The sequence below is a fragment of the Pengzhenrongella frigida genome (assembly GCF_004168625.1).
Taxonomy (GTDB): domain Bacteria; phylum Actinomycetota; class Actinomycetes; order Actinomycetales; family Cellulomonadaceae; genus Pengzhenrongella; species Pengzhenrongella frigida.
On sequence record NZ_SDWW01000015.1, the window covers coordinates 1 to 56869 of the forward strand.

Here is a 56869-nt window from a genome sequence, read left to right on the forward strand (position 1 = left end):
CCGAGACCACCTGGCACGCCGCCACCACCGAACTCACCCGCCGCCGCACCGCCCTGCAAACCTTCGGCTTCCCCCTCCCCGACCACGACAGTGAGGGCGGCAACGGCACGGACGGCGACGCTGCTGCTCGTGACTGCGCCGATGGCGCTGCGGGTGCGCCCGGGGCGATGTGTTTCCCGCCCGCGACCTGGGAGGACGGCACCCCGGTCCCGTTCACCGTGATCGCCGTCGCCCTGTGCGACTGCGAGATCACCCGCATCGTCCTGGACGCCCAGGGGACCCCGGTGAACCTGGGCCGCACCCAACGCCGCTACACCGGGGCCCTGCGCCGCGCGGTCATCGCCCGCGACCGCCACTGCTCCTGGCCCGGCTGCGCCCTGAACGCCCGCTGGTGCCAGATCCACCACCTGCTCCACTGGGGCCGCGACCACGGCGAGACGTCCGCCGACAACGGCGTGCTGCTGTGCGACTTCCACCACCACGAAACCCACCGCCGCGACCTGACCATCACCCGCCACCCCAAGCACACCCCCGGATACACCGGCGACGGCATCGCCCTGGTCAGCTACCAGTTCCGCGACCGGAACGGACACCCGATCGGACGAGAAGCCGCACGCCATGGCGGGCACGACCCTGGGGACGGCGGCCGGGCTGGACCGCCGCCCGGGCTTGCGCCACCCCCGCCACAAGGAGCGGCGCCGCCGCCGACCGGACTGCCTGCCCCGCCGCCGGCGCCGCCGTCAACCAATGAAGCATCGCGATCGGGGTGGGGATCGACTCTCCAGCCACCGGACGAGCTCGACCTGGGCGGTCTTGGTGATGACGACCTCGTCGGCACGTGATGAGCGGTCCGGGTCGCCAACCCCGCGGGCTGACCGACGGCGCTCGCCTGACAAGTGCCGGAGCCGTCCGCGGGTGCACGGACACGGACACGGACACGGGACCGTTCACGGTTCGCCCCAGGGCTCCTCGGCGGTTGGAGGTGGCGTCAGGTTCCGGCTGGGGCGTGGGCCAGTACCGCGTCGAGCAGGCGGATTGCCGCCGCCTTTTCGAGCGGGTTGTTGGCGTTGCCGCACTTCGGCGATTGCACGCAGGCGGGGCAACCGGACGCGCACCGGCACGTGGCGATCGCCTCGCGGGTCGCCCGCAACCAGGTCGCACCCAGCCGGAAGCCGCGTTCGGCGAAGCCGGCACCGCCGGGGTATCCGTCATAGACGAAGACCGTGGCCTGCTCGGTGTCGACGTGCAGGGCGGTCGATACACCGCCGAGGTCCCAGCGGTCGCAGGTCGCGAGGAGGGGGAGGAGCCCGATCGACGCGTGCTCCGCCGCGTGCAGGGCCCCGGGAGCGACCTCAGCGGTGATTCCCGCCTCCGTCAGGACGGATGCCGGTGCGGTCCACCAGACCGCGGTGGTCGTCAGAGTCCGGGCGGGCAGGTCGAGGGTCTCGGTGCCCAGCACCCGCATCTCGGGGATCTTCTTGCGCTGGAAGCTCATGACCTGTGTTGTGACGTCGACCTGGCCGAATCCCCAGGTCACCGGCCCCCAGTCTCGTTCCTCGGTGGTGGCGCGGATCTCTATGGAAGTCATCCACCGCGCCCAGGTTCCGAAGTCGACGGTGCGCTGCCCGACGAGCGCGACGCTGTCGGCCAAGTTGAGCTCGTTCACGACAAACGTGGTGCCCTGGTGCACGTAGACGGCGCCCGGATGAACAGTCGCGTCCGCCGCCGCCGCATCGACGGTGCCGAGCATCCGCCCGGTCGACTCCTCGACGACGCGCACCGGGTCGCCGCCGGTCCCGCGGAGGTTGGTGAGCCGGGCCGCGCTTTCGTGGTGGGTCCAGTACCAACCCGAGGGGCGCCGCCGCAGAGCCCCCCGTTCGACCAGCACGTCGAGCAGCGCGCGGGTGTCGGCGCCGAAGAGCGCGAGCTCCTCCGCCCGCAGCGGGAGCTCGGCCGCGGCCGCGCAGAGGTGCGGGGCGAGCACGTACGGGTTCGCTGGGTCGAAGACGGTGGCCTCGACCGGTGTCGCGAAGATCGCCTCCGGGTGGTGCACGAGGAACGTGTCGAGCGGGTCCTCCCGCGCGACCAGCGCGACGAGACCGTCGGCACCCGCCCGGCCCGCTCGCCCCGCCTGCTGCCAGAGGGACACCCGGGTGCCGGGCCAGCCCGCGATGAGGACGACGTCGAGCCCCGAGATGTCGACCCCGAGCTCGAGGGCATTGGTGGTCGCGAGCGCGCGCAGCGTGCCGTTGCGGATCGACGCCTCGAGGGCCCGTCGCTCCTCGGGCAGGTAGCCACCGCGGTACGCGGCCACCTGGCCGGCGAGCCGGCGATCGACGGCGATCAGGTGCCGTTGGGTGACGGTCGCGACCGACTCGGCCGCGCGTCGGGACCGGGTGAACGCGAGGGTGCGCGCCCCCGCGACCGTGAGGTCGGCGAGCAGCTCGGCGATCTCCGCGGTGGCCGACCGGCGGGGGCGCTCCGGGTCGTCCTCGACCGCGCTCCAGGGCGATGCATCGGCGCCGGCCCCGGTGCCGGTGCCGGTGCCGCGGCGGGGACCGACCGGGCCGGGGTCGGCGCCGCCGACGGTCGCCCACGGGTCGGCGCCGCCGACGTCGGTCGCCCACGGGTCGATCTCGAGCGGAGCGCTGGACCACGGCGCGGCCGCGCCGGGCAGCTCGGGCGGCTGCCACAGGGCGAAGGTCTTGCGCCCGGCGGGCGACGCGTCGGCGGTCACCGCGACGACGTCGTCCGCGTCGACCCCCAGCAGGCGTGCCGCGCTGGCGGCCGGGTCAGACGTGGTGGCCGAGGCGAGCACGAACGTCGGTCCCGGTCCGGTGCCGTAGTACTCCGCCAGTCGGCGCAGTCGGCGCAGCACCAGGGCCACGTGGGCGCCGAAGACGCCGCGGAACGCATGGCATTCGTCGACGACGACGTAGCGCAACGACGCCAGCAGCCGGGCCCAGCGGCGATGGCCCGGCAGCAGGGCGAAGTGCAGGAAGTCGGGATTGGTGAGCACGACGTCGGCGTAGTCCTGGACCCAGCGACGCTCCGAGACTGCCGTGTCCCCGTCGCAGGTCGCCACCCGCAGATCCCGGGAGTGCGCCGCGGTGAGCAGGCGGTCGAGCGCGACGAGCTGGTCGGCTGCCAGCGCCTTGGTGGGGCAGAGGTACAGCACCGAACCCCGCCGCTGCACCGATTCGATCCGGCCGGGGTCGAGGATCCCGGCGCCGATGTCCGCCCGCACGGCGGTCAGGGCCGGGAGCCAGAACGCGAGGGACTTGCCCGATCCCGTGGACGTGGCGATCACCGTGTGTCGGCCCGACCAGGCGGCGTCGGCCGCCTCGGCCTGGTGCCGCCACGGACGCTCGACCCCCAGCGCGCGGTACCCGGCGACGATCGAGCGGTCGGCCCAGGCGGGCCAGTCGACCTGCTCGCCGGCTCGCGCCGGGATGTGCTCGACATGGGTGAGCCGGTCGGCCCGGCGTCCGCCCGCGCGCAGCACGTCGAGCAGCGCGTCCGTGTCACTCACCGGCTGACCACGCCACATTCTCCCATCGCATGTGCGCAGGCGAGTTGCCCGATGCGGGTTCGCGGGCCTCCGTTTGGTTGAATGTGTCGCAGCATCCAAGGGGGTGAGTCATGGAACTCTCAGTCACAAGCCGCGAACGCGGTGACTTCACCGTCGTGGAGGTCTCGGGCGAGGTCGACGTGTACACAGCGGCCGTGCTTCGCGAGAAGCTGGCGGACCTGATCGACGCCGAGCACACCGACATTATCGTCGACCTGACCGGAGTGGGTTTTCTCGACTCCACCGGGCTCGGCGTGCTCGTGGGTGCGCTCAAGAAGATCCGGGGTTTCGGTGGCCGGCTGCAGTTGGTCATCGACCAGGAGAAGGTCTTGAAGGTCTTCCGGATCACCGCGCTCACTCAGGTGTTCACCATCCACCCCGCGATCGAGGATGCGCTCGCTGGTTGACCGGCCCGGCGGCAATAGTGACGGTTTGCCGGATTGCCCTGACTAGACTTCGCCTCGACCGCACGGCAATGACGCCGCGTGGCCCCGGGGCCAGGAACGACACAGGCCACGCAGTCGTCAAGGAGGACGGATGCTCACGCTCGGTTCCACGAGCCTCACCATCGTCAGCATCGTTGCCGCCATCGCCGTCGCCTGTCTGTTCTTCGCGATCGTGCTCCGCCGTCAGGTGCTCGCGGCCGACGAGGGCACCCAGAAGATGCAAGACATCGCCGCAGCGATCCAGGAGGGTGCGGCGGCGTACCTGAACCGACAGTTCCGCACGCTCGCCCTGTTCGCCGTGATCGTGTTCGCCCTGCTGTTCCTCCTGCCCGGAGACGCCGGGATCCGGATCGGTCGATCGATGTTCTTCCTGCTCGGGGCCGGTGCCTCGGCCGCGATCGGCTACCTGGGCATGTGGCTCGCGACCCGGGCCAACGTGCGCGTCGCTGCGGTCGCCTCGCTGCCCGGCGGGCGCGCCGAGGGTGCCCAGATCGCGTTCCGGACCGGCGGGGTCGTCGGCATGTGCGTCGTCGGCTTCGGCCTGGCCGGGGCCGCGTCCGTCGTGCTCCTCTACAAGGGCGACGCCCCCGCGGTGCTCGAGGGCTTCGGCTTCGGCGCGGCGCTGCTGGCGATGTTCATGCGGGTCGGCGGCGGCATCTTCACCAAGGCGGCCGACGTCGGCGCCGACCTCGTCGGAAAGGTCGAGCAGGGCATCCCGGAGGACGACCCGCGCAACGCTGCGACGATCGCCGACAACGTGGGCGACAACGTCGGCGACTGCGCCGGCATGGCCGCGGACCTGTTCGAGTCGTATGCCGTGACGCTCGTCGCCGCGCTGATCCTGGGCAAGGCCGCGTTCGGCGAGCAGGGCCTCGTCTTCCCGCTGATCGTGCCGGCCATCGGCGCGCTCACCGCCGTGCTCGGCGTCCTGATCACCCGCGTCCGGGGCCAGGAGAGCGGCCTCGCGGCCATCAACCGCGGGTTCTACATCTCGGCCGCGGTCGCCGCCGTGCTCTCGGGGATCGCCGCATTCGTCTACCTGCCGTCCACCATGGCCGACCTGCCCGGCATCGGGGCCGCGCTCGCCGAGAACACCGCCGACCCCCGCCTGATCTCCACCGGCGCGGTCATCATCGGGATCGTGCTCGCGGGGATCATCCTCAAGCTCACCGGCTACTTCACCGGCACCACCTCGAAGCCCACGCTGCACGTCGCCCGGACCTCGCTCACGGGCGCGGCGACCGTCGTGCTGTCCGGGATGGGCGTCGGCTTCGAGTCGACCGCGTACACCGCGGGCATCATCGCCGCGGCGATCTGTGCGGCGTTCCTGCTCTCGGGCGGCTCGGTCGTGCTCGCGCTGTTCCTCATCGCCCTGGCCGGGTGCGGCCTGCTGACGACCGTCGGGGTGATCGTCGCGATGGACACCTTCGGGCCGGTCAGCGACAACGCCCAGGGCATCGCCGAGATGTCGGGCGACGTCACGCCCGAGGGCGCGAAGGTCCTCACCGACCTCGACGCCGTCGGCAACACGACCAAGGCCGTGACCAAGGGCATCGCGATCTCGACCGCCGTGCTCGCCGCCACCGCGTTGTTCGGCTCCTACGCCGACACCGTCACGACGTCCCTGGCCGAGCTCGGGAGCGAGGCCGAGGTCGGTGGGATCCCCGCCGCGATGCTCGCGTACGACATCATCTCGCCCATCACCCTGGTCGGGGTGATCCTGGGCGGCGCGACCGTGTTCCTGTTCTCGGGGCTGCTGATCGACGCGGTCACCCGGGCCGCCGGCGCGATCGTGTTCGAGGTGCGCCGTCAGTTCCGCGACAACCCCGGGATCATGACCGGTGAGGTCCGGCCCGAGTACGGCAAGGTCGTCGACATCTGCACGCGTGACTCGCTCCGTGAGCTCGCCACCCCGGGTCTGCTCGCCGCCTCCGCGCCCATCGCCGTCGGCTTCGGGCTCGGCGTGGGCCCGCTCGCCGGGTTCCTCGCGGGGGCGATCGCGACCGGCGTGCTCATGGCGGTGTTCCTGGCGAACTCCGGCGGATCGTGGGACAACGCCAAGAAGATCGTCGAGGACGGCCACTACGGCGGCAAGAACTCGCCGGCGCACGAAGCCGTCGTCATCGGCGACACCGTCGGTGACCCGTTCAAGGACACGGCCGGGCCGGCGATCAACCCGCTCATCAAGGTGATGAACCTGGTCTCGTTGCTCATCGCGCCCGCGATCGTCGCGGTGACCGTCGGGGAGAACGCGAGCACGCCGGTGCGGCTCGGGATCGCCGTCGTGGCCGCCGCCGTCGCCTTCGGTGCGGTGATCGCGTCCCGGCTGCGGGCGGCCAGGTTGGGTGCCGAGGTCGAGTCGCACGCTGTCGCCGCGAACACCCCCCAGCCCGGCTGACGTGGTGCCGGCAACCATCCGGCGGTGAGGTGGGGCGATGGGCCGGCTGCGCGTGATGACGTACAACATCAAGGGGTGCAAGCTCGACCAGGCGGCGCTCGTCGAGGTCATCAGGGCCGCGGCGCCCGACGTCCTGGGCATCCAGGAGCCGCCCCGCGGTCCGTTCGGGCGGCGTCGGCTGCGGCGCCTCGCTGCCGACTGCGGCCTGCAGGTCGCGGTCGGCGGGCACGGCGCACGCACGACGGCGCTGCTCGTCGCCCCGGGAGTCGACGTCACCGCGGCGCGCGCGTACCGCCTGCCGTGGCACCTGGGCCGCACGCGACGGGGGTACTCGGTCGCCCGCGTCGACGGGGTCCTGGTCGTCGTGGTGCATCTGGCCCTGGCGAGCGCCGAACGCCTCGATCACGTCGACCGGATCCTCGGCGGGCCGGCGTCGGCACCCGGGCCGCGCGTCGTCGTCGGCGACGTGAACGAGGTGCCCGGCGGCCCCACCTGGCTCCGGCTGACCCGGGAGCTGCGCGACGCCGTGGATCCACCACGGCCGACGTTCTCGGCGCTGCGGCCGCGCCGTCGCCTGGACGCCGTACTGATCAGCCCCGCGGTGGGCGTGACCGGCTCGAGCGTGCCCGACGACGCCGCGACCCGCCGGGCGAGCGACCACCTCCCGATCGTCGTCGACCTCACGACGTAGGTCACCGGTCGACGTCGCGCGGTACGACGTCGCGCGGTACGACGTCGCGCGGTACGACGTCCCGGCGTCACGTCCCGCGGAGTCGGTGTCCCGCGGTGTCGACGGCATCCACTGCCGGCGCGGGAGAATGGCGCGTGACCACGAATGACGCAGTGCCCCGGGCAGCGACCCACCCGTCGACCGACGCTCCGCGGACCGAACCGGCCCTGCTCGACGCGTTGCGCGCCGACCTCACCGGTGCCGGGTACACCGTGCCCGCCGTCGAAGACCTGCTCGGCCCGCTCGCGTCCGCGGCGCTGCACCGCGAGGAGCCGCTGCCGGCGCTGCGTGCCACCGCCCGGGTGATGGCCGGCCGTGACGCGCGGCTCGCCGCCCTGGTCCGGCTTTTCGTGCTCGGAGCCGAGGTCCCGCGGGAGGCGGTCGAGCAGGCATTCGCCCGGTCGGGGGTCGACGGCGCCGTGCGCCTCGGGCTGGTCGAGGCGGCGGGATCGCAAGGCAATGACGTCGTCCGCGCGGTCGTCGACCTGCGCCCCTACGAGGCCGCGGATGCCGCGGGGACCGTCGACTGGTGGCTCGCGTCCGACCTCGGCGAGCTCGCGACCGGTCGGGCCTTGCGCACCGACCACGTCCTCGGCGTCGGCGGGGCCTCGACCACGCTCGCACAGGTGACGGTCCGCGACCGGCGCGACCGGGTCCTCGACCTGGGTACCGGCTGCGGCATCCAGGCGCTGCACGCGTCCCGGCACTCCCGCGCGGTGACGGGCACCGACATCTCGGCCCGCGCGCTCGCGTTCGCCCGGTTCAACGCGGCCCTGGCCGGCGTGGGGCCGGATCGGCTCGAGCTGCGCGCGGGCTCGATGCTCGAGCCGGTCGCCGGCGAGCGGTTCGACCTGGTCGTGTCGAACCCGCCGTTCGTGATCACCCCGCGAGCGGCCGGCGTCCCCGAGTACGACTACCGCGACGGCGGGCGCGCGGGTGACGCGATCGTGCGGGAGCTCGTGACCGGGGTCGGTGCCGTGCTCGAACCCGGCGGCGTCGCCCAGCTGCTCGGCAACTGGGAGGTCCGCAGCGGTGAGGCGTGGCACGAGCGGGTCGGGGAGTGGCTCGACGCCGCGGGCCTGGACGGCTGGGTCATCCAGCGCGAGCTCCAGGACCCCGCCGAGTACGCCGAGACCTGGATCCGCGACGGTGGCTCGACCCCCGATCGCGACCGTGCCGCGTGGGCCGCGCAGTACGCGGCCTGGCTCGACGACTTCGCCTCGCGCGACGTCGCCGGGATCGGTTTCGGCATCATCACCCTGCGGCGCCCGCTCGCCGGTCCGCCGACGCTGCGTCGGCTCGAGGAGCAGACCGGCGCCCTGCACCAACCCCTCGGCGCGCACCTGGCGGCGAACCTGGCCGCGCACGACTGGCTCGAGTCGACCGACGACGCCGCGCTCGCCGCCGCGCACCTGACCGTGGCCGGCGACGTCACCGAGGAGCGCTACTTCACCCCCGGCAGCGCCGACCCGAGCGTCGTCCTCGTGCGCCAGGGCGGCGGGCTCGGCCGCGCGGTCCAGGCCGGCACCGCGCTCGCGGGCTTCGTGGGCGCGTGCGACGGCGAGCTCGCCGTCGGGCAGCTCGTGGGCGGGATCGCCGCGCTGCTCGGGGTCGCGGCCGACGACGTCGCGGCGGACGTCCTGCCCTCGCTCCGCGGCCTGGTGCGCGACGGGCTGCTGCTGGTCACCCCGTGATTCACAGGTAGTACATGGGTTGGTGCTGGGGAGAGCCCAGGACCCGTTCCTATCGTCTGTGGCGTCCAGGTAGGCGCACGTCGTCAGGGAGACCATGCTCAAGCTGTTGCGGCGAACCCGCGTCCGAACCCGGGTGTCCGCCGGGATCCTCACCGTCATCGTCGCCGTGACGGGGGTGTACTGGTTCGGCATCCGGGACGCCTCGGCGAGCACGACGGCACCCGAGGTGACGAGTCAGGCCGTCGCTGCGAGCCTCACCACGCTCGAGCAGAGCGTCGCGGCGAGCGGGACCGTGACCCCCACCGTCCAGGAGGACGTCAGCTTCGCGTCGGGCGGCACCGTCACGGCGGTCGCCGTCGCGGCGGGCCAGACGGTCACCGCGGGGCAGACGCTTGCGACCATCGACACCCTCAATCTCAACGCCGACCTGCTCGCCGCGAAGGCGACCCTCGCCTCGGCGGCCGCGAAGCTGTCCGACGCGCAGGACGACGACGACGGCACCGACGCCTCGGCGGCGCAGATCGCGGCCAGCTCGGCGCAGGTCGACGTCGCGCAGGCGGAGGTGGACACCGCGACCGAGGCGATGGCGGGCTCGACCCTCACCGCTCCGGTCGCCGGGCTGCTCACCGAGGTCAACCTCACGGTCGGCGAGGCGGTCACCGGGTCCGCCTCGTCGTCGGGCACGGGAAGTGGCGCCGGCGCCGGCGCGACGGCCGGCGCGACCACGACCGCCACCACGACCTCGAGCGCCCAGTTCGTCATCGTCGGTACCGACAGCTGGCAGCTCGACCTCACGGTCGACGACGCCGACGTCGCCCTCATCGCGGTCGCCGACCAGGTCGAGATCACGCTGGACGGCGCGGAGGCCCCGATCTTCGGGACGGTCGCCGAGATCGGCCTGATCTCGACGTCCACCGGCGGGGTCGCCGGCTTCCCCGTCGCGGTCGCGGTCACCGGCGCCCCGGCGGGGTTGTACGACGGCGTCTCGGCCGACGCGGTGATCGTCTACGAACGCCGCGTCGACGTTCTCACGGTCCCGAGCGGCGCGGTCCGCACGGTCGACGGCGAGTCGACCGTCACCCAGGCGGGCACGGGCGACGACGCCGCGGACATCACCACGGTCGTGACCGTGGGGGACACCGTGGACCAGATGACCGAGATCCTCACCGGCCTCGTGGAGGGCGACGAGGTGCTCGTGACGGTCGTCACGGCGTCGACCCAGCAGGAGGGCACGGAGCAGGACTCCACGCAGGAGCGGGGTACCGGGGAGTTCCCGTCCGACTTCCCCGCCGGCGGGATGCCCGGCGGCATGGTTCCGGGGGCGCCGTCCAATGGCTGAAGCCCTCTCGTTCGACACCGGCACCGACACCGACACCGGCACCGACACCCGGTCCGCCCCGCGCCCGGCCGGCCGCCACGGCGCCGACCCCGTCATCGACCTTCATGGCGCGGGCAAGACCTATCGCACCGGAACGCTCGAGTACGAGGCGCTGCGCGGGATCGACCTGCAGATCCACGAGGGCGAGTACGTCGCCATCATGGGACCGTCCGGGTCCGGCAAGTCGACCCTGATGAACATCATCGGGTGCCTCGACACCCTCACCGCCGGCGAGTACCACCTCAGCGGCGACGACGTCAGCGAGCTCGACGAGGTCGAGCTGGCCCAGATCCGCAACCGGCGGATCGGGTTCGTGTTCCAGCAGTTCAACCTGCTGGCGTCGCTGCCCGCCTGGCGCAACGTCGAGCTGCCGCTGATGTACGGCCGGGTGCCGATGCACGAGCGCAAGCAGCGCGCGATCGAGGCCCTCGAGCGCGTCGGACTGGGGGACAGGCTCGCAAACCGCCCCGGTGAGCTGTCCGGCGGTCAGCAGCAGCGGGTCGCGGTGGCCCGAGCGCTCGTGGGCGAACCGTCGCTGATCCTGGCCGACGAACCCACCGGCAACCTCGACTCGACCTCCACGACCGACGTGCTCGGGCTGTTCGACGAGCTCCACGCGCAAGGACGCACGCTCGTGCTGATCACGCACGAGCTCGAGGTCGCGCAGCGGGCCCGACGGATCGTCTGGGTCCGCGACGGCCGCATCCACACCGACGAGGTGAACGGCCGATGAGCTGGACCGAGACCCTGCGCACCGGCCTGTCCGCGGTGCGCGCCCACGGTCTGCGATCGACCCTGACCGTCCTCGGGATCCTCATCGGCATCGCCGCGGTGATCCTCACGGTCGGGCTCGGCCTCGGCACGCAGAAGGACGTGTCGGCGCAGATCAGCGCGCTGGGCAGCAACCTGCTCATCGTCACGCCGGGGAGCAGCACGGACACGTCGGGGATGCGCGGCGGCTTCGGGTCGAGCGCCACGCTCACCCGCGCCGACGCCGCGGCACTCACCTCCGAGGTCACGGCCCCGGATGTCGCGGCGGTGGCCGCGGAGAAGACCAGCTCGCTGTCCGTCGAGACGAGCTCGACGAACTGGACCACGTCGGTGGTCGGCACGAGCGCGGCGTGGACCGACGTCCGTGGCCGCGAGCTCGCCTCGGGTGCGTTCTTCACGGCCGACGACGACGCCGCGGGCGCGGCCGTCGTCGTGCTCGGGTCGCAGACCGCCACGGAGCTGTTCGGCACGACCGACGCCGTCGGGCAGGTGGTGACGATCGAGGACCTCACCTTCACGGTCGTCGGCGTGCTGACCGAGGAGGGTGCGGACGCCGCGAGCGACCTCGACGACCTGGCGGTCATCCCGCTGTCGACGATGGCGGACCAGGTCGTGGGCGGGACGGATCGCAACTCCGTCTCCACGATCTACCTGCAGGCCGAGTCGACCGATCAGCTCTCGGCCGCGAACCAGGAGGCCGAGACCCTCCTGCTCAACCTGCACTCGATCAGCAGCGTGGACGACGCCGACTTCTCGATCAACAGCCAGGACTCGCTGGTCAGCACGGCCACGGCCGTCTACCGGACGTTGACCGTGCTGCTCACCGGGATCGCGGGCCTGTCGCTGCTGGTCGGGGGGATCGGGGTCATGAACATCATGCTGGTCTCGGTCACCGAACGGACCCGGGAGATCGGGCTGCGCAAGGCGCTCGGCGCCCCGCCGTGGGCGATCCGGCGCCAGTTCCTCGTCGAGGCGACGGTGCTCGGGCTCGCCGGTGGCGTGCTCGGCGCCGGGCTCGGGATCGTCGCGGCCCGGGTCCTGCCGGACCTGCTGGACACGTCGATCGTCGTCTCGGGCGTCGCCGTCGCCGGATCCATCGCCATCGCGATGGCGATCGGCCTCGTGTTCGGCGTCTATCCGGCCACCCGAGCCGCGCGGCTCGCTCCGATCGATGCGCTCCGCAGTGAGTGACGCGGCAGCGAGTGACGCACCCGTCCGTACGACTTCCGTTCTTCCGGCACGACGTCAGGAGCCCCCCATGTCCAGCTCGACCTCCCTCACCCGCTCGAAAACCCGGCTCGCCGTCCCCGCCGTCGCGATCGCCCTGCTCCTGCTGACCGGGTGCTCCGGCGCGACCGAGTCCAGCGCCGCGGCCGAGCCGACCGCGGCCACCCAGGACGAGGCGACGTCCGACCGGGGTGTCGGGGGCATGCCCGACGGCGGCGGCGGCGTGAGCGGCACCATCGCGGCCGTCACCGGCGCGGTGCTGCAGGTCCAGAGCACCGACACGCAGACCGCCGTCACCTACACCGACGCGACCGTGATCACCCAGACGGTCGGTGCGACGCTCGATCAGGTCACGGTCGGCTCGTGCATCGTGGCCTCGTCGCAGTCCGCGGCCGACGATGCCGCGACCGACGACACCGCGACCGACGACACCGCGACCGACGACACCGCGGCCGACGATGCCGCGGCCGACGTGGCGACGACCGTACGCATCACCGCCGCCGTGGATGGGGCCTGCGCGACCGGGTTCGGCGGGGGGCCGATGGCGGGCGGCACGGCACCGACGGACCTGCCGACGGATATGCCGACCGACGGCGACATGCCGGCCGACATGCCGACCGACATGCCGGCGGACCTGCCGACCGACGGCGCGATGCCGGGCGGCTTCGGGCAGCGGGTGAGCGGCCTCGTCACCGCCGTCCTCGGTACGACCATCACCGTCCAGGTCACCGGCCAGGACGGTGCGACCACGTCCGAGACGGTTGAGGTCAGCGCCGCAGACGCGACCGCCACCACCTACACGTCGACCATGGCGGCCGATGCCACGGCGATCGTCGTCGGGCAGTGCGCCACGGCACAGGGGGAGAGCGACGACAGCGGCCAGCTGACCGCGACGACGCTCGCCCTGTCGGTCGCCGACGACGGCGGCTGCTCGCAGGCCACCGGGATGGGCGGGATGGGTGGCGGCATGGATCGTCGCCCCACCGGAGACGCGGCCAGCGATGACTGAGCGTCCGGCGACAGAGCATCCAGTGACTCAGCCTCGATCGACGGAGCGTTCGTCGACGGAGCGGACGGCGGACCGGGTCTCGGTGCGGCAGGCCGCAGCGCGTCGGCGGGTCCGTCGACGCCGGCTGGTCGCCGGTGGGGCGGGCGTCCTGGCCTTGTGCCTCGCTGGTGGCGGGGTCGCGCTCGCGACCGGCCGTGACGCGGGGCCGGCGTACCGCACCGCGACCGCCTCGGTGGGGGCCGTCGAACAGACGCTGGGTGCCGTCGGCACGGTCTCGTCCGCGACGCGGTTCGACACCGCCTTCTCGGTCGGGGGAACCGTCGCGGCAGTCCCGGTGGCGGTCGGTGACACGGTGGCCGCCGGAGCGGTGCTCGCCACGCTCGACTCGGCCTCGCTCGAGACCGCGGTCGAGGACGCGGCGTCCGCGCTGGCCGACGCCGAGCAGCAGCTCGAGGATGACCTGGACTCCCAGACGGCGACCTCCACGACGGCGACGGCGACCTCCTCGGCGGCGTCGGGGAGTGCCTCGGCCGGCGCGGCCACCGGTGGCTCCGCTGCCGCGGCGGCCACACCGGCCACCGGCGCGGTCGATCCGGCTGCGGGCGGATCGACGACGCCTTCGACGGGCGCCCCCGTCGCGGACCCGGTGGCGACGGCCGTGGCGGCGGTCAGGCTGGCGCAGCAGGAGCTGCTGGCCCAGTACGAGCTCGCGTCGGCCGCCCTCGAGGTGAGCACGACGTCCCTCGCGACCTCGCAGACGACCTGCGAGGCGTTCCTCACCGCCGACACCGGCGCTGCGGCGGCCGATGACAGTGCGGTCGATGACAGTGCCGGGGACGATGCCAGCGCCGCCGATGCCAGCGCCGCCGACACCAGCGCAGGTGAGCCGACGGACGTGGGGTCGGCCGACGACGCTGCCGCTGCTGCCGCCGCTGCTGCCGTTGAGGGCGCTGCCGTCGAGCCCGACGCCGGGGCGTCCACGGATCCGGCGACACCCGCCGAGGCCCTGGCCGCCTGCCAGTCGGCGATCGGACAGGTCCTCACCGATCAGACGAGCGTGAACACCGCGCAGGCGGACCTGCTCGCGTTGGCGACCGCCTTGGACGATGCGGTGACCGGCGCGCAGGCCGCCGTTGCCGCCGCCACAGCCTCGGCCGGTACGTCGGCCGGTTCCGCGACATCCACGGGATCGACATCCATGGGATCGACGACCCCCTCGGTGACCTCCTCGACGACCGGTACGCAGTCGAGCGCTGCTTCTGGTGCAGCGGCGACCACGACGGCGGCCCCGACCACGGCGTCGTCGTCCGCGGGAACGACGGGGCAGGCGACCGCGACCGGGCAGGCGACGACGTCCGTCGCGTCGGCCGCGACGATCCTCGCCGACAAGGCAGCGATCGCGCTCGCGGAGGCCGAGGTGGCGATCGCACAGGATGCGATCGGTCGCGTCGACCTCACGAGCCCGGTCGCGGGCACGGTGGCGGCCGTGTCGATCGCCGCTGGTGACACGGTGGCGGCGTCGTCGGCCACGGCGGTCATCACGGTCATCGGAGACGACGGCTTCGTCGTGACGACCACGGTCCCGCTGTCCGCGATCGACACCGTCGCGGTAGGCCAGGAGGCGGCGATGACGGTGGCGAGCACGCCGGAGGTCCTGGCGGGCTCGGTCAGCAGCATCGGTGTCCTCAATGCGTCCACGAGCTCGTCCGATCCGTCGTACGCGGTGGTCATCGCGGTGGACAGCACCGACGAGCCGCTCTTCAACGGCGCGTCGGCCCAGGTCGTGGTGACCGTCGCCAGCCAGGACCAGACGCTCACGGTGCCGAGCTCGGCCGTGCACGTCGACGGTTCGGCGACCACCGTCCAGGTGCTCGCCGACGGCGTCGCCGCCGACGTGGTGGTCGAGGTCGGGGCGGTGGGCAGCGAGCTGACCGAGATCCTGTCGGGTCTGACGGAGGGTGACGAGGTCGTGCTCGCCGACCTCTCCGAAGTGCTCGTCAGCGAGGACGCGGACTCGACGGACAGCAGCCTCACGTCGCTGGGCGGGTCGACCGATCCGGTCGGCACGACCGGGCGGCCGGACTTCGGCGAGATGCCGTCCGGGGGTGCGGGCGGGTTCCGGCCCGGGGGCTGAGCTTCCCGATCGCGGTCCACCGGGTCCGCCGCACACCCTGACGGGCGAGCGGCGGACCCGGTGGTCTGCACCCGGTTGCTCACAGCCGGGTGACAGGTCCACACCAGGTCGGTCGCAGTCTCGCTCTGCATCCTGACTCTCTCAGCACTCCGACGATCTCCGCGACCACCAGGCCGCGAGCCCGAGTGCAGCCAGCTCAAGGAAAGGACTCGCCATGACGGACTCCAGTGGACCGCGCCGCGACGAGCCGCAGGTCCCTCAGCCGCCGTCGACGACGTCGCAGGACCCGACCCGCCCGCTCCCGAAGGCGACGACCCCGGTGCCGGCCCAGCCCCCGGTGGCGGCCCAGACCCCCATGCCGTCTCAGGCCCCCGGCGCGTCCTACCCGCCCGGCTTCGAGCCCGGCGCAGAGAGCGCGAGCGCGGGCTCGGATGCTGGCGCCGTCAGGCAGGAAGGGGTCCCCGCCCGGCCGAGCGCCAAGGAGCGGGTCGCTCGCCGACCCGTCCTGGCCGGGTTCGCCGGCGGGGTCCTGATCGCCCTCCTCGGGTTCGGCGGGGGCTTCGCCGTCGGCCACGCGGTCGACGGCGATGGGGACGGCGACGGCGGCCGGATCGCGATGGAGGGTGGCGACCGGCCGGCTTTCGGCGAGGGCGGCCCGGGTGGTCGGCTCGACCAGGACGGTGAGCGCGGCGACCAGGACGGCGACCAGGACGGCGACCGCCTGTCCCCCGACGGCCTCCCGACCCCGACCGACGAGAACCCGGACACGGACACGTAGCCACCGCGACCGCTCGGTCGAGCGGTCCGTCGAGCGGTGTCGGTCACGAAGCGTCAGGAGCCGCCCTCGGACTGCCCTCGGGGGCGACCGGGAGGGTGACCGTGAAGATGGTCGAGCCCGGCGCCGTGTCGACGTCGATGCGTCCGCCGTGCGCGCCGACCACCGCGTCGACGATGGCAAGTCCCAGTCCGGTCGACCCGGCGCCCGGTGAGCGCGCCGCGTTCCCTCGGGTGAACCGTTGGAACAGGTGCGAGCGCAGCGGCTCGGGGATCCCCGGACCGTTGTCCTGGATCGCCACGGTCACGTGCTCGCCGTCGGTCCGGACCGTCGTGCGCACGACCGTCCCGGGCGGGGTGTGCACGCGCGCGTTCGAGAGCAGGTTCACCAGGACCTGCTGCAGGCGGTGGTCGTCCCCGATCACGACGGCGCGAGGGGCGTCGGGCTCGTCCTGGTCCTCGTCGTCCGTGGGCTCGGACCAGTCCTCGCCGACCGGCAGGTCGAGCTGCCAGACGTGGTCGGGGCCGGCGGCGTGCGCGTCCGCGACGGCGTCGATGGCGAGTGCGGCGAGGTCGACCTCGTCGCTGCCGAGCGGGCGCCCCGCATCCAGGCGCGCCAGCAGCAGCATGTCTTCGACGAGGGCGGTCATCCGGAGCGACTCCGACTCCACCCGACCCATCGCGCGCAGCGCATCCGGGTTCAGCTCACCGGGCAGGTGGCGGACGAGCTCGGCGTACCCGCGGATGGCTGCGAGCGGCGTCCGCAGCTCGTGGCTCGCGTCGGCGACGAACTGACGCACCTGCGTCTCGCTCTCGTGCCGTGCCTCGAGGGCCTGCTCGACGTGGCCGAGGAGCCGGTTCAGCGCGGCGCCGACCTGCCCGACCTCCGTGCCCGGGTCGGTGTCGACCTCCGCGACCCGCTCGGGGAGTGCGACCGCACCGCGGTCGAGCGGGCGCTCGGACACGCGGGTCGCGGTCGCGGCCACGCGCTGCAGCGGCCGCAGCTCCCGGCGCACCAGCACCATGCCCGCCACCAGCGCGAGCAGGATGCCGAACACCGTGACGACGGCCTCGACGGCGATGTACTCCCGCACGGTGTGCATCGCCTCGGTCGTCGACAACCCGGTCACGACGCGATCGCCGTCGTCCGTGGTGGTCGAGATCGCGCGGTAGACGCCGAGCCCCGCGAGCTCGACTGAGTGCGGCTCGCCGTCGGCGGGCAGTGCCTCGAGCGCCGCGACCTGGGCGGAGGTGAGCTCCTGGAAGGTGCCAGACCGGTCGAAGTACCCGGCGGTGATCTCGCCGTCGCGCGAGAAGAGGTTCACGGTGCCGGCGCCCTGCCCGGGCACGATCAGCCCGGGGGGGAGCTGGCGGTCGGTGAGGTCGTCCTCGAGCTCGGTGAGATCGGTCGGCCGGGGCCGGTCGACGTCGTCCCGGTCGGTCGCCTTCGCAGACCGGTCGCTCGCGGCGGTGAGCTGGGAGTCGAGCTGCCCGATGAGCGTCCCACGCAGCGCGAGCGCGGACACCACGCCCATCGTCCCGGCGACGCCCGCGAGCAGGGCGATGAGCACCGCGACCAGCCGGCGCCGGAGCGTCCACCGGGACCAGCCGCGCCGCGAACCGGGTGCGGGCGGGTTCCGGCTCACCGATGCCTCGACCGTCTCGGCGCCACCGGGCTCGGCGCCACCGGGCTCGGCGCCGCCGGGCTGGGCGTCGTCGGCCGGGCTCGCCGTCGTCGGGGTCGAGGCCGTCGCCTCGGTCATCACGCCTTCGCGCTCTCGCCGGGCTTGAGCAGGTAGCCGACCCCGCGCAGGGTGTGGATCATCGGCGTGCGGCCGGCATCGATCTTGCGCCGCAGATACGACACGTACAGCTCGACGATGTTCGCTTGGCCGCCGAAGTCGTACTGCCACACGCGGTCCAGGATCTGGGCCTTGGACAGCACGCGCTTGGGGTTGCGCATGAAGAACCGCAGCAGCTCGAACTCGGTCGCGGTCAGGTGGATGTCCTGCCCGCCGCGCGAGACCTCGTGGCTGTCCTCGTCCATCGTGAGGTCGCCGACGACGAGGACGGCCTCCTCGCGCTCCGCCGTCGCCCCCGCGCGCCGCAGCAGCGCTCGCAGGCGCGCGACGACCTCCTCGAGGCTGAACGGTTTGGTCACGTAGTCGTCGCCGCCCGCGGTCAGGCCGGCGATCCGGTCCTCGACGGCGTCCTTCGCGGTCAGGAACAGCACGGGCACGTGGGGGTTCGTCACCCGGATCCGGCGCAGGACCTCGATGCCGCCCAGGTCGGGCAGCATCACGTCGAGCAGGATCACGTCCGGCTCCATCGCGCGCGCGGCGCGGATCGCGGCGTGCCCGGTCAGCGCGGACTCCACCTGCCACCCCTCGTAGCGCAGCACGGTCGAGAGCAGCTCGCCGAGGGCGGGCTCGTCGTCGACGACGAGGGCTCGAATCGGCGAGCCGTCCGCTCGGGTCAGGTTCTCGCGACCGCGGGCCGGGGTGGTGGTGGTGGACATGTATCGAGTCTGAGGCCATCCGCTGTGGTGCGGCTGGTGCCCCCCTGTGAGAAACCTGTGCGAGTTCTGCGTGGGTCCACAGCAAGTGCGGACCTCGGCCCCAGGCTTCTCACAGCCCGGGCCAGCAGAGTCGGGGCACTGGCCGACCAGTCCGGACGGCCCGATGGAGGTCACCATGAGCACCGTCCTGGCGTCGCGCGTCCTGAGCTTCCCGGCACCGAGCCCCACAACCCGCACCGCCGTAGCCCCCCGCGCCGCGGTGCAGTCCGCCGCCCTGGTGGCGACGGAGGATCCGGCGTGGATCACCGCCACGATCCGGCCGGTGGGGAGCTTCGGGCGCAACGACACCAGCCGGCTGCGGGCCCTGCTCGACGCGCTGGCCGCCTGCGCCTCGATCGTGGTGCTCGACCTGCAGGCGGCGCGCCTGCGCAGCCCCCGCGCCGCCGAGGTGATCGAGGACGCGGCCTGGGACCTCGAGCGCCGCGGGGGCTGCCTGATGTGCGTCAACATCGACGCCGAGACGCGCGCGTGCCTCGTCGCCGTCGGGGACCACGCCGTGCTGATGGGGGCGGCGCCCCGCCTGGTCTCGTCGCGGTGATCGACCGCAGTGGCGCGCTGCCCTTTCGCGCCGCCGGTCAGCGCAGTGGCGCGCTGCCGTTTCGCGCCGCCGGTCCGCGCAGTGGCGCGCTGCCTCTTCGCGCCGCCGGTCCGCACAGTGGCGCGCTGCCTTTCCGGACCGTCGCCTACCGTGGACCTGTGAGCACCACCGGACCCGTCACGGCACCCCTGCCGGTCGTTGTCCCGGCGCCCGCACCGAAACGCGTCTCGCGGCTCGGTGTCGCGCTCGGGATCACGACCGCTGTGCTGGCGACCCTCGGTGTCTGGCTCACCTGGCGGGTCTTCGTGGCATCCGCGGCCGGTCAGCGCGTGGACCAGGCCGCGTTCGAGGGCGCCGAGTACGGCCGGAACCGCCTGTGGCAGGTGGCCGAGCCGGTGCTCGAGGTCGTTTCGATCCCGTACGTGGCGGTGGTCCTGGTCGCGGCGGTCATCATCGCCGTCGTGCGCCGCCGAGGCGGGTTGGCCCTCCAGGTGGCGCTGCTCGTGGCCGGGGCGAACATCACGACCCAGGTGCTCAAGAACGTCGTCTTCGACCGGCCCGATCTCGACGCGACCCCGGTCTTCGCCAACGCGCTCCCGAGCGGGCACACCACCGCGGCGGCATCGGTCTCCGCCGCCCTCGTGTTCGTGGTGCCCCCGCGAGCCCGACCCTGGGCCGCCGTCCTGGGTGCCGTCTACACCTCGGCGACCGGGATCTCGACGCTCGTCGGGGGCTGGCACCGCCCGGGTGATGTCGTCGCCGGGGTCTTGGTCGTCCTGGCCTGGAGCGGGCTGGCGTGCGCCCTCGCCTCGGCCTCGCGGCCGCGAGGTGGGCCGGACACCCCGAGCACCGCAACCGGGCAGCTCGTGCTGACGGACCCGGCGCGGACGTCGCGCAGCGGGCGCCGTCGCGCCTCGATGGTCGGTGTCGGCGGCGGTCTGCTGCTGCTCGCGGCGGCCGCGGCGGCGGTTCCGGCGGCCTACGGGATGTACGCCTCGTGGACGACGGCGGGCGACCTCGACTCCCGCGCGGAGCTGCTGGTGGCGTACGCCGGCGGGGCCTCCGGAGTGGTCGCGATGAGCTGTCTGACGTTCGCCGTGCTGCTGGCCGTCCGACAGGCCGCTGGCAGAGTGGGTTGACCAGAGGTCGTAGAGTGCCCGATCGACGTCAATTGTTCCGTGTCACGTCCCCGGTCGGCTGACCGGGTTGCCTCAGGTTCCTCAGGAAGCAGGTCCGCATGTCCCGCAAGCTCGTCATCGTGGAGTCCCCAGCGAAGGCGCGCACGATCGCCGGATACCTCGGTTCCGGGTACGAGGTCGAGGCGAGCGTCGGGCACATCCGTGACCTGCCGCAGCCCTCCGAGCTGCCGGTCGACATGAAGAAGGGCCCGTTCGGAAAGTTCGCCGTCGATGTGCACAACGGCTTCGAGCCGTACTACGTCGTCGACGCGGACAAGAAGAAGAAGGTCGCCGAGCTCAAGCGCCTGCTCAAGGACGCCGACGAGCTCTATCTCGCCACTGATGAGGACCGCGAGGGCGAGGCCATCGCGTGGCACCTGCTCCAGGAGCTCAAGCCCAAGGTGCCGGTGCACCGGATGGTGTTCCACGAGATCACCCCGGAGGCGATCGCCCGGGCGCTGGAGAACACCCGCGACCTGGACACCCGGCTCGTGGACGCCCAGGAGACGCGCCGCATCCTCGACCGGCTCTACGGCTACGAGGTCTCGCCGGTGCTGTGGCGCAAGGTCCGGCAGGGGCTGTCGGCCGGGCGCGTGCAGTCCGTCGCGACCCGCCTGGTCGTGGAGCGTGAGCGCGAGCGCATGGCGTTCCGCGCCGCCGACTACTGGGACCTCAAGGCCCAGCTCGCCACGCAGGATCCGGCTGAGCCCGTCTTCGGTGCCCGCCTGTCGACCATCGACGGTGCACGCGTGGCGACCGGTCGTGACTTCGACGACCAGGGGATCCTGACGACCCGGTCGGCCGTGCACCTCGACGAGGACGCCGCCCGCGTGCTCGTCGCCGCGCTCGAGACCGCCGACTTCGCCGTGCGCAGCCTCGAGACGAAGCCGTACACGCGCAAGCCCGCCGCCCCGTTCACGACGTCGACGCTGCAGCAGGAGGCCTCGCGCAAGCTGCGCCTGGGGTCGCGCCAGACCATGCGCACCGCGCAGTCGCTGTACGAGAACGGCTACATCACCTATATGCGGACCGACTCGCCCGCGCTGAGCGCACAGGCGATCGACGCGGCGCGCCGTCAGGCAGCCGAGCTGTACGGCGCGGAGTTCGTGCCGAGCGGGCCCCGCATCTACACCTCGAAGGCCAAGGGCGCCCAGGAGGCGCACGAGGCCATCCGCCCGGCGGGGGACTCGTTCCGGACCCCGGCGCAGGTGGCCCACGAGCTGTCGGGGGACCAGTTCAAGCTCTATGAGCTCATCTGGAAGCGCACGGTCGCCTCGCAGATGGCCGATGCGCGCGGTTCCACGGCCTCGGTCAAGATCGGGGCCCTCACGAGCGACGGCCGCGACGCCATCTTCGCGGCGTCCGGCACGGTCATCACCTTCCGCGGCTTCATGGCCGCCTACGAGGAGGGCCGGGACACCGAGCGCTACGCCGACGAGGCCGCTGCGCCGTCCGGCAAGGGGGCCGACGACGCCCGGCTGCCGCAGCTCGCGCAGGGCGACCCGATCACGGCGAACGAGCTCACGGCCGACGGCCACCAGACCTCGCCGCCGCCGCGGTTCACGGAGGCGAGCCTGATCAAGGCGCTCGAGGAGCGCGGCATCGGCCGGCCGTCGACGTACGCAGCGACGATCTCGGTGATCCAGGACCGCGGGTACGTCTCGAACCGCGGCCAGGCGCTCGTGCCGAGCTGGCTCGCGTTCGCGGTGACCCGCCTGCTCGAGGAGAACTTCCGCTGGCTGGTCGACTACGACTTCACCGCGAGCATGGAGGAGGACCTGGACGCGATCGCGGCCGGGGACAAGAACCGGGTCGAGTGGTTGAGCCGGTTCTACTTCGGCGACGCCGACGGCGCGGGTGCCGGCGAGATCGAGGGCCTGAGCCACGCCGTGGAGAACCTCGGCGAGATCGATGCGCGCGAGGTCAACTCGATCGCCATCGGCGACGGGATCACCGTGCGCGTGGGCCGGTACGGGCCGTACCTCGAGGAGACCCCGGTTGCGGGGGCCGTGGGCGACCCGAAGCGGGCCGCCGTCCCGGAGGAGCTGGCCCCCGACGAGCTCACTGTCGCCAAGGCGCGCGAGCTGCTCGAGACCCAGGCCGAGGGTGACCTGGTGCTCGGCGTCGACCCCTCGACCGGGACCACGATCGTGGCGCGCAACGGGCGGTACGGGCCGTACGTCACCGAGCAGCTCCCCGAGCCCGAGCTGGATCCGAGCCTGTCGGCCGCGGCGAAGAAGAAGGCGCTCGCGGCGCTGCCGAAGCCCCGCACTGGTTCGCTGCTCTCGACGATGCAGCTGCCGACGATGACGCTCGCGGACGCGCTCAAGCTGCTCTCCCTGCCGCGGGTGGTCGGTGTGGACCCGGAGTCTGGGGACACGATCACGGCCCAGAACGGGCGCTACGGGCCGTACCTGAAGAAGGGCACGGACTCCCGCACGCTGGCGACCGAGGACGCGATGTTCGACGTCACGCTCGAGGAGGCGCTCGCGATCTACGCGCAGCCCAAGCGTGGACGCGGCGGCTCGGCGGCGGCGCCGCTGCGCGAGCTCGGCGTCGACCCGGTCTCGGAGAAGCCGATCGTCGTCAAGGAGGGCCGCTTCGGCGCCTACGTGACCGACGGCGAGACGAACGGGACGCTGCGCACCGAGGACGCGGTCGAGACGATCACCCTCGAGCGCGCGGCCGAGCTGCTGGCTGACAAGCGGGCGCGCGGTCCGGTCAAGGGGCGCAAGACGGCCGCGAAGAAGACCGCCGTGAAGAAGACCGCGGCGAAGAAGGCTGCGGCGACGAAGACCGCCGTGAAGAAGACCGCGGTGACGAAGACCGCCGCCAAGAAGACGGTCACGAAGAAGACCGCCGCCGCGCAGGGCTGACGGCGTCGGCCTCGCGGTCCGGCTGCGCTGTCAGCCGGACCGCGAGGTCAGTCGGATCGCGTTGTCAGTCGGACCGCGCAGCCGGTCTGGCTGCGCCTCGCAACTCAGAGTGGGTGCGCCGCGCAGCGCTGTCCGATGACGCTACGCATCTGCGCGCACGTGCGTCACTCGATACCGCTGAACCGACCACCGCTGTACTGACTGAGCAGTGTGATCCAACCGCGGCTGAGGCTACTTGCCGAACCTCCAACCACAGTTGTCGTCAGCCTGCTCCCGCATCCCCCTGCGAGGCGGGAACGCGACCGTGCGGGACCAGAAGCCCACAGCACGGTCGGTAACACCAATTCTACGCCAGAGTCCCGGTCACAGGTAGTACGACTTTCCGGCGCGCCGCAAAGTCACTGGTCGGATCCGGCCGAACCGCCAGGAACCGGTGGAGTTCGTCGCCGCAGACCACCCGAATGCCGGACCGGTCCGTGTGTCCGCAGCCGCGCTCGATCGGGTCGCTCCCGCGCCACTATGTTGGGGCGTATGGCACACGTCGACGACCCTCGTACAGCTCCGTCCCTCCGCTGGGGAATCCTCGGCGCCGGCAACATCGCCGGCGCGTTCGCGGATGCGGTGAACTCGCACACCCGGTCCCCGCTCCTGGCTGTCGGCTCACGCAATCGCGACCGGGTCGAGCGGTTCGCCACGGCGCACGGCATCCCGACGACGCACCTCGGCTACCGCGGCCTCGTCGAGGACCCCCAGGTCGACGCCATCTACATCGCGACCCCGCACTCCGAGCACCGCGCGCACGCCCTGTTGGCGATCGCCGCCGGCAAGCACGTGCTCGTCGAGAAGGCGTTCATGCGCAACACGAGTGAGGCCGAGGAGGTCTTCGCCGCGGCGCGCGCCGCCGGGGTCTTCGTGATGGAGGCCATGTGGACCCGCTTCCTGCCGCACGTGGCGGCGCTGCACCAGGTGATCGCGTCCGGTGAGATCGGTGAGATCGTCAACATCACCGCCGATCACGGCCAGTGGTTCGAGCCCAACCCGGCCAGCCGCCTGTTCGACCCGAAGCTGGCGGGCGGTGCGCTGCTCGACCTCGGCGTCTACCCGGTGTCGTTCGCGCACGACTTCCTCGGCGTGCCCGACGCCGTCACCGCGGTCGGCCGCCTGACCGACACCGGCGTCGACGGCCAGGTCAGCATGGTGCTCTCCTACGGTGAGCGCGCGCAGGCCACCCTGTCGACGACGCTGTGGTCGAAGACGCCGACCACGGCGTCGATCTCCGGCACGGAGGGGCACATCCGGGTCGCCGGCGACTTCTACGCCCCGACCTCGTTCACCGTCACGCGCCGCGACGGCGCCCAGTGGACCTTCGACCGTCCGTCGGCACGCGGGCTGCAGTACGAGGCCGCCGAGGTCGCGCGGCGCGTCGCGGCGGGCGAGACCGAGAGCCCGCGGATCACCTGGGACAACACCCTCGAGGTGCTGCGGACCCTGGACGCGGTCCGCGCGCAGATCGGCCTCGTCTACCCGGGCGAGTAGGCGCACGCGGGTGCCGGCCCCGGGGGCGGGCCCCGATACCCTGAGGCCGTGAGCCCACAGTCGAGTCCCGGTTTCTTCCTGTCCTTCGAGGGCGGCGAGGGTGTCGGCAAGTCGACGCAGGCCGCACTCCTCGGCGAATGGCTGCACGACGCCCTCGGCCGAGAGGTCGTCCTGACGCGCGAGCCCGGCGGCACCACCCTGGGCATCGAGCTGCGCAACGCCGTGCTGCACGGGGAGGACGTCGATCCGCGCACCGAGGCCCTGCTCTACGCGACCGATCGCGCGCACCATGTGTACTCGCTGGTGCGGCCGGCGCTCGAGCGGGGCGCGGTCGTGATCACCGACCGGTACCTGGACTCCTCGGTCGCCTACCAGGGCAACGGGCGCGACCTGGGTGCCGACGAGGTCGAGCAGCTCTCGCTGTGGGCCACCGAGAGCCTCCTGCCGGAGCTGACGGTGCTCCTGGACCTCGACCCGCTGATCGGGCTGACCCGGCTCACCGGTGACCCGGACCGGCTCGAGCGCGCGGGTGACGAGTTCCACCGGCGCATCCGCCAGGCGTTCCTGGACCGAGCCGCCGGCGACCGGGACCGGTGGCTCGTCGTCGATGCGTCCCGCACGGTCGACGAGATCCAGGCCGACATCCGCCGCCGGGTCGCCGAGGCGCTCGGTCACGAGTCGACGGCGCTCGGGCGGCCCGCGTCCGCAGTACCCGCCGCGTCGCGCGCCGCTGCGCGCCCCGCCGAGGGCGGCTCGCACCGGTGAGCGTCTGGGACGATCTCGTCGGGCAGGAAGCCGTCGTCGAGGTGCTGCGCGGCGCCGTCGCCGATCCCGCCGCGATGACGCACGCCTGGCTGATCACCGGTCCGCCCGGCTCCGGCCGGTCCAACGCCGCGCGGGCCTTCGCCGCGGCCCTGCAGTGCCTCGAGGGCGGCTGCGGCGACTGCCTCGCCTGCACGACGGCGCTCGCGGGCACCCATGCGGACGTCACCGTCGTCGCGACCGAGACCGTCGGCATCAAGATCGACGAGACCCGCGCGCTCGTCTCGCTCGCCCAGCGCGCGCCGTCGGGCGGTCGTTGGCGCGTGATCCTCATCGAGGACGCCGACCGGATGGCCGAGCGCACGTCCAACGTGCTCCTCAAGGCGATCGAGGAGCCGCCGCCGCGCACCGTCTGGCTGCTGTGCGCACCGAGCCCGCAGGACGTCGTGGTGACGATCCGCTCCCGCGCCCGGTCGCTCGCGCTGCGCGTACCGCCCGTCGAGGCGGTCGCGGCCCTGCTGGTCTCGCGGGACGGCGTCGACCCGCAGGTCGCGGCGGTCTGCGCCCGCGCGGCCCAGAGTCACATCGGGATCGCGCGGCGCCTGGCGCGCGACCCGGAGGCGCGGGACCGTCGCGCCCAGGTGCTCGCGATCCCGGCTGCGATCCGGGGGGTGGGCGACGCCGTGCTCGCCGCCGGGCGGCTCGTCGAGGTCGCGCAGGCCGAGTCGAAGGCCGCCACCGAGCAGCGCGACGCGCAGGAGAAGACCGCGCTCCTGCGGGCGATGGGGGCCGAGGGTGCGGCGACCCTGCCGCCGAGCCTGCGGTCCCAGGTCACCCAGCTCGAGAAGGACCAGAAGAGCCGGGCGACGCGGGCGCAGCGCGACGTGCTCGACCGGTCGATGATCGACCTGCTCTCGCTGTACCGGGATGTCCTCGTGGTGCAGCTGGGGGCTGGGGTCGACCTGGTCAACGCCGGGCAGGCGGACCAGGTCGCGGCCCTCGCCGCCTCGAGCTCCCCGGAGCAGACGTTGCGCCGCATGGACGCGATCGGTCAGACGCGCACCCGGCTGGCGGGCAACGTCGCGCCGCTGCTCGCCATGGAAGCCATGACCATCGCGCTCCGACCTCAGGGGTAGGACTCACTCAGAGCCCACGGAGGGAACGCGGGCCGGCCCGGTCTCCCGGCCGGATACGGTGGAACCCGTGCCCCGTCCCGCTGCCCGCGCCCTCGGCGCCGCTCGTCATCCCTCCCGTCGCCTCCAGGCCCGTCGCCCCGTGAGCCGTGGCCTTTCGGCCAGTCGTCTCCTGGTGCCGTCGGCCGTCGTCGGCATCGTCGCGCTCGTGCTCGCCGGCTGCAGCGCGCCCAAGCACCAGTCCTCGGACGGTCCCGCGACGTCGTCGGGCAATGAAGAGGTGGTCGAGCCGGCGCTGCAGCCGTTCTACGACCAGACGATCGAGTGGAGCAGCTGCGGGGACTTCGAGTGCGCGACCGCCGAGGTGCCGACCTCGTACGCCGATCCCGCGGCCGGGTCCATCGAGCTCGCGGTCAAGCGCGCACCCGCGACGGCCGGCGACCCGATGGGCTCGCTGCTGATCAACCCGGGTGGTCCCGGTGCCTCCGGGGTGGACCTGGTCGACTCGGTGGTCACCTCGTTCGGCGAGGACGTCCTCGCGCAGTACGACGTCGTCGGCTTCGACCCGCGCGGAGTGGCCGCCTCGAACCCGGTGACCTGCCTGGACGACGCGGCCAAGGACGCCCTCCTGTCGAAGGACTTCGACTACGCCACGGACGCCGGGATCGCGGAGGCGGCTGCGGCCTACGCCGCGATGGGTGCCGCGTGCGAGGCGAACACGGGGGCCCTGCTCGGCAATGTCGACACCGTCAGCGCGGCCAAGGACATGGACGTGCTGCGGGCCGCCCTCGGCGACGAGAAGCTGACCTACCTCGGCTACTCCTACGGCACCGCGCTCGGCGCGACCTACGCCGGGCTGTTTCCCGAGAAGGTCGGACGCATGGTGCTCGACGGCGCGCTGGACCCGGCGTTGTCGTCGACCGAGCTCGGGCTCGGGCAGGCGATCGGCTTCGAGAATGCGCTGCGGGCCTACGTCGCCGACTGCCAGGGCGGTTCCGAGTGCCCGCTGACGGGCACCGTGGACGACGGCCTCACCCAGATCCGCGACCTCCTCGACCGCGCCCGGCGCAGCCCGCTGCCCACGGGTACCGACCGGGCCCTGACCAGCACGCTCGCGTTCTACGGGATCGCGGTCACGCTGTACGACAACGCGTCCTGGCAGTTCCTCACGCAGGCCCTCACGGCGGCGCTCGACGAGAACGACGGCTCGATCCTGCTGCAGCTCGCGGACTTCTACAACGACCGCAACGCGGACGGTTCGTTCGCATCGAACTCGACCGAGGCCTTCACCGCGGTCAACTGCCTCGACGGCACGTCGTCGGCCGACCCCGCCGTGATGCGGGCCGAGGCCGCCCAGCTCGAGGAGGCGGCACCCACGGTCGGCTACTTCTTCGGCTACGGCGGTGTGATCTGCGCCGACTGGCCGTATCCCTCGACGGGCGAGCCGGGACCGATCGCGGCCGACGGCGCACCGCCCATCGTGGTGATCGGGACCACCAACGACCCGGCCACGCCGTATGCGTGGGCCGAGAACCTCGCCGCCGAGCTGTCCAGCGGCGTGCTGCTCACGTACGAGGGCGAGGGGCACACCGCCTACGGGCGCTCGAACGAGTGCATCCTCACCGCCGTCGACACCTACCTGCTCGAGGGGACCGCGCCGGCGGACGGCACGCGCTGCTGACCCTCGCGACCTGGCGGTGAGCCCTGCCCGACGGCGGCGGGCGGGTCGCGCCCGGCCGCTCACTTTGGCTCCTGGCGAGTGTGTAGGTAGAGTTGCCCCGCTCGTCCGACCCGCCGGTCGGATGGGTGTGGCCGCCTTAGCTCAGTCGGTAGAGCGTCTCACTCGTAATGAGAAGGTCAACAGTTCGATTCTGTTAGGCGGCTCCACAGTAGGAGGGCCCCTCACCTGCGGATATGCGGGCGAGGGGGACGGAAGCGTCCATCATCGGTTCGCGGCGTTCCCATCGGTTTCACACCGAACGGGGATGTACGCCGACGGCCCGGATGAGCAACAACTCGCAGCGACAGGCAAGTAGTCGTCGCCCTTGCTGGACCAAGCCCCGAACCGTGCCGTTACCTGGTTCTCCTCCGCTGTGCCGCCGATGGTCGCCGGAGTTCCCCGCTCCCCCTTTCCTCGCCTCTCGGCGCCGATGAGGCAGAGGTGGAGATCATCGCGAGTCCGTGGAAACGCTGGGGCAAGCACCGCACGTACCTGAACGGGGCGGACGAGACGCGGCTCGGGTTCTACGACCACCAGACCGGGGTGCTGGCCGTGGAGGTGGACTCAGCGCGCGCTGAACTCGAGGCCTGGGTCTCGCAGAACACGACCGAACGCGTAGCTGCCGAGGCAACTCACGTCGTCGTCGATACCGCACCTCCCATCGCAGCCGTTGCACTCACACGAGCCTCCCCGAGGCACGTACTGACACCTGACCTCGCCCGGACGCCCGGCCCGCTCGGGTCGCTCTACGGCGTCCCTGGTGCTCTCGCGCTGGAGAAGGCAGCGACTCTTCCCGCTGAGCAGGCCGAACCTTGGCTGATGGGCGCGGCCGGCGAGCAAGCCATCGCCGCGACTCTCACCGGACTGCCCGCCGCATGGTTCTCGCTGCACTCGATCCCCCTGGGAGACCCCGACTCCCCGACCGGAGACCTCGACCATCTCGTCATCGGACCGGGGGGTGTCTACGTCATCAACTCCAAGCACCACCCTGGCCAGGTGGTCTTCGTCAAGGGCGACATGGTCCTTGTCGCCCGACACGCCCAGCCGTACATCGCGGCCGCACGCCGGGACGCGATGACCGTCGCCGTTCGCCTCTCGGCGGCGGTCGGCACGCCCGTCACAGTGACGCCGGTGATCGCGTTCGTCGGTGCGGATGAGGTCGTGATCAAGTTCCCGCCGCGCGACACGTTGCTCACGACGCGCGGACAGGTGCTCGATGATCTGACCCGCCGCAGGGCCTCCTTGGATGCGGCAACCGCCGCCGCCATCGTCGACGTCGCGCAACGGCCGAGTACTTGGCGGTAGGCCGCCCGGCTTCGCCTCGCCGGTCCTGCACACGGCCATCCGACGGGTTCAGATCCGTCCGGACCTACCGTCCGACGCGGTCGGCGTTGAACGACAGCCAGGCGTCAACTTCGACACGTCGATGGAGCGAGGCGTTCCCACGGGAACGTCTCGTCCCAAGAAGTAAGACAGGATCGTCCACATACTCCTCCGGCGCGTTCCCGCGGGAAGCGGCTGGCGCTGCTACTCGGCCCGCCGGCCGGCCAGATAGCCGGCCGCCCAGCTGGCCGCGACCAGACTCGCAACACCGACCGCGACGGCCCAACGATGAGTTGAATCGAGGCCGAACCCCGGCGTGAAGGCCGTCTCCGTCAGCGGCGCGTAGGCAAACCAGCCAAGAGCCACCGATGACGGAACCAGCACGAAGGCGGCGACACTGAGCAGGAAGAGCACACTCCCGGCGACCAGCAGGGCCCTTGCGCGACGTCGTGGCGACACGCTGCGAGCGTAGCGACCAGACGCGCCGTCGGAGGAGACATGCGGCCAGCGGCAGGACCATCGATTTCAGAATCGCCCTCGTCGCCGTCCTTCTCGTGGATCCACGGTGCGCAGCTCAGGCCGTGACGCCGAAGTCGACGTCCTTGGTCTCGACCGTCCCGGCTCTCCGCCCCGGCGCTTCCTGGCCGCTCCAGTACAGATTTGTGTGCGGGATGACCTGGGCCGGCGGTGGCGCCCCCCACTCTGTCTTGTCACCGGTCGTGTGCGCGTCACTGACGAGGGTCGCGTCGTACCCGCGCACGAACGCGCCATGCAGCGTCGATCGGATGCAGGCATCGGTCTCTGCGCCCACAACTATGAGGCGCCCGACTCCGAGGCCCGACAGCACCGACTCGAGGATGGTGTCCTCGAACGCGTCGCCGTAGCTCTTCCCCACGAGCGGCTCGGCACCACGCGGGGTGAGCTCGGGGACGATCCGCCAGTCCTCGCTTCCGCTGGCGAGCTCGTCATCGGAGTGCTGGACCCAGACGACTGCGACCTGCTCTCGCCGTGCCTTGTCGATCAGGATGCCGACGTTCGCGACGACCGCGTCGCGCGTGTGAGCCGCCTCGACGACGCCGTTCTGCACATCGACGACGAGGAGCGCAGTGCTCGGCCGGTTCTCGATCGTGGTCATCGCGTGCCCTCGCTCACAGTCGGGATGTCGGTCGATTCACCCTAGGTCTCGCCACCGGTTCGCGAGCTCTGCGCCGGTGGTGTCCGCGCCGGAGCGTTACGCGTGGTCCGGGGTGTGTCGGACATGGGCGTTGCGGCGGGCGGGTACGACCATCGGCGTGCCGGTCTCCGGGTCGGGCAGCACGCGGCACTCGAGGCCGAACACCTCTCGCACCAGATCCTCGGTCACCACCTCGGCGGGGGTGCCCTGCGCGACCACGCGACCCTTGCGCATCGCGATCAGGAACGAGCCGTAGCGTGCGGCCTGGTTGAGGTCGTGCAGCACCGCGACCAGGGTCCGGCCCCGCTCGTGCTGACTCGCCAGCAGGTCCATCACCTCGAACTGGTGGGCGATGTCGAGGAACGTCGTCGGCTCGTCGAGCAGCAGCAGGTCGGTCTCCTGCGCGAGAGCCATCGCCAGCCAGACCCGCTGCCGCTGGCCGCCCGACAGGTCGGCGACGTGGCGGTCGCGCAGGTCGCTGACCTCGGTCGCGGCCATCGCGTCGGCGACGATGCGCGCGTCCGCGGCGGACCACTGTCGCAGCAGGCTCTGGTGCGGGTACCGGCCGCGGGCCACCAGGTCGCCCACCGTGATCGCCTCGGGAGCGATCGGACTCTGCGGCAGCAGGGCCAGCCGCTGGGCGATCGCGCGCGTGCGCATCTTGTCCATGGGCTCGCCGTCGAGCAGCACCCGACCCGCACGAGGCTTGAGCGTGCGCGCGAGGGCGCGCAGCAGGGTGGACTTGCCGCACCCGTTCGGGCCGATGATCACGGTGAACGATCCGCGCGGGATCGCGACGGACAGGTCCTCGGCCACCACGAGGCGGTCGTAGGCCAACGTCAGGCCCTGCGCGAGCAGCGGCGACGAGGTCGGCGCGGGATGCGTCCCCCCGCTCGTCGGTCCCGGGGGCGTCGCGGGCTTCGTCATCGGTGTGGCGGTCATACCGTCCCCTTCTTCCACTCGCCCACCAGCAGGTACGCGAGGTAGACCCCTCCGAGCCCGGCGGTCAGCACGCCGACCGGGTACTGCGCGCCCCACGGGGCATGCTGAGCGAACAGGTCCGCGGCGACCAGGACGGTCGTGCCCATGCATGCCGCCGCGACCATCCCTGGCCCGCTCGAGCCCGTCAGTCGCCGGGCGATCTGTGGGGCCGTCAGGGCGACGAACGCTACCGGCCCGGCCACCGAGACCGCGGCCGCCGTCAGCGCGACGCCCACCATGATCGCGAGACCGCGAGTCCACCCGGGCGAGACCCCGAGCCCGGTCGCGGCGTCGTCGCCCATCTCGACGATCTGCAGCCGCCGGGTCAGGGCCAGGGCCGCCGGGAGCAGGACCGCCAGCGCGACGCCGATGGTCACGACGTCGCCCCACTGCCGCGACTGCAGGCTGCCGCTGAGCCAGGCCGCGAGCTGCACGGCCTCCTGCTGCGTGGTCCGCGCCAGTACGAACTGCACGAACGCCATGGCCATCGCGCCGACCGCGATGCCGACGACGACCATCCGGTACGGCGCCCGCAGCCCCCGACCGGACCCGAGCAGCACCGCCGCTGCCGCTACGACCCCGCCGACCAGGGCGCCGATCGGCACCGGCACCACGCCCGGCCACACGAGGGCCGCCGCGGCCGCGCCGGCAGCGGATCCCGCACCGAGGCCGATCACGTCGGGGCTGCCGAGCGGGTTGCGTGTGACGCTCTGGAAGATCGCCCCGGGCACCGCGAACGCTGCGCCTGCGCCGACCGCGACCAGGAGCCGCGGCAGGCGGTTGCTGTACAGCACCCATTCCTGCGCCCGGGAGCCCTGGTGGGCGAGCACCGCCGGCAGGTCGGCGACCGCGATGCCGAGCTCGCCGATCGTGATGGTGAGCACGGCGAGCGCGAGGGTGAGGACCAGCAGCGCACCGCTGACCATGACGGCGCGCGGGTTCACCGGCACGGCCCGGTTCACCGGCGCAGTCCTCGGCCGCGCCACGGCGGGAGCACTCATAGTCCCGCCCGTCCCTGCCGCACGGCGGCGATGAGGAACGGGGCCCCGACGAACGCCGTCACCACTCCCACCATGAGCTCGCCCGGGCGGGCGACCACCCGGCCGAGCACGTCAGAGCCCAGCAGCAGGACCGGGCCGAGCAGGGCGCAGTACGGCAGCAGCCACCGATGGTCGGAGCCCGTGAACGACCGGACCACGTGAGGCACCGCCAGCCCGACGAAGCCCACCGGGCCGACCGCAGCGACCGCCGCGGCTGCGAGCAGGGTGGCGGAGGCCGCCCCGACCGCCCGGGTGCGACCCGCGCGCAGGCCGAGCGCCGTGGCGGTCTCGTCACCGAGTGCCAGCGCGTTCAGTCCACGCGGCAGCAGCAGCGCAAGCACCAGCCCGACGACGACGAACGGCAGCACCCGGTCGACCGTGTCGTCGGGGCGGCCGGCCAGCGAACCCACGACCCAGAACCGGTAGCTGTTGAACACCTCCGGCTGCGCGAGCGCGATCGCCTGCACCAGTGCGGCCAGCGCCGCGGAGATCGCGACCCCGGCGAGCACGAGGCGCACCGGCGTGGCCCGGCCGCGCGGACCGCCGGAGGCGATGACGTAGACGGCCACCGCCGCGAAGAGCGCCCCAGGCACGGCCGCCCACACCGACCGGCCGGCTCCCGCGCCCAGCGTCGCGGTGACCAGCACGACCGACGCGGACGCCCCCGCGTTCACCCCGAGGATCCCGGGGTCGCCGAGCGGGTTGCGCGTCAGGCCCTGGATGACGGCCCCGGCCACCGCGAGGGCGGCTCCCGCGAGCAGGCCGAGCTCGGTCCGGGCGAGCCGGGAGGTGACGATGGCCGACGTGTAGGAGTCGTCGGGGTGCAGCCAGGCCGACCAGACCTCGCCGAGCGGGACCGACTTGGCGCCGACGGCGACGCTGAGCCCGGCGGCGAGCACCAGCAGTCCGGCACTGACCAGCAGGCCCGCGCCCAGCAGCCAGGCGCGCGACCGCGAGCCCCGCACCACTTCGGTGTGCGGGGCTCGCGGTGCGGTGAGGGTGACGATGGGTCAGGAGACCTTCGCGACCACGGCCGCGATCTGCGGCACGTAGGTGTCGAGCGCCCACGGGATGCTCAGCGGGGACGCCACGGACACGGCCATGCCGAGCTGGCGGTCGATCATGGGGAGGTAGCCGCTGGAGCTGAAGGCCGGGATCTGCTGCCACAGGGGCTGCGCCTCGGTGGCTGCCTGCTCGTCGGTGTCGTTGAACCAGGTGAACAGCACGTCCACGTCGTCGATCGTGTCGGCGTTCTCCAGGCCGAGTGTGGAGTAGAACGAGCCCGGGTCGGGCTCGAGGTCGGAGACCGACGGGGCGAGCTGCAGGCCCAGGTCCGTCAGCAGCGCGACGCGGCTGTCGCCCGGCATGTACACCCCGAGGGCCCCCGGCTGGTCGCCGCCGTACACGTAGGCGAACGTCGTGCCCGCGAACTCCGGGTGCGCGGCCTTGACCTCGTCATAGGCGCGCTGCACGTCAGCGACGATCTCGTCGCCCTTCTCCGGGACTCCCAGCGCCTCGGCGGCGATGGTGATCTGGTCCTGCGACGACGTCGCCCACGCCTCGCCCGGGTAGGCGACGACCGGCGCGAACTCGGAGAGCTGGTCGAAGGTGGCCTGGTCGAGCCCTGACTGCGTGGCGAGGATCAGGTCGGGGTTCAGCCCGATGATCGCCTCGACGTCGATCTCGGGGTAGATGGTGATCGCCTCCGGCAGCTCGCCGCCCTGCTCCTCCACGGCCGCGCGGAACCAGGGTTCGAAGCCGTCCGCGTCGCCGCCCCAGGTGTCGGCCTCGACGCCGACAGGGATGGTGCCGAGAGCCACGGTGATGTCGGCGGCGCCCCAGCCGATGGCGACCACGCGCTCCGGCTTCTTCTCGATCGTGGCGTCGCCGAGCGTGGACGTGATGGTCACGGGGAACGCGGCGGACGAGGTGCTCGCGTCGTCTGCCGGGACGTCCGCGACGGCGTCGTCACCTGAGCCGCAGGCGGCGAGCGTGAAGGTGACCGCACCGACGGCGGCGAGAGCGGTGAGGCTCCGGCTGGCGGCCGGTCGGGACAACGGCGTGCTCAGGTGCACGGGGGGCTCCGTTCGGGTAGGGCGTCGCCAGCCGGAGCGGGTGCGTCACGGCCACAGGCTGCGTCGCACTGATGAGGTAAGGCTATCCTATCTTCTGGCCTAGCGGACACCGGGCCCGAAGGCGAGCACGCGGAGGTCGCCCGATCCCGTCAGGGTCAGCGGACCGGCCGCAGCCGGCACGGCGAACGTCTCCCCGCGGGACACCGCGGTCACCGGACCCGCCGCGGTCGAACCCGTCGAACCCACCGAGCCCGTCGAACCCGTCGAACCCGTCGAACTCGCGGGCGCGAGGGTCCCGGCGCCGGAGAGGACCACGAGGGTCCGGTACTCGGCCGGAAGGACCGATCCGGGGCGAAAGACGGTCGCCGAGAAGTACTGCGCGGCCGGCGGCGGGAGCAGTCGACCGTCGGTGGGGAGGTCCAGGGCCGCGCGCACCACGAGTGCCTCCGCCTGGGCGGCGGACAGCCCGTGCAGGTCCACGCACCGCAGGGCCGCCGCGCGCTCGCACCCGAGAAAGGCCCCGGAGCTGTCGGGGAAGAGGCCCTTCCACTCGAGCAGGATCGACAGGTCGGCGGCCTGCTGGACCTCGACGAGGAGGATCCCCTCGCCGATGGCGTGCGCGGTGCCCGGCGGGACGTAGACGCTGTCCCCGGCCGTGACGGTGAGGGTGTGCATCGCAGCGAGCATGCCTGCGACGTCTTGCTCCTCCACCCAGCCGACCAGCTCGGCGGGGGCGATGTCGCGGGTCCAGCCCAGGTGCACGACGCCCGACGTCGGCGCCTCGACCACGAACCACGCCTCGGCCTTGCCGTTCGGCCACACGCCCAGCTCACGTGCGCACGCGTCGCTGGGGTGGGCGTGCACCGGGAGCCGCTGGCCGGCGTCGAGCAGCTTGACGAGCGGGATCGAGAGCTCGGGGGCGGGCCGGTCGACGCGGCCCAGCCAGTGCATCGGGTCGGCGCGCACCTCGTCGCGGAGCGTCCCGCCGGCGTCGAGCATCGTGAGGCCCGAGGTCTCCTCGCCCCATCGGGTCACCGTGGAAGCCACCCAGTCCTCGGGCCGCTCGCTGGCGTCGGCAGGTGCGCCGCCACGGAACAGGTCGATCCGGCCGGCGCCCCGGTAGAACGTGGGTGGCGTGTTCCGCCCGATCGGAACGGGCCGGGGGGCGGCGATGGTCATGCGAGGACTCTCCCTTGAGGTGGCGCCCGGGGCGCAGTTTTTCGCCGTTTCGTGCGGTGTTCGATCACTCTTCGATTACTTTCGGCGTGAGGCCGATGCTAGGGGTCCCCATGGAGGGCGGTCAACAACGAAACCTGCACAAAACTGCAAACCGGCTACACTGGCACCGGCGACCCCCTTGCAGAACCGCATCGTGGTGTCGCACGCAGGTCATCGAGCGCACGCAGCCATCGAGAGGAAGCCATGACGGATACGCAGCGGCCGCCACGGCTACCGGCCCGACGCAAGGACGAGCTGGCCGCCGCGGTCATCAGGACGGGTGAGGTCACGGTCAGTGATCTCGCCGAGCAGTTCGGCGTCTCGGTGGACACAGTGCGGCGAGACCTCGACGAGCTGGCCGCGGACGGTGTCATCAAGCGCACGCACGGGGGCGCGGTCCGCAACACCCTGCCGTCGCGTACGGAGACCCCGATCCCGGATCGTATGCATCTCCACGGCGCGGCCAAGCGCCGGATGGGCGCGCTCGCCGCGTCCCTCATCGAGGACGGCCAGACCATCGTGATCAATGGCGGCACCACCACGCTCGCGGTCCTGCCGCACCTCGCGGGGCGGCGCAACCTCACCGTCGTGACCAACAACCTGCTGGCCCCCGTCGAGGTCCCGATGCAGTGCGCTCGCGACGTGTACCTGCTCGGGGGAAACGTGCGGGTCGGCTCTCAGGTCACGGTGGGCCCGGTGGAGTTTCCCGGGACCGACGGCGGCCGCTCCCACCGGATCCAGGCCGACGTCGCGCTGATCAGCGTGGGCGGGGTCGCTCCGGAGATGGGGTACTCGACCTCCAACCTGCACGAGGCGCGGATGATGCTCGAGATGATGCGCGCGGCGCGACGCGTCGTCGTGCTCGCCGACAGCTCCAAGCTCGGCCGGAGCAGCTTCGCCCAGGTGGCGGAGCTCGAGGCCGCCGACGTCCTGGTCACCAGCGAGCCGGTCGCGGAGCGCCTCGGTGAGCTGCTGGCCGCAGCTCAGGTGACCGTCCTGGTAGCAGGGGAGACGAACGGGAACGGGTCGTGACCGGGCAGCGCGTGACGCCGGGGATGTTCGGGGACGAGCCGACGGTCGTCCTGGAGCTCGCGACGGCTCGTCTGGAGGTAGCGCTTCGCGGCGCCACCGTCCTGCGCTGGGTCGTTGACCTGGGCGACGGCCCGGTGGACCTGCTCGACGGCTATCGAACGGCCGAGGAGCTCCGGTCCCAGGCGGGGATCAGGAACGGCATCATGGCCCCGTTCTGCGACCGGGTCACCGACGCTCGATACACCTTCGACGGCGTCGAGCACGACCTCCGGCCCGGCCAGGCGGATCGCCTCGTCTATCACGGTCTGGTCCGGTCGATGCCTTTCGTGCTCGGAGCCGTCACGCAGGACGCGGACGCCGTCGCTGCGACGTTCGGGTGCCAGGGCCTGGTGACCTCGCCGCAACCGGGCTACCCGTTCGCGATCGAGGTCGAGGTCACCTACCGGCTGGGCACCGCGTCCCTCGCGGTCGAGATCGCCGGGCACAACCGGGGGAGCGGCTCGGCCCCGTTCGCGGCCGGCTGGCACCCGTACTTCCGGTTCCCCGGGGCGGACACCATCGCGGGGCTCGACCTGCAGATCAGCTCCGATGTGCGGGTCGAGACGGATCCGGGCCTCATCCCGCTCCCCGGCGCCGGGGCGTACACCGGGATCGAACCGGGGGCCGCCCGCTGGGAGCCGATCGGCGAGGCCGTCCTCGACGTCGGGTACGTCGCGGGCGGGCGCCATGCCGAGCCCACCGTCCTGCGGGATAGCGCCAGCGGTCTGCAGCTCGCCCTCACGCAGGACAGGGGTCTGGTGCACCTGTTCACGGGGGACACCCTCGACCGCGACCGGCGCGCCTCGATCGCTGTCGAGCCCGTGGAGACCATGACCGACGCGTTCAACCGGCCGGACTGCGCGACCGCGATCCGCCTGCTCCCCGGCGACCGACGGGCCTTTCGCGCGTCGGTGGCGCTCTCCCGGCTGAGCGACCCGGACCAGCAGGCCTGACCCCGCTCGTCCCCGGACCCCGCTCGTCCCAGGACCAGCTCTCCCCAGGGCCCAGCTCTCCCCAGGACCCAGTTCACCCCTGGACACGGTCAGAACTGCGCCCCGCCTTCCGGATCGGATGCGGTTCCTTGCGCGAACGATGCAACTCCCGCAGGTTCGAGGTGCGCGGCCCGCTGCGAGGACTGGACACCCGCGTCGCACCGCGACGGCGTTTCCGGCGGTGCCTCTCGTCGACCCAATGGTTCAAGCCCCCCACGATCTCGGCGCTTCTCGACCCTCTCACCTGCGGATATAGGTACGACCAACGTCGGGCCACGCCGCCACGTCCGGGCAGATCAGGTCAGGCCCGCCGGGGTGTCGGGCCTGTCTCGAGCCGGAATGGGCAGGTCCCTCCTGGGCGCTTGACGTTCGCAGGATCGTGCTACTAACATGCGAGAACGTGCAATAAGCCGCAGAGAGCCGCACGTTACGGCATGTCCCGAAACTAGGAGAATCATGAGCAGAGCAGCTCACGCCGGACGAGGAGTCCTTCCCCTTCTTGGCGCAGCGACAGCGATGATGCTGGTCGCTGGATGCAGTGGATCCGCAGATGATGCGACAACCGACACCACCTCCGGCGACGAAGATGTGACGCTGGAGTTCGCCCAGTGGTGGGAGCCAGAACTTCCGGACGGTTCGCTCCGGGGACTGATGGACGAGTTCGAGGCCGCGAACCCCGGAATCACCGTCGAGCTCCTCAGCGGTCCGTACGCCTCGACCAAGGAGCAGGTCGTCGCGGGCTCCGCCGCAGGCACCATGTCTGACGTCGTCGGCCTCGACGGCGCCTGGGTCAGCGACTTCGCGAAGCAGGGTTCCCTCGCTGACCTGTCCACGCTGATGAGCGACGCCGGGTACGACGAGAGCCAGCTGGCCAGCCAGATCCAGATCGACGGCTCCACCTACATGATCCCCGTCGTCAACTTCGTCTACCCGATGTTCACCAACTCGGACCTGCTCACGCAGGCCGGCGTGGCCGCACCCCCGACCAACCGCACGGAGTTCGCCGCCGCGGCCGAGGCCATCAGCGCCTTGGACGAGACCACCGCCGGCTGGGTCCTCCCGCTGTCCCTCGAGGCTCCGAACGGCATCCAGAACGACGTGATGTCGTGGGTCTGGTCGTCCGGCGGGAGCATGCTGAAGGACGGGCAGCCCGACCTGACGAACGACGACGTGACGAGCGCCGTCGAGTACATCAAGGGCCTGTGGGACGCGGGCGTCGTCGCCCCCGGAGCTCTCACCATGAAGGAGCAGGACAAGGTCGAGGAGTTCACCAACGGCCGGGTCGGCATGATGATCGACTCGCTCGCCCACATCAACCTCATCCGGGAGAACAACCCGGACCTCAACTTCGGCATCTCGGCGCTTCCCGCCGAGGACGGGTTCGAGGGCGAGCGGGGAATCCCGTACGCGTCCTGGGGCATCGGTGTCGCGGAGAACTCCGAGCACCAGGCCGAGGCCTGGAAGCTGGTCGACTTCCTGATGAGCGAGAAGACGAACGCGGAGCTGTCCTCGGTCGCCTTCGCCTTCCCGGGCAACACCACCGCCGTGCCCGACTTCGTCGAGGAGGACGAGCTCTTCAAGACGGCCTTCGACATCTACCAGAGCGGCTTCCCGGCCAACGAGTTCACCGGCCTGCCGGTGGCCGAGCAGCTCATGCGCCTGTTCGACGAGCAGTTCCAGCTGATGCTGGAAGGCGACCAGAGCGTCGACGAGATGCTGGCGAAGACCCAAGAGGCGTGGCTGGCTGAGTTCTAGGTCACCCACCCGCAGTTTCGTGTCGGGCCGCGCCACGGCTCCTTCGCCGTGGCGCGGCCGACCCTCAAGGAGGCTCGCGCCGTGACCCCAGTACTCGTCGATCCCGCAACGCGACGCGGTCCTGCCACTTCGCCTCAGCGGCGTGGCAATCCATGGTCGCTGTTCAAACGGAAGCTCGCGCCGTACGGATTCATCTCCCCGACCGGCATTCTGATGTTCATCCTGACGCTCATCCCGATCGTCATGGTGATCAGCTACTCGGTCATGGACAACGTGATCGTCAACAAGTCCCCAGAGTTCGTGGGGTTCGACAACTACATCGAGGTGCTCACCGACCGCGTCTTCTACACCGCCGTCGGGAACACGTTGTTCTTCACCGGGGTGAGCGTCGTCGCCCACCTCGTGCTCGGCCTCTCGTTCGCGATGCTGCTGAACACGAGGTTGCTGGGCACGATGACCAAGGCGCTGTTCCGGGTGGTGTACATCCTCCCGTGGCTGTTCACCGTGGCCATCATCGCCGTCCTGTGGCGGCTCATGCTCAGCCCGAACGGCATCGTCAACTACCTGCTGATCAGCGGTGGACTGATCGATACCGGGGTCGAGTGGCTGTCCTCGCGGGACACCGCGCTGCCGGCGGTCACCTTCATCAACATCTGGGCGGGCTACCCGTTCTACATGATCAGTCTCCTGGCCGGCCTGCAGGGAATCCCGCGTGATCTCTACGAAGCGGCGACGGTGGACGGGGCGAACAGCTTCAAGCAGTTCCTCAACGTCACGCTGCCCCAACTCAAACCCATCATCATCGCCATGGCGATGCTCGACGTCATCTGGACCACCCAGCAGTTCGCGCTGATCTGGATGACGACCGGCGGTGGCCCCATCAATGTCACCGAGATGCTGAGCACCTACACCTACAAGCTGGCCTTCAGTCGCTACGAGTTCTCTGTGGCCTCAGCCAGTGCGGTCATCATCCTCCTCTTCTCGATGGTCCTGTCGTTCTTCTACGTCCGGCACCAGAAATCGCGGGACTGACATGAGAACAACTAAGCAGAAGAAGCTCCTAGCGCAGAAGATCGGCATCATCTTCCCCCTGCTCCTCGGGGCTTTGTTCGCCGGGTTCCCGGTGTTCTGGATGCTCGTGAGCTCGTTTAAGTCGAACTCCGAGATCTTCGAGTACCCACCGAGGATCATCACGGAGAACTTCTCCTTCGATGCCTATGCGACGATCCTGGGCGACCCGGTCAAGGTGCGGTTCTTCATCAACAGCTACGTGGTCTCGCTGTCGGTCACCATGCTCACGCTGATCGTCGCCATCCTGGCGGCCTACGCGTTCAGCCGATATGAGTTCCGCTTCAAGAACCCGCTCAACATGATCATCGTGAGCGTGCAGGCGGTTCCGCCGATCACGCTGCTCATCCCGTACTTCGGGCTGATGGTCACGCTGCGCCTGTACAACACCTACTGGGCGTTGATCCTGACCTACATGGTGTTCACCCTGCCCTACGCGATCATCATGATGACGGGCTATTTCAACACCCTGCCGAAAGAACTCGATGAAGCCGTCAAGCTTGATGGCGGGAACGCGATCACCGCGCTGTGGCGGGTGCTGGTGCCCATTTCTATCCCGGGCATCGTCTCGATCGGCATCTACACCTTCATGATCGCCTGGAACGAGTATCTGTTCGCGCTCACCCTCACGCGGACGGAGGATATGCGAACCGTCCCCATCGGTATTCAGCTGCTCATGGGTCAGCACTCGTACGAGTGGAACGAGATGATGGCGATGAGCATTCTCGGGTGTATTCCGGTGCTCCTCCTCTTCCTGTTCTTCCAGCGCTACTTCATCGGCGGCCTGACCGGCGGATCGGTCAAGGGCTAGTCGTCCCCCCCAGTTTCCTCGTCAGTTCAACCAACCTCAGGAGATATCCCGCAATGTTGATGAATGGTAAAGACCTGCTCGCTGTGGCGCACGCGAACAACTTCGCGGTCCCGGCATTCAACGTCAGCGACTACGCGATGATGAACGGCATCTTCGAGATCAGCGAAGAGCTGAACAGCCCGGTGATCATCGCGATCCACCCGGACGAGCTGAGCCACATCGGCGTCGACATGCTGCCGGCGATCATCTCCCGCGCGCACCGCTCCTCGGTTCCCGTCACGATCCACCTGGACCACGGCGGCACCTACGAGCAGGTGCTGGTCGCCATCCAGAGCGGCTTCACCTCCGTGATGATCGACGGCTCGACGCTGCCGTTCGAGGAGAACATCGCCATCACCAAGCGGGTCGTCGACGCCGCCCACGCCGTGGGCCTGTCCGTCGAGGGCGAGCTCGGGACGATCGGCAAGACCGACAACGAGGCCGAGGACGGCACGGCGACGATCATCTACACCGATCCGGACGACGCGGTGAAGTTCATCGAGGCCACCGGGGTCGACAGCCTCGCCATCGCGATCGGCACCTGCCACGGCATCTACCCCCCGAGCATGAAGGCGGAGCTCAAGCTCGACCTGCTGCAGCAGATCAAGGCGAAGGTCGGCATCCCGCTGGTGCTGCACGGTGGCTCGAACAACCCGGATGACGAGATCGCCAAGTCGGTGACGCTCGGCATCAACAAGATCAACATCTCGAGCGACATCAAGGTGACCTACCACCTCAAGATGCGCGAGGTCATGGCCGACGTCAGCCTGCGCGAGCCGAACACCATCCAGCCGCCGTGCATCGCGGCGATGAAGGTCACTGCGGCCGAGAAGATCGAGCTGTTCGCTGCGACCGGAAAGGCTTCGCTCTACTGAGCGATCTGACGACTTCATGACTGAGAAACTGGTACTGGGCCTCGGTGGCACGGTCGACTACGAGATCGGGTGGGACTCTTCGGTGATCGAGGGGCTCATCACGCACTACTCGATCGGTGCGTCGGAGCTGACCACGTCGATCGCGATCGACAGCGAGCGGGACCTGGTCGTCTCGTTGCTCGGCTTCATGAAGGACGGTGTCGGAGGAGAGCGGTTCGTCGCCTCCTCCGACATCGTCGAGCAGTTCGCTTCACGGTTCGACAAGCGGATCACGCTCGGCGGTACGCCGGTCCGGGCGGCGATGGCGATGAGTGCCCTCGGGATCACCTGCACGGTTCATCTGGTGAGCATCGACGACCACGTGCGCCGGCTGCTGCCGCCCGACTGCGCGTACATCAGCAGCGCGGTGCGGGACACGACGGACCCGCACCTCATCGTGCAGTTCGGGCAGGGGGCGCACGTGAGGTCCGGCGACATCGACCTGACGGCGCCGCACCCGAACCGGATCATCTACACGAACGACCCGCCCAACCGGGAGCTGGTCCTGAGCGACGAGCTGGGCGAGGTGCTGCAAGCGGCGGAGGTCTTCATGATCTCCGGGTTCAACGTCATCCAGAACGCGGCCGTGCTCGACGAACGCCTGCGCACCCTCAAGACGCACATGCGCGGGCTGCCCCCGCACGCCGTCGTCTACTACGAGGACGCGGGGTTCCATGTGCCGGCCCTGAGCCAGCGGGTCCGCGACGCGCTCCTGGACGTCATCGATGTCTACAGCCTGAACGAGGAGGAGATGCAGGCCTACGTGGGTCGGCCGCTCGATCTCCTCGACGTGGACGAGATGGTGCGGGCCCTCGGTGAGCTGCACGCGGCCATCCCGGCGAAGGTGCTCGTCGTCCACACCAAGTACTGGTCCCTCGCCTGGGGGGACGGTGCCGGCGCGTTCGAGGCGAGCCTGCGCGGCGGCATCACGATGGCCAGCACCCGCTACCGCACCGGGGACGGTTTCACCGAACGCGACTACCTCGACGTGAGCCACCTGCCGGTGAACCCGCACGGCGCGGCGTTCGCGGAGAGCATCGAGGGCGCGGTGGGGAGCGCCGTCTGCTGCGTCCCCGCGTTCGTGGTCGACGTCGAGCACCCGACCACCATCGGTCTCGGTGACACGTTCGCCGGCGGGTTCATCGCCGCCCTGGCGCGCTCTGGGCTACCGCAACGTCCCTTGGTCCCCTAGCGTCGGAGGTACGGGTCCGTCTGGATCGACTGCCCTCGCTCCAGACCAGATTGCGAGGAGTGCGCCATGGTTCACACCTGGAACGTCAAGATCTTTCTCGCCGACGCCGGCGCCGACGAGGTCCGGTTCGCCGAGGAGACGACGACCGCCCATGCGGTCCTGTCGACCTCGAGCGGGACGAGCCTGGAGGGCTTCGGACGCGCTCGGCGCAACCCGAGCGACCCCAGCATCCCCGAGATCGGTGAGGAGCTCGCGGCCGCTCGCGCGCTGCGAGACCTGGCCGACCGGCTGCTCAAGGCGACCTCGGACGACATCGCGCAGATCGAGCACCACAAGGTGCATGTGCACGGGTGACCCATCCGGTCACGGGTGCGGGCGGCGGCCCCGGAGGAAGTAGGCGATCGGGCCGACGTAGTTGACGCCGATGGCGAGCGCCCAGAGTGCCTTGCGCCCGTTGACCTGGTTGTCCGGCCGCCTCGCCAGGTCGGCCCAGGCGGCCGCAGCCAGGGCGAACTGCACGACCGCCCCCAGGCTGACCACCGACCGCTGTCGCGGGTTCAGGTCGCTCCACTGCCGCTTTCCCATCGCCGTCTCCTCCGTCGCGCCATCACGTGCCCCCATCCTGGTCCCGGTGCGAGCCCGTCCCCAGGGGCGAACGGCCCGGGTGCCCGTCGCGGCGGGTCCTTCGCCCCTGGCCCGGGCCGGTGCGCGCGAGCATGCTTGAGGTCTCGACCACCGAGGTCTCGACCACACCTGGGGGGCTCACCATGACGACCCAGTCGCCCCGTTCCGGTCGGCCGCGCGCCGTCACCGTCGTCACCGTCGCGGTCGCCGTGGTCCTTGCGCTCCTCACGGGGTGTGCGGGCGACGACGACGGCACGACGACGCCGTCGCCCGGCGGCACGTCCAGCCCCGGCCCGTCCACGTCCGGTCCCTCGACGCCGAGCCCGTCGACCGCCCCGATCACGGTGCCCGTGTACTACGCGACCGACAACGGCACCGACCTCAGGCTCGTGCGAGAGTTCCGTTCCCTGCCCGACGCCGGCGGCCCGGCACTCACCGCGGCCAGGGGAGTCCTGGCGGGCGACGCGCTCGACCCCGACTACGTCGGTCTGTGGGACCCGGCCGGCACCGTGCTCGCGGTGAACCCGGCGACACCCATCGAGGTCGACCTCTCTGCCGCCGCGACCACGACGACGACCGGCTCGGCGGGCGCGGTGCTCGCGGTCCAGGCCCTGGTCTACGCGGTCACCGGTGCGCTGCAGTCCGACGCCCCGGTCCGGATCCTGGTCGAGGGTGAGCCCGTCGACGAGCTGTTCGGCGTGCTGGACGTCAGCGAGCCGATCGCCCGCGCCGACCCGATCAGCGTGCGGCTCCTCGTGCAGATCAACGACCCCAACGAGGGCGACGTCGTCGGTTCGCCGGTGACCGTCTCGGGCGAGGCCGCCGTGTTCGAGGCGACCCTGCCCTGGCGCATCGAGTCGCCGGGCGGCGACGTGGTGCAGGCCGGGGTGACCCAGACGGCCGAGGGGCAGACGTTCGCGCCCTTCGCCTTCGACGTGACGCTCGACCCCGGCGCCTACGTCGTGGTCATCACGGAGGACGACCCGTCCGACGGGGCCGGCGGCCCCCTGGACACAGATTCGCGGGGGTTCGTCGTCGAGTAGCTAGCCTCACCCGGTGACCTCCTTCCGGATCGCCCTGGGCATCGGTCTGCTGCGCCCCTGCATCCGGCCCGACGTCGTCCTGCCCGCGGCGGCCGATGCTGCGCGCCGGATGACGACCGTCGAGTCCTCCGACCTCGCGGTGGTGCGCGGCGAGGCCCGGATCGACGTCCGCTTCACGGCTGAGGGGAACGACGAGGCGGCCCGGATCGCGCGCCGCGTGCACGCTGCGGTCGACGCGCTCGCGACCGTGACCGCTCCCGACCTGTCGCGCCGCTCCGGCGCGCGCTGGCACCCGGTGCCCTGGCGCCCCTGAGCAGAACATCCGCCGAAGTTCCTCAAGGCGCGCGCCCAGCGGTCGAAGGGAACAGTGCGAGGTCCCGGATGCAGCGCCCCACGACCTCGACCGCGACGGCGGTGGGCGACGGCGCCGGGACTCGATCGATCCATGGAGTGCACGCAGACGACGACCACGCGGCGCGAGCTGCGGCTGGCCGAGAAGCGCGTGCGTCGTCGGCGGTTCCGGCCTCGGCGCCCGAACAGCGCGACGGCGATGATGCTCTCCGTCGGCCTCACCGCGGCCCTGCTCGGCGCCGGCGCGTCCCAGGCCTACAGCGACCACCAGGTCCGGTCCGCGCAGGACGCCGTCGCGGACGCCGTCGCGCACGAGCGTGCCAACCGGGTGCGGTCCGACCGCGCCGACGGTGCTCGCCTCGAGGGGGTCGCGATCGCCTTCGCCACGGTCAGGCGCAGCGAGGCCGTCGTGCTCGCCCGTGCGGCCGTCGCGCAGGCCACCTCGACGCGTGCGAGCTCCGCACCCGACGTCACGCCGGAGACCCTCACCCCGCTCGACGAGGCGATGGTGAACCTCGCCGCGCTGATCGAGGCGGCACCGCCCGCTCCGGTCCCGACCCCTCTCGCCGCGCTCGACGCGGCGGCGACGGCGGTGCCCGCGGCCGCATCCGCCGTGTCGAACGACCTCGCACCCTCGAAGGCGGCCGACGGCGAGGCCGCGAGCGCCGGTGCGACCGACGCCGACGCGGGCGCGACGGCGGTCAGCCTGGCCGCGGTCGACCTCGGCGTCAGCGCGCAGCTGCTCCTGGCGGCCCAGCGCGTCAACGAGCTGTCCGTCCAGGTCGAGGCGGTGGCGGACGCCAACCTGGCCGCTGCTGCGCAGGCCGCCGCGGAAGCCGCCGCCGCGGCGGCCGCCGCCGAGGCCGCTCGGGTGGCGGAAGCCGCTGCCCAGGCCGCCGCGGCCGAGCTGACTCGCAAGGTTGCCGCGGTCGAGGACGCCCCGAACGGGGCCGTCTCGACCGAGCTGTTGTGCGGGGTGGCGTTCGACTCCGCCGTGCTCCTGCGGTGCGACGCGGCCCAGGCACTGGACCAGCTCGCCGTGGCGTACCGCGACGACTTCGGTCGCTACCCGAGCCTCGTCAGCTCGTACCGCTCCCTGGCCGACCAGGTGTCCGTGCGCCGGGCGCGCGGCGGCTTGGCGGCGTTGCCCGGCTCGTCCAACCACGGTCGGGGACTGGCGATCGACCTGGCCGACTTCGGCTCGCTCGGCCAGTTCAGCACTCCCGGCTACCGATGGATGAAGGAGCACGCCCGCGAGTTCGGCTGGCACCACCCGGCGATCATGGAACCGGGCGGCGGCGGACCGCAGGAACCGTGGCACTGGGAGTTCGAGACGGACTGAGTGGCACCCGTCGCCGTCAGGAGTCCTTGCGGTCGCGGTCCCGGCTCGGCTGGACCCGCTTCGGTTCGCCGGGCATCTTCGGGTACTCCGGGGGGTAGGGCAGGTCCTGGTGGCCGTGGTCGCGCTCGTCGGCGTCGGCCAGCTCGAGCAGCGGCTCGAGGGAGTACGCGAGCCGCTCGGGCTCGCCCGGGCCGGGGACGCTCAGGGGTGCGAACAGGTCCCCCACCTCGGCGAACCGCGCCGGCAGGGTCGTCAGATCGAAGTCGTTCGGAACGACGTCGGGCACCTCCTCCCAGCGCAGCGGGGCCGAGACGGTGGCCCGCGGGTTGGCGCGCACGGAGTACGCCGACGCGATGGTCCGGTCGCGCGCCATCTGGTTGTAGTCGACGAAGACCTTGACCCCGCGCTCCTCCTTCCACCAGTTGATCGTCACCTGGTCGGGCAGTCGGCGCTCGAGCTCGCGGCCGACGGCGATGGTCGCGCGCCGCGCCTGGGTGAAGGTCCACCGCGGCTGGATCGGGACGAAGACGTGCAGACCGCGCCCGCCCGAGGTCTTCGGGAAGCCCTCCATCCCGAGCTCGTGCAGCAGGGCGCGCAGCTCAGGCGCGACGCGCGCGGCGTCGGCGTAGTCGGTCCCGGGTTGCGGGTCGAGGTCGATGCGCAGCTGATCGGGGGCTTCGACGTCGGTCCGGCGCACCGGCCACGGGTGGAACGTGAGGGTTCCGAGGTTCGCCGCCCACGCGACCACGGCGAGCTCGGTCGGGCACACCTCGTCCGCCGTGCGCCCGCTCGGGAAGGCGATCGTGGCGGTCTCGACGTAGTCCGGGGCACCGGCGGGTATCCGCTTCTGGTAGAAGGCGTCACCGGTGGAGTCCATCCGGGTCGCGAGCTTCGCGCCCTCGAAAACCCCTTTGGGCCAGCGTTCGAGCGTCGTCGGCCGGTCGCGCAGCGCACCAAGGATCCCTTCGCCGACCGCGACGAAGTACTGCACGACGTCGAGCTTGGTGAACCCGCGCTCGGGGAAGACCACCCGGTCGGGGCTGGTGACGCGGACGGTCCGGCCCCGAACCTCGAGCTCAACCGCAGGAGTCGTCGCGCGCGCCATCCACCCACGCTAGTCACGCGCGGCAGCGCGCGCCCGGTCGCGGGGCGAGGCGCGTCAGACCAGCGCGGCGCGGGGCGCGACGATCGGGGCCGTGATCGTGGTCGCGGCGGCGCGCAGCTCGTGGATGACGCCGAGCAGGATCCGGTTGAACGCGGCCGGGGCGTGGCTGTTGACGTCGTGCCCGGCGCGCGGCACGACCGTCAGGCGGGTTCCGGGCAGGGCGGCGAGGTAGCGACGCTCGTCCAGGCGAAGGAGGTCGCGTTGACCGTTGACCAACCACACGGGCACGTCCATCCGACGCAGGTCGGCGAGCGAGGAGTGCCCCTTCATCGCGGCGAGCATGTCGGCCACCACGTGCCAGGTGCCGCCGCCGGCCGGGCGGAACGCGCGGTCCATCTGGAGCGAGAGGCTCCGGTACGCGCCCAGGGGCCAGCCGCGGATCTCCGTCGAGCACCCCGACAGCACGACGCCGGACACGGTGTCCCGGTGCCGGGCTGCATAGGCGAGCGAGGAGTACCCGCCGAGGGACAGCCCCACGAGCAGGGGCACCTCGGTGAAGCTGCCGACCGCCGCGTCGATGGTCTCCATGGCCCCGCGCAGGGTGAACCGCTCGTGCGAGCGTGCGCCGTGCCCGGGCAGGTCGACCGCGATCGAGTCGTGGCCTTCGGCAGACATGGCGGCGATCTGGTCGGTCCAGATGTCGCGGGACGTGCGTACTCCGTGAACAAAGACGATGGGCGCGATGGGAGGAGCCGTTTCTCGAGCGAGCGCGCGGCCAGGTCAAGCTCGGGGGGACTCAGTGTGGTCGCACCGCGCGTCGTCGACCCTTGAGTGTCGCCAGTCTAGTCGGCGAACCTGGGAGCTTTCTGGGTAGACCAACCAAGCAGCCAGCCAAGCCAATCGGTCGCACCGCGGCGGCTCGCGGGCTCGCGCGAGCCGCCCGGACGCCCACCCACCGCGGCGTGGGGCGTCATGCGGTCAGCGACGCCCGTCAGGACTGCTGGGCGTGCTTCGCGTGCTCGATCGTGCAGTCCGGTCCGGGAAACACGAGCGCCTCGTGCCCGTTCTCGTACCGCACCAGATAGGGCGGGGCGCCGTTCTCGCCGTGGATCTCGATGACTTCGGCCAGCTGCCCCGTCTGCCCGACCGCTCGACTGTGCACGTGCAGCCGGTCCCCGATGGTTGCCTGCATGGCTGCTCCTTCCGTCGTCTCTCCACTGTGCACCTTCGGCGCGCGGGGAGGGAAGGGTCAGGTGCGGCTACGTGTAGCGGTGATTCGTCTCGGGGTGTCCCGCGGGCCGCTTGCACGACTTGCCGGCCATGCTGCGGTGACCGCAGAGCTCGGGGGCTTCCTCGTCGGTCTCGGGCAGGACGACGACGGCGGCCTTGGTCCGCGACTTGGCCGTGGTCTTCGCGCGCGGCGCCGCCGGGGCGCCGGACGTGGTCGCTGCCTTGGCCGGACGACCGCTCGATGCACCATGCGCCGCGTCGTACTTGGCGGCCCGCATTGCGCGTTGGGCCTCGAGTTTGCTCATGAACTCCAGGGTAGAGGACTCGCGGCACCGCTTCGGTGGATCGCGCACACCCTGACTTCGCCCTGACGGTCCGGCCGGTCGAGATCAGGGCCCGGTCAGGGATGTACCCGATGTGCCGGGCGGTGTCCGCGCGGCACGCTGAAGGCATCCGCAAGACCACCACGATCTGGAGAGTAGCGAGCCACCATGACTGACATCCACGACACCTTCGGACGGCAAGGCCTTGTCCGCCCTCGCGACGGACGAATCCTCGGGGGCGTGTGCGCCGGTCTGGGCCGCAGGTTCGGTCTCGACCCCTGGGCCGCCCGCGCGTTGTTCGTCCTGCTGCTCATGGTCCTGCCGGGCAGCCAGCTGATCGTCTACCCGATCCTGTGGATCCTCATGCCGTCCGAGACGTGGGCCGAGCGTCCGAGCGCGGGGTATGGGGCCACGCCTGCCGGCTGACCGCCTGCGCCGGGCCCGACCGGCGGCCCGAGTGTGCTGCAACCCTTGGCGTCGGGCAGAGTGTGCGCATGGGCGAGCAGGAACAGCCACGCCCCGATTCCGCGAACCGGCCTCCAGCACCTCTGGAGCTCGTTGCCGGCGGAGGCGGGGACATGTCGTCGGGACCAGGCGGCTCCGACGAGCTGTGCCTGCCGGCGAGCCGGGCGTCGGCCCGCGCGGCCCGCCACTGGGTGATGAACGAGCTCGCGGCCGAGGGGGTCTTCGGCGCCGAGAACCAGATCGTCGAGCTGCTCGCCGGTGAGCTCGTCGCCAACGCGGCCCTGCACGGTCCGGCCGACGGCATGATCCGGGTCCGGGTGGGTCGTACCGGCCGGGTGGTGCGGGTGGCCGTCCGCGACAGCAGCGTGACGGTCCCGGTCGTGCGTCACCCCGAGCCGTCGTCGGCCAGCGGACGCGGCCTCGAGCTCGTCGACTCGCTCGCGGCCCAGTGGGGGATCGAGCACCACGGCGCCGAGGGCAAGACGGTCTGGTTCAGCGTCGAGCTCGAGCAGTCGTAGGTCGCCCGCCGGAGCCGAGCACGACGTCGACCGCCAGGGCACGGTGGTCGGAGACCCCGAGATCGATCCCCGTCCCGTCGGACGTGGGCCGCACGGCTCCGGTACCGAGGATGTGGTCGAGCTGGCGGACCGGTGCGGACAACGGGATCGTCCGGGCGTTCGCGAGCGGCCGCATCCCGGTCACGCGGGCGGGCCACGCACCGGCGAGGTTCAGGTCACCGAGCACCACCAGCGGCTGCGGCAGATCGCGCACCCGGTGGACCAGATGCCTGAGCTGGACGGCGTTCCAGCCGGGGATGAGGGTCAGGTGGGTTGTGACGACGGTGATCGGGCCGGCGGCGGTGTCCAGCACGGCGGCGATCGCAGCCCGCGGCTCGTCCCGGACGACCGTCGGTCGGCGGTCGCCCGGCAGGAGCACCGGGATGCGCCCGTGCAGCACGGGCAGGCGGATCGTGCGCCACGCCCGGACCGGGAGCCGAGTGAGCAGGGCGATCCCGTAGCTCGCGCCGTCCGGCGGGCGGTCTCCGGATGCGGCCGACCACAGGCGCGGCGCCCCGGACATGGTGGCGAGGTAGCGGTACTCCCGGGCGCCCATGGCCGCCGCGGCGACGGCGGCGAGGTCCGCCCCGTGCGAGCGGGGCTGACCGCGGTCCACCTCCTGCAGCGCGAGCACCTCGGCATCGAGGCTCGCCGCCGCGGCGGCGAAGCGGTCGACATCGACCAACCCGTCCGTGAGGGACTGCCCGTGCAGGATGTTGAAGGTGGCGAGCCGCATCGAGGGTGGATCTCTTCCGTTGGGCGTGAACCGGCCACGATCGTAGGCGAGGTCGGCAGACGGCCGACGACGCTGGGGTGGCGCGCGCCGGGCGGCACGATGAACGGGGCGCGCCCAGGCGGGGTCGGACTTCGGGGTCAGGCGCCGTACCGCCGGACGAAGTTCGCCAGGATCCGGGGCGGCACGTTCACCTCCGCGTCCTGGACACCGGCGACCACGTGCTCGGTGTCGTCGGGCGGGAAGTACCCGGCATTCCGGTAGGTCTTGATCCGCAGCACGATGCCCGGCACGTCGAGCTCGGGGTGGAACTGGGTGGCGTACAGGTTCTGCTTGACCCGGAACATCTGGACCGGGCACGTGGGGGAGGACGCGAGGAGCGTCACGTGGTCGGGGAGCGACCGGCAGGCCTCCTTGTGGCCGACGAACGCGTCGAACCGGGGCGGGATCCCCGCCAGGAGCGGGTCGGCGCGGCCGGCCTCGGAGAGCGTGATGGAGACCGAGCTGACCGGCTCGCCGAACGTCGAGTCGATCACCGCTCCCTGGTGCACGCCGAGCGTGCCGACGCCGTAGCACGCGCCGAGGAACGGGAAGTCGCGGTCCACGATCTCGTCCAGCAGCCCCGCCAGCTCCGCCTCGACCCGTCGCTGGACCGCGGACTTGAGATCCTCCGGGTCGCTCGAGTTGAACGGGCTCCCGCCGATGAAGACCCCGGAGTACCGGTCGAGGTCCAGGTCAGGGAGGGGCTCCGCCTCCAGCCGCACACGGTGCAGGAGATCCGGGGTCAGTCCGCCGAACCGGACGAACGCGGCATGCTCCTCCGCCGCGGCGCGGTCGTCCGCCCGGGTCGACAGGAGCAGGAATGGCTTCATAGGGCGCGAGCGTAGGCGTGGAATCGCGGATCGGCTGCACGTCCGCGCCGCTCGAACGGCCGGACGTCGTCCGCAAACGGGTGAGCGTCACGCTCATGGCGGGTGATGATCCACCCGTATCGGGTGCACGATCGGGTAGCCGGTCGATAATCCACATACCGTTGGCGCGCCCGGCGGAGCGGACCGGGGGGCGGTCGGACGAGATGAGGCATGGATGCTCGCGTCGACCAGCGGTGCGCTCGTCGCGCCCGGGGAGTTCGGACCGTACGACGAGCTGGCCGACTCGGCCCATCGGCTCTACATCGACGGGTTCTCGGAGCGTGCCGCGCTGTCCTGCCGGGCCTGGCGGCTCCTGACGATCGCGGCGGGCGACCGCGTCACCGGCCAGTTCCTGCACTACATCGAGGGCATCGCCCTGCAGGAGGCGGGCCGGCACCGCGAGGCGGTGACCGTGGCGCTCGATCTCCTCGACGAGCTCGAGGACGAGCCCGACCCGCTCTGGCGCGCCAAGGCCCTGGCGCTCCTGGCCGAGTCGTCGACGCAGGTCGGCGAGGTCAGTCGGGCGATGGATGCGCTGGCCGAGGGGACCTGGATCGTCGCGCACACCACCCCGGGCCGCTACAGCCACCTGTCGGCGAGCATGGCGGTCGCCCTGGCGCTCCGTGCCGTCTTCCTCTTCGAGCAGTCGGACGAGCTGCTCGCCGGCATCCTGCTCGGGAGCGGCCCGGAGACCGACCTCTTCATCGCGCAGGAGCAGGCGCTGCTGAGCGCCTACTGGGCGACGACGCTGCTGGTCGTCGGGGAGACCACGGCTGCCGCACCGGTGTTCGTCACGGCCGCGCAGCGGGCCCTGCGGATGGGGCGGATCGCGGTCCTGGCGGGCAACCCCGAGATGGTGGCGCGTGCGGCGGTCATCGAGGCCTACGCCGTCAGTCGCCTCGGCTATCCCGGACTGGCCGCGGCGCGGATCCGCGAGGCCAGCGGGCAGTTCCTGCTCCGCGACGAGCTCGTCGAGACGAACCTCGCCCGCCTCGTGCTCGGCCTGGCCGCGATGGACGACGGCGATTTCGCCGCGGCCCGCGCGGAGCTGCGCGGCGCGTGGGAGAGCTCCCGGCGCGCCAGTCGCGAGATCTGGTCGTCCGCCGCGATGGAGGCGATGGCCGACGTCGACGTGGCCGAGTACGGTCCGCACCCGGCCGTCGACCGGTGGAAGCTGCTGGCACGTGAGGCCCTCGGGCGGGTCTGGGTGGAGCGGGACGGCCGGTTCACCTCGCTGCAGACCCGCCACCAGGTCCGTGCCCTGACGGCCGAGACCAACCGGATGGGTCAGGCCGCGCTGCTCGACCCCCTGACCGGGCTCGGGAACCGGCGGATGCTCGCGGGCGCGATCGACTCCGCGATCGACGATCTCGCGGCGGTGTTCGTCGACGTCGACCAGTTCAAGCTCGTGAACGACCACTTCTCGCACGCCGTGGGAGACGAGGTGCTGCGCCGGATGGCGGTCATCCTCCGGGCGCACTGCCGGACCGACGACGTCCTGGTCCGGTACGGCGGCGACGAGTTCGTCATCCTGGTGTTCGGCGGTGGACCGGCCGCCGAGGAGGTCGCGGCACGGCTGCACAGCGCGGTGCGCCACGCTCCGTGGGGGCAGATCGCCGCCGGCCTGGCGGTCACCGTCTCGGTCGGCGTCGGTCGGCCGGTCCCGGCGCACGGCGCGATCGCCGCGGCCGATGCGGCGCTCTACGCCGCGAAGCGGGCCGGACGCGATCGTGTCGTCACTGTCTGAGGTCCGATCCTGACCCGAGCCACGGGTGCGTGGCTCACCCGGCCCGCACGTCAGAGGGGGTGTTCGGGGGGTTGGATGCCGGACTGTGACCTGGTCGGGTTGTGCGTTCCGTTCCCCTGAGCCGGTCCCTACGCTAGGCTTGCGCGTGAAGTTGCTGTGCATCGAACGTCTTAAACGCTCTCGGCCTCGGCCGGGGCGCCTTGTTCCTTTCCCGGAGCGGACGACGAACACTGCGACGAGCGACCTCGACAGTCGGGGTCGACCGAACGCTCCTGGAGGAGATTTTATTATGGCTACTGGCACCGTGAAGTGGTTCAACGCCGAAAAGGGCTTTGGCTTCATTGCTCCCGACGACGGCGGCGCTGACGTCTTCGCCCACTACTCCGCGATCTCGAGCAGCGGCTACCGCTCGCTCGACGAGAACCAGAAGGTTGAGTTCGACGTCACGCAGGGCCCGAAGGGCCCGCAGGCCGAGAACATCCGCCCCCTCTGATTTCTTCACAGGGCGTGGCGAGCCTGTCTGACAGGCTCTAGAACCTCGCGAATGCCCCGGCCTTGTGCCGGGGCATTCGTGCGTCCGGGGCCGGTCCAGAGCTCAGGGAAGCTCGTGCACCTCCACCTCGAACGTGTAGCCGTCGAGCACCTCGGCGGCGTGCTGACGCCCGGCCGCCGTCGCCGCGGACAGGTCCGGCGCTTCGCCCAGCACGTGGAAGATGACGCCGCCGTCGGACATCTCGTGGTCCGCGTCCGCACCCAGAGCGTCGGCCATGCCGAACCGTTCGCCGTCGTCGGGCACGGGGGAGACGGTGATCCGGGCGAGGTAGGCGGGCATGCCCCCATCCTGGCCGATACGAGGGCGCGTGTGCTTCCCGCGGTCAACCCGGCGTAGGTTCAGTGGACAGGGGTTTGCCCGATCCGTCCTCAATACGTCGTGACAAGGTCCTCGAAAGTGGGAATCAGATCCATGAGTGATCCCGGCAATGGGCCTGTCGACATCTCGCCGCGCGCCGTGGTGGGACCAGACGGCGGCGCCGAACTGGTCATCGATGGCACCGTGCACCGCTTCACCGGGGTGAGCGCGGGCGAGGCCGGTGGCCTGGTGACCCAGTTCATGGCGCGCCGGGCGGCCGACGAGGGCCGCGTGCTGGCCCTGAGCATCGAGGACCCGGACGGTGAGTGGCTGCTGAGCATCCACCCGGACGGCACCGTCGACGAGGCCGGGAGCCCACCGCCGGAGCGGCGTGGACGCCGGTCGGCCGGATCAGAGACCGAGCGGGACGCCGACCGTGCAGCAGCGCCGGACGTCGAGCCGGAGCCCCGGACCGAGTCCGATCCTGAGCCCGACGAGCAGTACCACGAGCGAGAGGCCGACTACGAGGTGCCAGACGACCGAGCCGTGACCGAGTCCACCGCACCGCTGCGTGCCGTCTCGAACCCGTTCCCGCCGAGGTTTCCGACCGTGGCGACGCCGGCGGACCACCACGAGCTCCCCACGCTCGACGACCTTCTTGCCACCCGGCCCGAGCCCCCGGTGGGTCCCGCGGAGTGGGGCTGGCGGCGCACGCTGCGGCACCTGACGTTCGGGATCGTCGCGCCCGCGCCGGGACGGGTCGAACGGCATCACCGTGACGCGATCGTCGCGGTGCAGCGGAGCCTGGACGGACCCAAGACGGTCGTCGTGCTCAATCCCAAGGGCGGCGCGCACAAGACGACCGCCGCACTGCTCATCGCCGCCACGTTCGGGATCCACCGAGGCGGGTACACGCTCGCGTGGGACAACAACGAGACGCGCGGGACCCTCGGCTGGCGGTCCGCGCACGCCCGGCACGCGAACACCGCCGTGACGCTGCTGCGCGACCTCGGCCGGTTCACCGACCTGGGCTCGGCGCGGGTCGGTGATCTGGACAACTACGTCCGGTCGCAGGGGTCCGCGCAGTTCGACGTGCTGGCGTCCGACGAGGATGCCGCGTCCGCGGCGTCGATCGACGCGGAGGCGTTCACCGCACTGCACCGCACGCTCGTGCGGTTCTACCGCGTGATGGTGATCGACACGGGCAACAACATGCGCGCGTCGAACTGGCAGGCCGCGATCAACGCCGCCGACCAGCTCGTGATCGTGTCGACGATCCGCGAGGACACCGCGCAGTCGGCGGCGTGGGCGATCGACGCGCTGCGGGCGTCCGGGCACGAGGACCTCGTGAGCCGCGCCGTCACCGTGCTCTCGGCCCCGGCGGCCGACGTCGACGCCAAGCTGCGTGCGCGCCTGCACCACCACTTCGGCCAGCTCACCCGCGTCGTCATCGACGTGCCGCACGACCCGGCCCTCGTGGCG

At 71.7% G+C, this 56869-nt stretch carries 53 protein-coding genes and 1 tRNA gene (1 of these 54 cut by a window edge); 36 read left to right on the forward strand and 18 right to left on the reverse strand.

Features of this window, described 5'->3' with window-relative positions:
- On the forward strand, positions 1-842 hold an 842-nt coding region (locus EUA98_RS07820; protein WP_130102121.1), incomplete at its 5' end, for an HNH endonuclease signature motif containing protein.
- Between the two features lie 146 nt (positions 843-988).
- On the opposite strand, the gene EUA98_RS07825 is transcribed toward EUA98_RS07820, so the two are convergent.
- Entirely contained in the window at positions 989-3550 is a 2562-nt protein-coding gene (locus EUA98_RS07825) for a DEAD/DEAH box helicase (RefSeq protein ID WP_130102122.1), read from the reverse strand.
- A gap of 92 nt (positions 3551-3642) precedes the next feature.
- Here EUA98_RS07825 and EUA98_RS07830 point away from each other — a divergent pair, with 92 nt between their 5' ends.
- The 10 genes from EUA98_RS07830 (at position 3643) to EUA98_RS07875 (ending at position 16136) form a co-directional block, all read left to right on the forward strand.
- Positions 3643-3978, forward strand: a complete 336-nt coding sequence (locus EUA98_RS07830; RefSeq protein WP_130102123.1) for an STAS domain-containing protein — start codon at positions 3643-3645, stop codon at positions 3976-3978.
- Positions 3979-4108: 130 nt separating this feature from the next.
- The gene (locus EUA98_RS07835; RefSeq protein WP_130102124.1) at positions 4109-6415 is read left to right on the forward strand and encodes a sodium-translocating pyrophosphatase; all 2307 of its coding nucleotides are present in this window, start codon (positions 4109-4111) and stop codon (positions 6413-6415) included.
- A 37-nt stretch (positions 6416-6452) separates the two neighbouring features.
- Entirely contained in the window at positions 6453-7106 is a 654-nt protein-coding gene (locus tag EUA98_RS07840; protein ID WP_130102125.1) for an endonuclease/exonuclease/phosphatase family protein, read from the forward strand.
- Between the two features lie 134 nt (positions 7107-7240).
- Positions 7241-8839, forward strand: coding sequence for a DUF7059 domain-containing protein (locus EUA98_RS07845; RefSeq protein WP_242511339.1), 1599 nt, complete (start codon positions 7241-7243; stop codon positions 8837-8839).
- Between the two features lie 94 nt (positions 8840-8933).
- Complete coding sequence (locus EUA98_RS07850) at positions 8934-10178, forward strand: efflux RND transporter periplasmic adaptor subunit (protein ID WP_130102126.1); 1245 nt, start codon at positions 8934-8936, stop codon at positions 10176-10178.
- Positions 10171-10950 carry an ABC transporter ATP-binding protein gene (locus tag EUA98_RS07855; RefSeq protein WP_130102127.1) on the forward strand — a complete coding sequence of 260 codons (780 nt, stop codon included), beginning with the start codon at positions 10171-10173 and terminating at the stop codon, positions 10948-10950. Before EUA98_RS07850 ends, EUA98_RS07855 begins: the two co-directional genes overlap by 8 nt.
- Entirely contained in the window at positions 10947-12179 is a 1233-nt protein-coding gene (locus tag EUA98_RS07860; RefSeq protein ID WP_130102128.1) for an ABC transporter permease, read from the forward strand. Before EUA98_RS07855 ends, EUA98_RS07860 begins: the two co-directional genes overlap by 4 nt.
- A 67-nt stretch (positions 12180-12246) precedes the next feature.
- Positions 12247-13224 carry a hypothetical protein gene (locus EUA98_RS07865; protein ID WP_130102129.1) on the forward strand — a complete coding sequence of 326 codons (978 nt, stop codon included), beginning with the start codon at positions 12247-12249 and terminating at the stop codon, positions 13222-13224.
- Between the two features lie 22 nt (positions 13225-13246).
- Positions 13247-15358, forward strand: a complete 2112-nt coding sequence (locus EUA98_RS07870) for an efflux RND transporter periplasmic adaptor subunit (RefSeq protein ID WP_165372753.1) — start codon at positions 13247-13249, stop codon at positions 15356-15358.
- A 214-nt stretch (positions 15359-15572) separates the two neighbouring features.
- Positions 15573-16136: a hypothetical protein gene (locus EUA98_RS07875; protein ID WP_130102131.1), complete on the forward strand. Its 564-nt coding sequence runs from the start codon at positions 15573-15575 to the stop codon at positions 16134-16136.
- Between the two features lie 43 nt (positions 16137-16179).
- Here the strand turns inward: EUA98_RS07875 and EUA98_RS07880 are convergent, their stop codons facing one another.
- Positions 16180-17895, reverse strand: a complete 1716-nt coding sequence (locus EUA98_RS07880; RefSeq protein ID WP_130102132.1) for a sensor histidine kinase — start codon at positions 17893-17895, stop codon at positions 16180-16182.
- On the reverse strand, positions 17895-18650 hold the full coding sequence (locus EUA98_RS07885; RefSeq protein ID WP_130102133.1) for a response regulator transcription factor: 756 nt from the start codon (positions 18648-18650) through the stop codon (positions 17895-17897). Before EUA98_RS07885 ends, EUA98_RS07880 begins: the two co-directional genes overlap by 1 nt.
- Before the next feature lie 175 nt (positions 18651-18825).
- Here EUA98_RS07885 and EUA98_RS07890 point away from each other — a divergent pair, with 175 nt between their 5' ends.
- From EUA98_RS07890 to EUA98_RS07930, 9 genes are all read left to right on the forward strand, one after another.
- Positions 18826-19248 carry a hypothetical protein gene (locus tag EUA98_RS07890; RefSeq protein WP_130102134.1) on the forward strand — a complete coding sequence of 141 codons (423 nt, stop codon included), beginning with the start codon at positions 18826-18828 and terminating at the stop codon, positions 19246-19248.
- Between the two features lie 158 nt (positions 19249-19406).
- Positions 19407-20387 carry a phosphatase PAP2 family protein gene (locus EUA98_RS07895; RefSeq protein ID WP_242511340.1) on the forward strand — a complete coding sequence of 327 codons (981 nt, stop codon included), beginning with the start codon at positions 19407-19409 and terminating at the stop codon, positions 20385-20387.
- 98 nt (positions 20388-20485) lie between these two features.
- Positions 20486-23302 (forward strand): type I DNA topoisomerase, encoded by a 2817-nt coding sequence (gene topA / locus EUA98_RS07900; RefSeq protein ID WP_130102135.1) that lies wholly within the window; start codon positions 20486-20488, stop codon positions 23300-23302.
- A gap of 531 nt (positions 23303-23833) precedes the next feature.
- Positions 23834-24838, forward strand: a complete 1005-nt coding sequence (locus EUA98_RS07905; RefSeq protein WP_130102136.1) for a Gfo/Idh/MocA family protein — start codon at positions 23834-23836, stop codon at positions 24836-24838.
- Positions 24839-24886: 48 nt separating this feature from the next.
- A complete protein-coding gene (tmk, locus tag EUA98_RS07910) occupies positions 24887-25603 on the forward strand; it encodes a dTMP kinase (protein WP_130102137.1) in 717 nt (238 codons plus the stop codon).
- Positions 25600-26736, forward strand: coding sequence for a DNA polymerase III subunit delta' (locus EUA98_RS07915; RefSeq protein WP_130102138.1), 1137 nt, complete (start codon positions 25600-25602; stop codon positions 26734-26736). Before tmk ends, EUA98_RS07915 begins: the two co-directional genes overlap by 4 nt.
- 139 nt (positions 26737-26875) lie before the next feature.
- Positions 26876-28414 (forward strand): alpha/beta hydrolase, encoded by a 1539-nt coding sequence (locus EUA98_RS07920; RefSeq protein ID WP_130102139.1) that lies wholly within the window; start codon positions 26876-26878, stop codon positions 28412-28414.
- A 130-nt stretch (positions 28415-28544) separates the two neighbouring features.
- Positions 28545-28620 (forward strand) — tRNA-Thr (locus tag EUA98_RS07925).
- A 274-nt stretch (positions 28621-28894) separates the two neighbouring features.
- On the forward strand, positions 28895-29758 hold the full coding sequence (locus tag EUA98_RS07930) for a nuclease-related domain-containing protein (RefSeq protein ID WP_130102140.1): 864 nt from the start codon (positions 28895-28897) through the stop codon (positions 29756-29758).
- 222 nt (positions 29759-29980) lie between these two features.
- On the opposite strand, the gene EUA98_RS07935 is transcribed toward EUA98_RS07930, so the two are convergent.
- The 7 genes from EUA98_RS07935 to EUA98_RS07965 all read right to left on the reverse strand — a co-directional run bounded on the left by EUA98_RS07935 (position 29981) and on the right by EUA98_RS07965 (position 36225).
- Positions 29981-30235, reverse strand: a complete 255-nt coding sequence (locus EUA98_RS07935) for a hypothetical protein (protein ID WP_130102141.1) — start codon at positions 30233-30235, stop codon at positions 29981-29983.
- Positions 30236-30350: 115 nt separating this feature from the next.
- Positions 30351-30911 (reverse strand): isochorismatase family protein, encoded by a 561-nt coding sequence (locus EUA98_RS07940; RefSeq protein WP_130102142.1) that lies wholly within the window; start codon positions 30909-30911, stop codon positions 30351-30353.
- A gap of 96 nt (positions 30912-31007) precedes the next feature.
- The gene (locus EUA98_RS07945; RefSeq protein ID WP_207219011.1) at positions 31008-31892 is read right to left on the reverse strand and encodes an ABC transporter ATP-binding protein; all 885 of its coding nucleotides are present in this window, start codon (positions 31890-31892) and stop codon (positions 31008-31010) included.
- Positions 31889-32893, reverse strand: a complete 1005-nt coding sequence (locus EUA98_RS07950; RefSeq protein WP_242511341.1) for a FecCD family ABC transporter permease — start codon at positions 32891-32893, stop codon at positions 31889-31891. The genes EUA98_RS07945 and EUA98_RS07950 overlap by 4 nt, the downstream gene beginning before the upstream one ends.
- 35 nt (positions 32894-32928) lie before the next feature.
- On the reverse strand, positions 32929-33936 hold the full coding sequence (locus EUA98_RS07955) for a FecCD family ABC transporter permease (protein ID WP_242511342.1): 1008 nt from the start codon (positions 33934-33936) through the stop codon (positions 32929-32931).
- A 45-nt stretch (positions 33937-33981) separates the two neighbouring features.
- Positions 33982-35046, reverse strand: a complete 1065-nt coding sequence (locus EUA98_RS07960; protein WP_242511343.1) for an iron-siderophore ABC transporter substrate-binding protein — start codon at positions 35044-35046, stop codon at positions 33982-33984.
- A gap of 99 nt (positions 35047-35145) precedes the next feature.
- A complete protein-coding gene (locus tag EUA98_RS07965; protein WP_130102145.1) occupies positions 35146-36225 on the reverse strand; it encodes a class I mannose-6-phosphate isomerase in 1080 nt (359 codons plus the stop codon).
- Between the two features lie 243 nt (positions 36226-36468).
- Between EUA98_RS07965 and EUA98_RS07970 the strand changes: the two genes are divergently transcribed.
- The 8 genes from EUA98_RS07970 to EUA98_RS08005 all read left to right on the forward strand — a co-directional run bounded on the left by EUA98_RS07970 (position 36469) and on the right by EUA98_RS08005 (position 44460).
- Positions 36469-37296 carry a DeoR/GlpR family DNA-binding transcription regulator gene (locus tag EUA98_RS07970; protein WP_130102146.1) on the forward strand — a complete coding sequence of 276 codons (828 nt, stop codon included), beginning with the start codon at positions 36469-36471 and terminating at the stop codon, positions 37294-37296.
- Positions 37293-38288: an aldose 1-epimerase gene (locus tag EUA98_RS07975; protein ID WP_130102147.1), complete on the forward strand. Its 996-nt coding sequence runs from the start codon at positions 37293-37295 to the stop codon at positions 38286-38288. The genes EUA98_RS07970 and EUA98_RS07975 overlap by 4 nt, the downstream gene beginning before the upstream one ends.
- A 627-nt stretch (positions 38289-38915) precedes the next feature.
- Positions 38916-40082 carry an ABC transporter substrate-binding protein gene (locus tag EUA98_RS07980; protein ID WP_242511344.1) on the forward strand — a complete coding sequence of 389 codons (1167 nt, stop codon included), beginning with the start codon at positions 38916-38918 and terminating at the stop codon, positions 40080-40082.
- A gap of 213 nt (positions 40083-40295) precedes the next feature.
- Complete coding sequence (locus EUA98_RS07985) at positions 40296-41114, forward strand: carbohydrate ABC transporter permease (protein WP_130102149.1); 819 nt, start codon at positions 40296-40298, stop codon at positions 41112-41114.
- Position 41115: 1 nt separating this feature from the next.
- Positions 41116-41961 (forward strand): carbohydrate ABC transporter permease, encoded by an 846-nt coding sequence (locus EUA98_RS07990; RefSeq protein ID WP_130102150.1) that lies wholly within the window; start codon positions 41116-41118, stop codon positions 41959-41961.
- Between the two features lie 53 nt (positions 41962-42014).
- Positions 42015-42875 carry a ketose-bisphosphate aldolase gene (locus EUA98_RS07995; protein WP_130102151.1) on the forward strand — a complete coding sequence of 287 codons (861 nt, stop codon included), beginning with the start codon at positions 42015-42017 and terminating at the stop codon, positions 42873-42875.
- A 16-nt stretch (positions 42876-42891) separates the two neighbouring features.
- On the forward strand, positions 42892-44106 hold the full coding sequence (locus EUA98_RS08000; protein WP_130102152.1) for an ADP-dependent glucokinase/phosphofructokinase: 1215 nt from the start codon (positions 42892-42894) through the stop codon (positions 44104-44106).
- A 66-nt stretch (positions 44107-44172) separates the two neighbouring features.
- Complete coding sequence (locus tag EUA98_RS08005) at positions 44173-44460, forward strand: dsRBD fold-containing protein (RefSeq protein WP_130102153.1); 288 nt, start codon at positions 44173-44175, stop codon at positions 44458-44460.
- 9 nt (positions 44461-44469) lie between these two features.
- On the opposite strand, the gene EUA98_RS08010 is transcribed toward EUA98_RS08005, so the two are convergent.
- Positions 44470-44691 (reverse strand): PLDc N-terminal domain-containing protein, encoded by a 222-nt coding sequence (locus EUA98_RS08010; protein WP_130102154.1) that lies wholly within the window; start codon positions 44689-44691, stop codon positions 44470-44472.
- 182 nt (positions 44692-44873) lie between these two features.
- Here EUA98_RS08010 and EUA98_RS08015 point away from each other — a divergent pair, with 182 nt between their 5' ends.
- From EUA98_RS08015 to EUA98_RS08025, 3 genes are all read left to right on the forward strand, one after another.
- Positions 44874-45773 (forward strand): Gmad2 immunoglobulin-like domain-containing protein, encoded by a 900-nt coding sequence (locus EUA98_RS08015; RefSeq protein ID WP_165372754.1) that lies wholly within the window; start codon positions 44874-44876, stop codon positions 45771-45773.
- 13 nt (positions 45774-45786) lie between these two features.
- Positions 45787-46086 carry a hypothetical protein gene (locus EUA98_RS08020; protein ID WP_130102156.1) on the forward strand — a complete coding sequence of 100 codons (300 nt, stop codon included), beginning with the start codon at positions 45787-45789 and terminating at the stop codon, positions 46084-46086.
- 132 nt (positions 46087-46218) lie between these two features.
- Entirely contained in the window at positions 46219-47466 is a 1248-nt protein-coding gene (locus tag EUA98_RS08025) for a M15 family metallopeptidase (protein ID WP_130102157.1), read from the forward strand.
- Positions 47467-47482: 16 nt separating this feature from the next.
- On the opposite strand, the gene ligD is transcribed toward EUA98_RS08025, so the two are convergent.
- The 4 genes from ligD to EUA98_RS08045 form a co-directional block, all read right to left on the reverse strand.
- Positions 47483-48571 (reverse strand): non-homologous end-joining DNA ligase, encoded by a 1089-nt coding sequence (ligD, locus tag EUA98_RS08030; RefSeq protein ID WP_130102158.1) that lies wholly within the window; start codon positions 48569-48571, stop codon positions 47483-47485.
- Positions 48572-48625: 54 nt separating this feature from the next.
- Complete coding sequence (locus EUA98_RS08035; RefSeq protein ID WP_130102159.1) at positions 48626-49315, reverse strand: alpha/beta fold hydrolase; 690 nt, start codon at positions 49313-49315, stop codon at positions 48626-48628.
- Positions 49316-49562: 247 nt separating this feature from the next.
- Positions 49563-49763, reverse strand: coding sequence for a DUF1918 domain-containing protein (locus EUA98_RS08040; protein ID WP_130102160.1), 201 nt, complete (start codon positions 49761-49763; stop codon positions 49563-49565).
- 67 nt (positions 49764-49830) lie between these two features.
- The gene (locus EUA98_RS08045; RefSeq protein ID WP_165372755.1) at positions 49831-50106 is read right to left on the reverse strand and encodes a hypothetical protein; all 276 of its coding nucleotides are present in this window, start codon (positions 50104-50106) and stop codon (positions 49831-49833) included.
- Positions 50107-50292: 186 nt separating this feature from the next.
- Between EUA98_RS08045 and EUA98_RS08050 the strand changes: the two genes are divergently transcribed.
- On the forward strand, positions 50293-50550 hold the full coding sequence (locus EUA98_RS08050; protein WP_130102162.1) for a PspC domain-containing protein: 258 nt from the start codon (positions 50293-50295) through the stop codon (positions 50548-50550).
- Positions 50551-50702: 152 nt separating this feature from the next.
- Positions 50703-51107, forward strand: coding sequence for an ATP-binding protein (locus tag EUA98_RS08055; RefSeq protein WP_130102163.1), 405 nt, complete (start codon positions 50703-50705; stop codon positions 51105-51107).
- Here EUA98_RS08055 and EUA98_RS08060 read toward each other — a convergent pair.
- Positions 51082-51882 (reverse strand): endonuclease/exonuclease/phosphatase family protein, encoded by an 801-nt coding sequence (locus EUA98_RS08060; RefSeq protein WP_130102164.1) that lies wholly within the window; start codon positions 51880-51882, stop codon positions 51082-51084. The two genes, EUA98_RS08055 and EUA98_RS08060, sit on opposite strands and share 26 nt — an antisense overlap.
- A 137-nt stretch (positions 51883-52019) precedes the next feature.
- Entirely contained in the window at positions 52020-52751 is a 732-nt protein-coding gene (locus EUA98_RS08065) for a glutamine amidotransferase (RefSeq protein ID WP_130102165.1), read from the reverse strand.
- 214 nt (positions 52752-52965) lie between these two features.
- On the opposite strand from EUA98_RS08065, the gene EUA98_RS08070 reads away from it, so the two are divergent.
- Both EUA98_RS08070 and EUA98_RS08075 read left to right on the forward strand, forming a co-directional pair.
- Complete coding sequence (locus tag EUA98_RS08070) at positions 52966-54537, forward strand: GGDEF domain-containing protein (RefSeq protein WP_130102166.1); 1572 nt, start codon at positions 52966-52968, stop codon at positions 54535-54537.
- A 289-nt stretch (positions 54538-54826) separates the two neighbouring features.
- On the forward strand, positions 54827-55030 hold the full coding sequence (locus tag EUA98_RS08075; RefSeq protein WP_130102167.1) for a cold-shock protein: 204 nt from the start codon (positions 54827-54829) through the stop codon (positions 55028-55030).
- 102 nt (positions 55031-55132) lie between these two features.
- Here EUA98_RS08075 and EUA98_RS08080 read toward each other — a convergent pair whose 3' ends face one another.
- Positions 55133-55369: a hypothetical protein gene (locus EUA98_RS08080; RefSeq protein WP_130102168.1), complete on the reverse strand. Its 237-nt coding sequence runs from the start codon at positions 55367-55369 to the stop codon at positions 55133-55135.
- A gap of 132 nt (positions 55370-55501) precedes the next feature.
- Here EUA98_RS08080 and EUA98_RS08085 point away from each other — a divergent pair, with 132 nt between their 5' ends.
- Positions 55502-56869, forward strand: partial view of a MinD/ParA family ATP-binding protein gene (locus tag EUA98_RS08085; protein ID WP_130102169.1) — the 5' portion only. The gene runs 87 nt beyond the window's last position; 1368 of the gene's 1455 nt are visible here — the first part of the coding sequence; its start codon is at positions 55502-55504; its stop codon lies off the right edge, out of view.

Bases quoted from the DNA above. Each gene is read 5' to 3' on its own strand.
- EUA98_RS07995 (WP_130102151.1), top strand. From the start codon at position 42,015: ATGTTGATGAATGGTAAAGACCTGCTCGCTGTGGCGCACGCGAACAAC.
- EUA98_RS07940 (WP_130102142.1), bottom strand. From the start codon at position 30,911: ATGACCACGATCGAGAACCGGCCGAGCACTGCGCTCCTCGTCGTCGAT.
- EUA98_RS07875 (WP_130102131.1), top strand. From the start codon at position 15,573: ATGACGGACTCCAGTGGACCGCGCCGCGACGAGCCGCAGGTCCCTCAG.
- EUA98_RS07945 (WP_207219011.1), bottom strand. From the start codon at position 31,892: ATGACCGCCACACCGATGACGAAGCCCGCGACGCCCCCGGGACCGACG.
- topA (WP_130102135.1), top strand. From the start codon at position 20,486: ATGTCCCGCAAGCTCGTCATCGTGGAGTCCCCAGCGAAGGCGCGCACG.
- EUA98_RS07970 (WP_130102146.1), top strand. From the start codon at position 36,469: ATGACGGATACGCAGCGGCCGCCACGGCTACCGGCCCGACGCAAGGAC.
- EUA98_RS08015 (WP_165372754.1), top strand. From the start codon at position 44,874: ATGACGACCCAGTCGCCCCGTTCCGGTCGGCCGCGCGCCGTCACCGTC.
- EUA98_RS07880 (WP_130102132.1), bottom strand. From the start codon at position 17,895: ATGACCGAGGCGACGGCCTCGACCCCGACGACGGCGAGCCCGGCCGAC.
- EUA98_RS08055 (WP_130102163.1), top strand. From the start codon at position 50,703: ATGTCGTCGGGACCAGGCGGCTCCGACGAGCTGTGCCTGCCGGCGAGC.
- EUA98_RS07840 (WP_130102125.1), top strand. From the start codon at position 6,453: ATGGGCCGGCTGCGCGTGATGACGTACAACATCAAGGGGTGCAAGCTC.
- EUA98_RS08080 (WP_130102168.1), bottom strand. From the start codon at position 55,369: ATGCCCGCCTACCTCGCCCGGATCACCGTCTCCCCCGTGCCCGACGAC.
- EUA98_RS07985 (WP_130102149.1), top strand. From the start codon at position 40,296: ATGTTCATCCTGACGCTCATCCCGATCGTCATGGTGATCAGCTACTCG.
- EUA98_RS07850 (WP_130102126.1), top strand. From the start codon at position 8,934: ATGCTCAAGCTGTTGCGGCGAACCCGCGTCCGAACCCGGGTGTCCGCC.
- EUA98_RS08000 (WP_130102152.1), top strand. From the start codon at position 42,892: ATGACTGAGAAACTGGTACTGGGCCTCGGTGGCACGGTCGACTACGAG.
- EUA98_RS07990 (WP_130102150.1), top strand. From the start codon at position 41,116: ATGAGAACAACTAAGCAGAAGAAGCTCCTAGCGCAGAAGATCGGCATC.
- EUA98_RS08010 (WP_130102154.1), bottom strand. From the start codon at position 44,691: ATGGGAAAGCGGCAGTGGAGCGACCTGAACCCGCGACAGCGGTCGGTG.
- EUA98_RS08005 (WP_130102153.1), top strand. From the start codon at position 44,173: ATGGTTCACACCTGGAACGTCAAGATCTTTCTCGCCGACGCCGGCGCC.
- EUA98_RS07865 (WP_130102129.1), top strand. From the start codon at position 12,247: ATGTCCAGCTCGACCTCCCTCACCCGCTCGAAAACCCGGCTCGCCGTC.
- EUA98_RS07830 (WP_130102123.1), top strand. From the start codon at position 3,643: ATGGAACTCTCAGTCACAAGCCGCGAACGCGGTGACTTCACCGTCGTG.
- EUA98_RS07835 (WP_130102124.1), top strand. From the start codon at position 4,109: ATGCTCACGCTCGGTTCCACGAGCCTCACCATCGTCAGCATCGTTGCC.
- EUA98_RS08050 (WP_130102162.1), top strand. From the start codon at position 50,293: ATGACTGACATCCACGACACCTTCGGACGGCAAGGCCTTGTCCGCCCT.
- EUA98_RS07860 (WP_130102128.1), top strand. From the start codon at position 10,947: ATGAGCTGGACCGAGACCCTGCGCACCGGCCTGTCCGCGGTGCGCGCC.
- EUA98_RS08065 (WP_130102165.1), bottom strand. From the start codon at position 52,751: ATGAAGCCATTCCTGCTCCTGTCGACCCGGGCGGACGACCGCGCCGCG.
- EUA98_RS08075 (WP_130102167.1), top strand. From the start codon at position 54,827: ATGGCTACTGGCACCGTGAAGTGGTTCAACGCCGAAAAGGGCTTTGGC.
- EUA98_RS08045 (WP_165372755.1), bottom strand. From the start codon at position 50,106: ATGAGCAAACTCGAGGCCCAACGCGCAATGCGGGCCGCCAAGTACGAC.
- ligD (WP_130102158.1), bottom strand. From the start codon at position 48,571: ATGGCGCGCGCGACGACTCCTGCGGTTGAGCTCGAGGTTCGGGGCCGG.
- EUA98_RS08040 (WP_130102160.1), bottom strand. From the start codon at position 49,763: ATGCAGGCAACCATCGGGGACCGGCTGCACGTGCACAGTCGAGCGGTC.
- EUA98_RS07965 (WP_130102145.1), bottom strand. From the start codon at position 36,225: ATGACCATCGCCGCCCCCCGGCCCGTTCCGATCGGGCGGAACACGCCA.
- EUA98_RS08070 (WP_130102166.1), top strand. From the start codon at position 52,966: ATGCTCGCGTCGACCAGCGGTGCGCTCGTCGCGCCCGGGGAGTTCGGA.
- EUA98_RS07885 (WP_130102133.1), bottom strand. From the start codon at position 18,650: ATGTCCACCACCACCACCCCGGCCCGCGGTCGCGAGAACCTGACCCGA.
- EUA98_RS07905 (WP_130102136.1), top strand. From the start codon at position 23,834: ATGGCACACGTCGACGACCCTCGTACAGCTCCGTCCCTCCGCTGGGGA.
- EUA98_RS07855 (WP_130102127.1), top strand. From the start codon at position 10,171: ATGGCTGAAGCCCTCTCGTTCGACACCGGCACCGACACCGACACCGGC.
- EUA98_RS07825 (WP_130102122.1), bottom strand. From the start codon at position 3,550: ATGTGGCGTGGTCAGCCGGTGAGTGACACGGACGCGCTGCTCGACGTG.
- EUA98_RS08060 (WP_130102164.1), bottom strand. From the start codon at position 51,882: ATGCGGCTCGCCACCTTCAACATCCTGCACGGGCAGTCCCTCACGGAC.
- EUA98_RS07890 (WP_130102134.1), top strand. From the start codon at position 18,826: ATGAGCACCGTCCTGGCGTCGCGCGTCCTGAGCTTCCCGGCACCGAGC.
- EUA98_RS08025 (WP_130102157.1), top strand. From the start codon at position 46,219: ATGGAGTGCACGCAGACGACGACCACGCGGCGCGAGCTGCGGCTGGCC.